Origin of the sequence: Novosphingobium profundi, from assembly GCF_020524485.1 — a bacterium.
In the GTDB taxonomy this organism is placed as follows: Bacteria; Pseudomonadota; Alphaproteobacteria; order Sphingomonadales; family Sphingomonadaceae; genus Novosphingobium; species Novosphingobium profundi_A.
In genome coordinates this window covers 970,867-1,026,389 of sequence record NZ_JAIVLF010000001.1, presented here as the reverse complement: position 1 = coordinate 1,026,389, position 55,523 = coordinate 970,867, and the positions used below count along the sequence as shown (strand labels likewise).

At 66.5% G+C, this 55,523-nt stretch carries 57 protein-coding genes (2 of these 57 only partly in view); 28 read left to right on the top strand and 29 right to left on the bottom strand.

All coding sequences use genetic code 11. The annotated features are described in order from the left end of the window. Both LC060_RS04510 and LC060_RS04505 read right to left on the bottom strand, forming a co-directional pair. A protein-coding gene (locus LC060_RS04510; protein ID WP_226633086.1) for a DMT family transporter crosses the window boundary here: on the bottom strand, positions 1-170 show its 5' end (the start). The gene continues 790 nt to the left of window position 1, outside the view; 170 of the gene's 960 nt are visible here — the first part of the coding sequence; its start codon is at positions 168-170; the stop codon falls past the left edge of the window. Positions 171-292: 122 nt separating this feature from the next. Next, positions 293-643: an excalibur calcium-binding domain-containing protein gene (locus tag LC060_RS04505; RefSeq protein WP_226633085.1), complete on the bottom strand. Its 351-nt coding sequence runs from the start codon at positions 641-643 to the stop codon at positions 293-295. A gap of 105 nt (positions 644-748) precedes the next feature. Between LC060_RS04505 and mutM the strand changes: the two genes are divergently transcribed. The 6 genes from mutM to LC060_RS04475 all read left to right on the top strand — a co-directional run bounded on the left by mutM (position 749) and on the right by LC060_RS04475 (position 6,250). Next, the gene (gene mutM / locus LC060_RS04500) at positions 749-1,561 is read left to right on the top strand and encodes a bifunctional DNA-formamidopyrimidine glycosylase/DNA-(apurinic or apyrimidinic site) lyase (RefSeq protein ID WP_226633083.1); all 813 of its coding nucleotides are present in this window, start codon (positions 749-751) and stop codon (positions 1,559-1,561) included. Between the two features lie 138 nt (positions 1,562-1,699). Next, positions 1,700-1,960, top strand: a complete 261-nt coding sequence (gene rpsT / locus LC060_RS04495) for a 30S ribosomal protein S20 (protein ID WP_213501028.1) — start codon at positions 1,700-1,702, stop codon at positions 1,958-1,960. 554 nt (positions 1,961-2,514) lie between these two features. After that, on the top strand, positions 2,515-3,954 hold the full coding sequence (dnaA, locus tag LC060_RS04490; RefSeq protein WP_226633081.1) for a chromosomal replication initiator protein DnaA: 1,440 nt from the start codon (positions 2,515-2,517) through the stop codon (positions 3,952-3,954). A 198-nt stretch (positions 3,955-4,152) separates the two neighbouring features. Beyond that, positions 4,153-5,004, top strand: a complete 852-nt coding sequence (locus LC060_RS04485; RefSeq protein WP_226633073.1) for a GGDEF domain-containing protein — start codon at positions 4,153-4,155, stop codon at positions 5,002-5,004. A gap of 65 nt (positions 5,005-5,069) precedes the next feature. Next, positions 5,070-5,486: a DUF983 domain-containing protein gene (locus LC060_RS04480; RefSeq protein ID WP_039391517.1), complete on the top strand. Its 417-nt coding sequence runs from the start codon at positions 5,070-5,072 to the stop codon at positions 5,484-5,486. After that, entirely contained in the window at positions 5,483-6,250 is a 768-nt protein-coding gene (locus LC060_RS04475) for a HesA/MoeB/ThiF family protein (RefSeq protein WP_226633071.1), read from the top strand. Before LC060_RS04480 ends, LC060_RS04475 begins: the two co-directional genes overlap by 4 nt. 142 nt (positions 6,251-6,392) lie before the next feature. On the opposite strand, the gene LC060_RS04470 is transcribed toward LC060_RS04475, so the two are convergent. Then, a complete protein-coding gene (locus tag LC060_RS04470) occupies positions 6,393-7,124 on the bottom strand; it encodes an NAD-dependent deacylase (protein WP_226633627.1) in 732 nt (243 codons plus the stop codon). Between the two features lie 36 nt (positions 7,125-7,160). Here LC060_RS04470 and dapB point away from each other — a divergent pair, with 36 nt between their 5' ends. The 5 genes from dapB to LC060_RS04445 all read left to right on the top strand — a co-directional run bounded on the left by dapB (position 7,161) and on the right by LC060_RS04445 (position 10,926). Beyond that, positions 7,161-7,889, top strand: coding sequence for a 4-hydroxy-tetrahydrodipicolinate reductase (dapB, locus tag LC060_RS04465; RefSeq protein ID WP_226633069.1), 729 nt, complete (start codon positions 7,161-7,163; stop codon positions 7,887-7,889). A gap of 13 nt (positions 7,890-7,902) precedes the next feature. Continuing rightward, entirely contained in the window at positions 7,903-8,709 is an 807-nt protein-coding gene (locus LC060_RS04460; RefSeq protein WP_226633067.1) for a potassium channel family protein, read from the top strand. Further along, complete coding sequence (gene nth / locus LC060_RS04455) at positions 8,706-9,416, top strand: endonuclease III (RefSeq protein WP_226633065.1); 711 nt, start codon at positions 8,706-8,708, stop codon at positions 9,414-9,416. Before LC060_RS04460 ends, nth begins: the two co-directional genes overlap by 4 nt. 89 nt (positions 9,417-9,505) lie before the next feature. Then, positions 9,506-10,444, top strand: coding sequence for an ion transporter (locus tag LC060_RS04450; RefSeq protein ID WP_226633064.1), 939 nt, complete (start codon positions 9,506-9,508; stop codon positions 10,442-10,444). A gap of 68 nt (positions 10,445-10,512) precedes the next feature. Continuing rightward, positions 10,513-10,926, top strand: coding sequence for a hypothetical protein (locus LC060_RS04445; protein WP_226633062.1), 414 nt, complete (start codon positions 10,513-10,515; stop codon positions 10,924-10,926). Positions 10,927-10,962: 36 nt separating this feature from the next. On the opposite strand, the gene LC060_RS04440 is transcribed toward LC060_RS04445, so the two are convergent. Both LC060_RS04440 and dapE read right to left on the bottom strand, forming a co-directional pair. Beyond that, positions 10,963-12,201 carry a dicarboxylate/amino acid:cation symporter gene (locus tag LC060_RS04440; RefSeq protein ID WP_226633060.1) on the bottom strand — a complete coding sequence of 413 codons (1,239 nt, stop codon included), beginning with the start codon at positions 12,199-12,201 and terminating at the stop codon, positions 10,963-10,965. An 81-nt stretch (positions 12,202-12,282) separates the two neighbouring features. Further along, positions 12,283-13,428: a succinyl-diaminopimelate desuccinylase gene (gene dapE, locus LC060_RS04435; RefSeq protein ID WP_226633058.1), complete on the bottom strand. Its 1,146-nt coding sequence runs from the start codon at positions 13,426-13,428 to the stop codon at positions 12,283-12,285. Between the two features lie 60 nt (positions 13,429-13,488). Between dapE and LC060_RS04430 the strand changes: the two genes are divergently transcribed. Beyond that, the gene (locus tag LC060_RS04430; protein ID WP_226633056.1) at positions 13,489-13,962 is read left to right on the top strand and encodes a cupin domain-containing protein; all 474 of its coding nucleotides are present in this window, start codon (positions 13,489-13,491) and stop codon (positions 13,960-13,962) included. 17 nt (positions 13,963-13,979) lie between these two features. After that, positions 13,980-14,861 carry a PhzF family phenazine biosynthesis protein gene (locus tag LC060_RS04425; protein WP_226633048.1) on the top strand — a complete coding sequence of 294 codons (882 nt, stop codon included), beginning with the start codon at positions 13,980-13,982 and terminating at the stop codon, positions 14,859-14,861. Between the two features lie 99 nt (positions 14,862-14,960). Here LC060_RS04425 and LC060_RS04420 read toward each other — a convergent pair whose 3' ends face one another. From LC060_RS04420 to rpmH, 10 genes are all read right to left on the bottom strand, one after another. Then, positions 14,961-15,395: a glycine zipper 2TM domain-containing protein gene (locus tag LC060_RS04420; RefSeq protein WP_226633046.1), complete on the bottom strand. Its 435-nt coding sequence runs from the start codon at positions 15,393-15,395 to the stop codon at positions 14,961-14,963. 137 nt (positions 15,396-15,532) lie between these two features. Beyond that, entirely contained in the window at positions 15,533-16,396 is an 864-nt protein-coding gene (locus LC060_RS04415) for a S1/P1 nuclease (RefSeq protein WP_226633621.1), read from the bottom strand. Beyond that, positions 16,396-17,064: a glutathione S-transferase family protein gene (locus LC060_RS04410; RefSeq protein WP_213501016.1), complete on the bottom strand. Its 669-nt coding sequence runs from the start codon at positions 17,062-17,064 to the stop codon at positions 16,396-16,398. Before LC060_RS04410 ends, LC060_RS04415 begins: the two co-directional genes overlap by 1 nt. 86 nt (positions 17,065-17,150) lie before the next feature. Continuing rightward, positions 17,151-18,152 carry an inorganic phosphate transporter gene (locus LC060_RS04405; protein WP_226633045.1) on the bottom strand — a complete coding sequence of 334 codons (1,002 nt, stop codon included), beginning with the start codon at positions 18,150-18,152 and terminating at the stop codon, positions 17,151-17,153. A 16-nt stretch (positions 18,153-18,168) separates the two neighbouring features. Then, the gene (locus tag LC060_RS04400) at positions 18,169-19,293 is read right to left on the bottom strand and encodes a DUF47 family protein (protein ID WP_226633044.1); all 1,125 of its coding nucleotides are present in this window, start codon (positions 19,291-19,293) and stop codon (positions 18,169-18,171) included. Between the two features lie 154 nt (positions 19,294-19,447). Continuing rightward, positions 19,448-20,116 carry a ribosome biogenesis GTP-binding protein YihA/YsxC gene (yihA, locus tag LC060_RS04395; RefSeq protein WP_226633043.1) on the bottom strand — a complete coding sequence of 223 codons (669 nt, stop codon included), beginning with the start codon at positions 20,114-20,116 and terminating at the stop codon, positions 19,448-19,450. Continuing rightward, complete coding sequence (gene yidC / locus LC060_RS04390) at positions 20,117-21,889, bottom strand: membrane protein insertase YidC (protein ID WP_226633041.1); 1,773 nt, start codon at positions 21,887-21,889, stop codon at positions 20,117-20,119. A 24-nt stretch (positions 21,890-21,913) separates the two neighbouring features. Beyond that, entirely contained in the window at positions 21,914-22,180 is a 267-nt protein-coding gene (yidD, locus tag LC060_RS04385; protein ID WP_144400923.1) for a membrane protein insertion efficiency factor YidD, read from the bottom strand. Between the two features lie 26 nt (positions 22,181-22,206). Further along, a complete protein-coding gene (rnpA, locus tag LC060_RS04380; protein ID WP_226633039.1) occupies positions 22,207-22,674 on the bottom strand; it encodes a ribonuclease P protein component in 468 nt (155 codons plus the stop codon). A 222-nt stretch (positions 22,675-22,896) separates the two neighbouring features. After that, positions 22,897-23,031 carry a 50S ribosomal protein L34 gene (gene rpmH / locus LC060_RS04375; RefSeq protein ID WP_039388288.1) on the bottom strand — a complete coding sequence of 45 codons (135 nt, stop codon included), beginning with the start codon at positions 23,029-23,031 and terminating at the stop codon, positions 22,897-22,899. Positions 23,032-23,279: 248 nt separating this feature from the next. On the opposite strand from rpmH, the gene LC060_RS04370 reads away from it, so the two are divergent. Continuing rightward, positions 23,280-23,615, top strand: coding sequence for a hypothetical protein (locus tag LC060_RS04370; protein WP_226633038.1), 336 nt, complete (start codon positions 23,280-23,282; stop codon positions 23,613-23,615). A gap of 7 nt (positions 23,616-23,622) precedes the next feature. Here LC060_RS04370 and LC060_RS04365 read toward each other — a convergent pair whose 3' ends face one another. After that, positions 23,623-24,387: an alpha/beta hydrolase gene (locus LC060_RS04365; protein WP_226633036.1), complete on the bottom strand. Its 765-nt coding sequence runs from the start codon at positions 24,385-24,387 to the stop codon at positions 23,623-23,625. A 166-nt stretch (positions 24,388-24,553) separates the two neighbouring features. Between LC060_RS04365 and LC060_RS04360 the strand changes: the two genes are divergently transcribed. After that, positions 24,554-26,062, top strand: coding sequence for a YifB family Mg chelatase-like AAA ATPase (locus LC060_RS04360; protein WP_226633034.1), 1,509 nt, complete (start codon positions 24,554-24,556; stop codon positions 26,060-26,062). A 3-nt stretch (positions 26,063-26,065) separates the two neighbouring features. On the opposite strand, the gene LC060_RS04355 is transcribed toward LC060_RS04360, so the two are convergent. Beyond that, positions 26,066-26,626: an RBBP9/YdeN family alpha/beta hydrolase gene (locus LC060_RS04355; protein ID WP_226633032.1), complete on the bottom strand. Its 561-nt coding sequence runs from the start codon at positions 26,624-26,626 to the stop codon at positions 26,066-26,068. A gap of 187 nt (positions 26,627-26,813) precedes the next feature. On the opposite strand from LC060_RS04355, the gene LC060_RS04350 reads away from it, so the two are divergent. Beyond that, complete coding sequence (locus LC060_RS04350; protein ID WP_226633030.1) at positions 26,814-27,467, top strand: hypothetical protein; 654 nt, start codon at positions 26,814-26,816, stop codon at positions 27,465-27,467. A gap of 22 nt (positions 27,468-27,489) precedes the next feature. Next, a complete protein-coding gene (locus LC060_RS04345) occupies positions 27,490-28,374 on the top strand; it encodes an EamA family transporter (protein ID WP_226633028.1) in 885 nt (294 codons plus the stop codon). Here the strand turns inward: LC060_RS04345 and LC060_RS04340 are convergent. Next, the gene (locus tag LC060_RS04340) at positions 28,371-29,111 is read right to left on the bottom strand and encodes an esterase/lipase family protein (RefSeq protein ID WP_226633620.1); all 741 of its coding nucleotides are present in this window, start codon (positions 29,109-29,111) and stop codon (positions 28,371-28,373) included. The two genes, LC060_RS04345 and LC060_RS04340, sit on opposite strands and share 4 nt — an antisense overlap. Positions 29,112-29,189: 78 nt before the next feature. Further along, complete coding sequence (locus LC060_RS04335) at positions 29,190-29,771, bottom strand: DUF3617 domain-containing protein (protein WP_226633026.1); 582 nt, start codon at positions 29,769-29,771, stop codon at positions 29,190-29,192. Between the two features lie 168 nt (positions 29,772-29,939). On the opposite strand from LC060_RS04335, the gene uvrB reads away from it, so the two are divergent. The 5 genes from uvrB to LC060_RS04310 all read left to right on the top strand — a co-directional run bounded on the left by uvrB (position 29,940) and on the right by LC060_RS04310 (position 37,374). Further along, on the top strand, positions 29,940-32,129 hold the full coding sequence (uvrB, locus tag LC060_RS04330) for an excinuclease ABC subunit UvrB (protein WP_226633024.1): 2,190 nt from the start codon (positions 29,940-29,942) through the stop codon (positions 32,127-32,129). Positions 32,130-32,248: 119 nt separating this feature from the next. Continuing rightward, positions 32,249-32,752 (top strand): SDR family NAD(P)-dependent oxidoreductase, encoded by a 504-nt coding sequence (locus LC060_RS04325; RefSeq protein ID WP_226633023.1) that lies wholly within the window; start codon positions 32,249-32,251, stop codon positions 32,750-32,752. A 161-nt stretch (positions 32,753-32,913) separates the two neighbouring features. After that, the gene (locus tag LC060_RS04320; protein WP_226633021.1) at positions 32,914-34,101 is read left to right on the top strand and encodes a helix-turn-helix transcriptional regulator; all 1,188 of its coding nucleotides are present in this window, start codon (positions 32,914-32,916) and stop codon (positions 34,099-34,101) included. 130 nt (positions 34,102-34,231) lie between these two features. Then, positions 34,232-35,737 (top strand): acetyl-CoA hydrolase/transferase family protein, encoded by a 1,506-nt coding sequence (locus LC060_RS04315; RefSeq protein WP_226633019.1) that lies wholly within the window; start codon positions 34,232-34,234, stop codon positions 35,735-35,737. 119 nt (positions 35,738-35,856) lie between these two features. Beyond that, on the top strand, positions 35,857-37,374 hold the full coding sequence (locus LC060_RS04310) for a S10 family peptidase (RefSeq protein WP_226633017.1): 1,518 nt from the start codon (positions 35,857-35,859) through the stop codon (positions 37,372-37,374). Between the two features lie 217 nt (positions 37,375-37,591). On the opposite strand, the gene LC060_RS04305 is transcribed toward LC060_RS04310, so the two are convergent. The 6 genes from LC060_RS04305 to tsaD form a co-directional block, all read right to left on the bottom strand. After that, positions 37,592-38,311, bottom strand: a complete 720-nt coding sequence (locus LC060_RS04305; RefSeq protein ID WP_226633618.1) for a hypothetical protein — start codon at positions 38,309-38,311, stop codon at positions 37,592-37,594. Between the two features lie 230 nt (positions 38,312-38,541). Next, positions 38,542-39,273, bottom strand: coding sequence for an OmpA family protein (locus LC060_RS04300; protein ID WP_226633016.1), 732 nt, complete (start codon positions 39,271-39,273; stop codon positions 38,542-38,544). Between the two features lie 48 nt (positions 39,274-39,321). Further along, on the bottom strand, positions 39,322-41,004 hold the full coding sequence (locus LC060_RS04295; RefSeq protein ID WP_226633014.1) for a vWA domain-containing protein: 1,683 nt from the start codon (positions 41,002-41,004) through the stop codon (positions 39,322-39,324). A 104-nt stretch (positions 41,005-41,108) separates the two neighbouring features. Further along, complete coding sequence (locus LC060_RS04290; RefSeq protein WP_226633012.1) at positions 41,109-42,629, bottom strand: lipopolysaccharide biosynthesis protein; 1,521 nt, start codon at positions 42,627-42,629, stop codon at positions 41,109-41,111. Next, positions 42,626-43,645 (bottom strand): NAD(P)H-dependent glycerol-3-phosphate dehydrogenase, encoded by a 1,020-nt coding sequence (locus LC060_RS04285; protein ID WP_413465086.1) that lies wholly within the window; start codon positions 43,643-43,645, stop codon positions 42,626-42,628. Before LC060_RS04285 ends, LC060_RS04290 begins: the two co-directional genes overlap by 4 nt. Beyond that, complete coding sequence (tsaD, locus tag LC060_RS04280; RefSeq protein WP_226633010.1) at positions 43,642-44,682, bottom strand: tRNA (adenosine(37)-N6)-threonylcarbamoyltransferase complex transferase subunit TsaD; 1,041 nt, start codon at positions 44,680-44,682, stop codon at positions 43,642-43,644. Before tsaD ends, LC060_RS04285 begins: the two co-directional genes overlap by 4 nt. Positions 44,683-44,756: 74 nt before the next feature. Here tsaD and hemC point away from each other — a divergent pair, with 74 nt between their 5' ends. The 4 genes from hemC to LC060_RS04260 are packed head-to-tail and all read left to right on the top strand — an operon-like array spanning position 44,757 to position 48,601. Next, positions 44,757-45,704, top strand: a complete 948-nt coding sequence (gene hemC, locus LC060_RS04275) for a hydroxymethylbilane synthase (RefSeq protein WP_226633008.1) — start codon at positions 44,757-44,759, stop codon at positions 45,702-45,704. Next, on the top strand, positions 45,701-46,453 hold the full coding sequence (locus tag LC060_RS04270; protein WP_226633006.1) for a uroporphyrinogen-III synthase: 753 nt from the start codon (positions 45,701-45,703) through the stop codon (positions 46,451-46,453). The genes hemC and LC060_RS04270 overlap by 4 nt, the downstream gene beginning before the upstream one ends. Beyond that, positions 46,453-47,439: an MICOS complex subunit MIC60 gene (locus LC060_RS04265; protein WP_226633005.1), complete on the top strand. Its 987-nt coding sequence runs from the start codon at positions 46,453-46,455 to the stop codon at positions 47,437-47,439. Before LC060_RS04270 ends, LC060_RS04265 begins: the two co-directional genes overlap by 1 nt. Positions 47,440-47,458: 19 nt before the next feature. Continuing rightward, a complete protein-coding gene (locus LC060_RS04260) occupies positions 47,459-48,601 on the top strand; it encodes a sensor histidine kinase (protein WP_226633003.1) in 1,143 nt (380 codons plus the stop codon). 233 nt (positions 48,602-48,834) lie between these two features. Here LC060_RS04260 and LC060_RS04255 read toward each other — a convergent pair whose 3' ends face one another. Together LC060_RS04255 and LC060_RS04250 are read right to left on the bottom strand one after the other, a co-directional pair. After that, positions 48,835-50,082, bottom strand: coding sequence for a UbiH/UbiF/VisC/COQ6 family ubiquinone biosynthesis hydroxylase (locus LC060_RS04255; RefSeq protein WP_226633001.1), 1,248 nt, complete (start codon positions 50,080-50,082; stop codon positions 48,835-48,837). Continuing rightward, positions 50,079-51,737 carry an alkaline phosphatase family protein gene (locus LC060_RS04250; protein ID WP_226632999.1) on the bottom strand — a complete coding sequence of 553 codons (1,659 nt, stop codon included), beginning with the start codon at positions 51,735-51,737 and terminating at the stop codon, positions 50,079-50,081. Before LC060_RS04250 ends, LC060_RS04255 begins: the two co-directional genes overlap by 4 nt. 107 nt (positions 51,738-51,844) lie before the next feature. Between LC060_RS04250 and LC060_RS04245 the strand changes: the two genes are divergently transcribed. Both LC060_RS04245 and LC060_RS04240 read left to right on the top strand, forming a co-directional pair. Further along, a complete protein-coding gene (locus LC060_RS04245) occupies positions 51,845-53,896 on the top strand; it encodes a protein-disulfide reductase DsbD family protein (protein WP_226632997.1) in 2,052 nt (683 codons plus the stop codon). A gap of 149 nt (positions 53,897-54,045) precedes the next feature. Further along, positions 54,046-54,654 (top strand): hypothetical protein, encoded by a 609-nt coding sequence (locus LC060_RS04240; RefSeq protein ID WP_226632996.1) that lies wholly within the window; start codon positions 54,046-54,048, stop codon positions 54,652-54,654. A 100-nt stretch (positions 54,655-54,754) separates the two neighbouring features. On the opposite strand, the gene LC060_RS04235 is transcribed toward LC060_RS04240, so the two are convergent. After that, entirely contained in the window at positions 54,755-55,375 is a 621-nt protein-coding gene (locus LC060_RS04235) for a YceI family protein (RefSeq protein ID WP_226632994.1), read from the bottom strand. A gap of 36 nt (positions 55,376-55,411) precedes the next feature. Beyond that, on the bottom strand, positions 55,412-55,523 hold the final stretch of the coding sequence (locus LC060_RS04230) for an FMN-dependent NADH-azoreductase (RefSeq protein WP_226632992.1). 491 nt of this gene lie beyond the right edge of the window; 112 of the gene's 603 nt are visible here — the last part of the coding sequence; the start codon falls outside the window, past its right edge; its stop codon occupies positions 55,412-55,414.

Sequence of the window (55,523 nt, the reverse complement as noted above, 5' to 3'; positions counted from 1 at the left end):
AGGACCGCGATCACCCAGCGCCCGAAGGCCAGCGTGAACGGCGGAATATCCGCGCGCACCGCCCGCCCGACAATCGAATTGCCCGCCCAGAACAGCATGACCAGCCCCAGCATGAGGAAGGGGCGCAGCGCGGAGGAAGACGCGGGGGGAGATGGAGAGGAATCGGCCATGGCGGGGGACTTACCCTGCCCGGATCGCTCTGGCGACGGCAAAGCGCGGACCTCTCGGACACGCCCCGTGCGCAGGCGCCTTATTCGAAGCCCTCTAATTGCTGGACGCTATTCGAAGGCCCCTATTCGCAAGCAAAGCCGTCGCCGTCCCGGTCGAGCCCGCGACGGTAGCCTGCCGCGCCCCGCCGCAAGGGGGCACGTCCCGCAGCGCGCACCGCCGCGCAGTTGGGATAGTAGGTCTGCCCCCCATCCGCAGGGCGGAAGGAAGACGAAGACGTGGCGGCCTGCCGCTGCGGCACAGGCGCCCGGTGGCAATGGTAGTCGCCCGTGCGGCGGTTGTGGTGACATCCACTGCGATCAAGGCCACCTGGATGCGCCAGGACGGGTCCATAGGCGAGACCGCCCGCAAGACAGGCCAGTGCCAGGATGGACTGCCGGACAAAAGCGAGCCTTGAAAAGATAAGGGAAAGCATGAGGGAAAGCCTCTAGGAGATGCCCCTTACAATTTTGTAAGCGCCCCCCCCCTCGCCTGCGCACCTCTCGCATACCTCACCAATCGTACCTACACAGGCAGGACCATGCCCGAACTTCCCGAAGTCGAAACGACTGTGCGCGGCCTTGCCCGCTTTCTCGATGGTGAGCGGATTGCCCGCGTTGCCGTGAACCGCCCCGACCTGCGCCGCCCTTTCCCGCCCGATCTCGTCCAGACGCTGACCGGCGCGCGCGTGACCGGTATGGGACGGCGGGCCAAATACGGCCTTGTCCATACCGACCGCGAGGTCACCATGGTCTTTCATCTGGGCATGTCGGGCCGCTGGCGGATCGAGCCTGAGCGCCCCGAGAAGCACGATCACCTCGTCCTCACCACCGGTGCCGGCCACACGCTCGCCCTCAACGACGCACGCCGCTTCGGCTCGGTCGATCTCGTGCCCAGCGCGGACCTCGAAAGCTGGGGACCGTTTGCGAAGATGGGTCCCGAGCCGCTCGGCCCCGATTTGACCCCTGCCCATCTCAAGGCCGCCTTCAAGGAGCGAATCGCCCCTGTAAAACTGCTGCTCCTTGATCAGGGAATCGTCGCGGGGCTCGGCAACATCTACGTGTGCGAAGCGCTGTTCCGTTCGGGCATCCGGCCCGACAAGGCGGCGGGCAAAGTCACCCTTCCCGCGCTCAAACGACTCGTCCCCGCGATTCGCGACGTGCTCAGCGAATCGATAGCAGCGGGCGGCTCGACCATCCGCGACTACGCCCAGCCCACCGGAGAACTGGGCTATTTCGCGACTTCCTGGCAGGTCTATGGACGCGAGGGGCAAGCTTGCCTATGTGGCGCGCCGGTCCTGCGCTTCGTGCAGGGCGGGCGCAGCACCTTCTGGTGCCGGAAATGCCAGAAATGAGCCATTCCCGACACGCGCTGTATCTTGACGAAATCGGGCCTCACCGCTATGGGGCGCGCTTTCCGGCGAATCCGTTCGCCAAATTTTCGAGATTCGACCAGGCAAGGGGCCGCGAGGCGGCCAGACAGAGGAACGTTAATGGCCAATACGCCGCAAGCCCGTAAGCGCATCCGTCGCAATGAGCGTCGTGCACTGATCAACACCAACCGCATGAGCCGCATCCGCACCTTCGTGAAGAAGGTCGAGAGCGCCATCGCCGGTGGTGACAAGACCGCAGCTTCGGCCGCGCTCAAGGAAGCCCAGCCCGAGCTCGCCCGTGGCGTTGCCCGCGGTGTGCTCCACAAGAACACCGCAGCGCGCAAGATGTCGCGTCTGACGAAGCGCGTTTCGGCGCTCTGATCCTTTCCTGATTCGCCCGGAACGGACCTCCGATCCGGGCCGAAATCAGTACGAAAGTGGAACAAGGCCGGGGAGGCGATCCCCGGCCTTGTTGCGTTCCGGGCAGGTGTTTCCAACTCGTTTGACGAAAGCCTAGGAAACACCGCGATTCGCCGAAGCCAAATCCGCAAACCCTTGGAATTCCGCCACAAAACACTTTTGTTACGGCGTTTCCCGCAGACTTACGTGAGTCAACTGCCTTAAATTTTTTTATTTTGGGATGGCCGTCTTGCCTGTGGGCCAAAGCCCTCCCTAAAAGGACTTCCGGCCGTTGCGGAACTGGCCGGGCAAATCGCGATAGAGTGGAACGAGCGGCTGCAAAAGAGCTTTTGCAGCGCGGGGAGGTTTTGTCCCCAGCGCGGTCCTCTTTCGTCGCATTTGCCGCATTCGCATTCGGTGTTTTTCAGGTGTGCCACGTTGGTTTTGGCAGCGAACCAGGGGAGTTCGGTAAGGTGTCAGTATCGTCAACGGGTCAGGGCGCAGGCAGCGCAAGCAAGAAGGTCAAGGCAGTCAAAGTGACGACGGAAGAGGAGCGTGAAGCGGTGAACCTCGCAGCAGACTGGGCTGACATCAGCCAGGGCCTGCGCAAGGACCTTGGCCACCAGGCGCACAGCCAGTGGATCAAGCCGATTCAGCCGGGCAACTACTGCAAGGAAACCGGCACGCTCGATCTCTATCTCCCCACCGAGTTTTCGGCCAACTGGGTGAACGATCGCTTTGCCGACCGTCTCTCGCTGGCCTGGAAGATCGCGCGTCCCGACGTGCGCCACGTGCGCATCCTGGTTCAGCCCGGCCGTCGCCAGCTCCCCGAGCTGCGTCTTGGCAGCAGCGGCCGCCCCAGCCGCGCGCCTGCGAACGATTCGGCTCAGAGCGCAGGCGATCCCCTCTCCGCCGCGCTGTCGGGTGAAGCCTTCACCGCGCTTGGCCAGGGCCCGGCCGGCATCGACGCCTCGCAGACCTTCTCCTCGTTCGTGACCGGCGAAAGCAACGTCCTTGCCTGCAACGCCGCGCAGCGCATGGCCGCGACCGAAACGCCGCAGTTCTCCCCGCTCTACCTCAAGGCCTCGACCGGCCAGGGCAAGACGCACCTGCTGCACGCAATCGGCCACGCCTACCTCACGAATCACCCGCACGCCCGGATCTTCTACTGCTCGGCCGAACGCTTCATGGTCGAGTTCGTCCAGGCGCTGCGCCAGAACCAGATGATCGAGTTCAAGGCACGCCTGCGCGGCTTCGACCTCCTTCTGGTCGACGACATCCAGTTCATCATCGGCAAGGCCTCGGCCCAGGAAGAGCTGCTCTACACGATCGACGCGCTCCTCGCCGAGGGCAAGCGTCTGGTCTTTGCCGCCGACCGTGCGCCCCAGGCGCTCGACGGCGTCGAGCCGCGCCTTCTCTCGCGCCTCTCGATGGGCCTCGTCGCGGACATCCAGCCCGCCGACATCGAACTGCGCCGCGCGATCCTGGAGAACCGCCTGCAGCGCTTCGCCTCGATCGACGTGCCCACCGACGTCGTGGAATTCCTGGCGCGCACGATCAACCGGAACGTGCGTGAACTGGTCGGCGGCCTCAACAAGCTGATCGCCTACGCCCAGCTCACCGGCCAGCAGGTCTCGCTGCAGCTGGCCGAGGAACAGCTCACCGACATCCTTTCGGCCAACCGCCGCCGCATCACGATCGACGAGATCCAGCGCACGGTCTGCCAGTTCTACCGCATCGACCGCACCGAGATGAGCTCGAAGCGCCGCGCCCGTGCCGTGGTGCGTCCGCGCCAGGTCGCGATGTACCTCGCCAAGGTGCTGACCCCGCGCTCGTACCCGGAGATCGGCCGCAAGTTCGGTGGCCGCGACCACTCGACGGTGATCCACGCGGTGCGCCTCATCGAGGAACTGCGCACCCGCGATGCCGACATGGATGGCGACGTACGCAGCCTGCTGCGCCAGCTCGAAAGCTGATCTGCGCGGCCAGGGCCGTGAGACGACAGATTGCACAAAGGGGCGCTCGGGCAACCGGGCGCCCCTTTTGTATCTGCGCAGAAACACCATGGTCGCGCAAAACAGCGTTAACCGACGTACACCCTTGGCGCGAATATTTAAGGTAAAGTGACAGAAGCGACCCAATACATAGAGACGAAAGCCGCAGGAGCCCCCACCATGCGCTTTTACAACGCCACGACTTTCCTGTTTCGCCGCCATTACGAATGGCGCATTCTTTTCATCTGCTTCTTCGCTGTGCACGTACCGCTTCTGGCCACGCTTGCCTTTCAGGCCTTCTGGGGGGGCTGGTCGGTGCCCACGCTCTTCGTCGTACTGGGCGCGACGCTGGCCGGGACGATCTTCGGCGTACTGGCCATTCACGGCCTGCTCTCCCCCATCCGCCAGGCCACCAATCTGCTGCGTGCGATCCAGGCAGGCGAACACCCGGGCGGCATCCCCACCGGCAGCGACGACCTGGTGGGCCGCCTGCTCGACGGGGTCATCGTCGCCGCGCAGGAATCCTCCACGCGCATCGCCAAGCTGGAGACGCTGAGCGAGCACGACCCTCTGACCGGGCTCCTCAACCGCCGGGGTTTCCGGAAGGCCGCCGAGCGCGCCCTTTCCCGTCCCGGAAATGCCGTCCTCGCTCTGATCGACCTGGACCACTTCAAGCTGGTCAACGACCGATTCGGCCACGACGCGGGCGACACGCTGCTGCGCAACCTCGCCCAGGCGCTCGAAGCGGACCTGCGCCGCAGCGACGTGTGCTGCCGTTGGGGTGGGGAGGAATTCGCGCTGCTCTTTCCCGACACGCTGGTCGACGAGGCCCGCCTCGTCATGGAGCGCCTGCGCGCCTCGATCGCGCTCGACACGGGCCTCCTCGACGAGGCCTGGCCGGTCACCCTGTCCTGCGGCCTTGCCCCTTTGCGCTCCATTGCCGAATTGGACGAGGCGAGCCGCCGCGCCGACGCCGCGCTCTACGAGGCCAAGGAAGCCGGCCGCAACCGCGTGCGCATCGCACGTTCCTGAGCGCCCTTGCCGCCCGCCTGCATCCACGCTTGATCGAGTCCCCCCGCCTGCTCTAGGGCATGACCATGCGCGCCGCTCACGAAATCGCCCTTCCCGCCACCTTTCCCGAGGCCGCCCTGCGCGCCGGGCGCGGGCGATGCCCCCGCTGCGGCGAGGCGCACCTCTTTCGCAAGTGGCTGAAACCCAACGAGAGCTGCGCGTCGTGCGGGGTGGACCTCACCCACCAGCGCGCGGATGACTTCCCCGCCTACATCGCGATGATCGTGACCGGACACCTGATGGCCCCGATCGTCATCGCGCTGTCCAAGGACTTTGCCCTGGAGCCACTCGCGATCTTCCTCATCGTCATCCCGCTGGCGCTGGCGATGATGCTGGGCATGCTTCAGCCGGTGAAAGGCGCGGTGATCGCGGCGCAGTGGTGGTTTGGCCTGCACGGGTTCGTGCGCGAGAGGCCCCTTGCCAGCGAGGGCGATGCGCCATGAGCCTGGCGCCTGAACGCCTCGCGCGCTTTGCGCGCCATATCGTGCTGCCCGAAATCGGCGGAGCGGGTCAGGCGGCGCTGGCCAATTCGCATGTGGTCCTGATCGGCTGCGGCGGCATTGGCAGTCCAGCCCTGCAGTACCTGGCCGCAGCCGGTGTAGGACGCCTCACGCTGGTCGACGATGACATCGTGGACGTCAGCAACCTCCAGCGCCAGACGATTTTCACGCCGTCGGATGTCGGCACGCCCAAGGCGGAAGCGGCGGCCGAATGGGTGCGGCGGTTTGATCTTGGTCTGGAAGTGACGGCCGTGGTCGAACGGCTGGGGGGAGACAACGCCGACCGGATTCTTCCCGACGCCGATCTGGTATTGGACGGGTGTGACAATTTCGCGACTCGCCTCGCGGTGTCAGATGCCTGTGTTGCGCGTGCCATACCACTGACAAGCGCGGCGATCGGACGCTTCCAGGGGCAGGTCGCAAACTTCGCCGGACACCGCGAGGACCAGCCCTGCTACCGCTGCTTCGTGGGCGATGCCTTCGACGCGCAGGACTGCGACACCTGCGCCGCCGATGGAGTGCTGGGCGCGATGGTGGGCATGGTCGGAACCTTCGCGACCATGCACGCGATCCGCGTCTTGGTCGACGGCCACGCCGCCTTTGGCGATCCGAAATACGGATCGCTCACCCTCATCGACGGTATGAACCCGGGGATGCGCTCGATCCGCATTGCCAAGGACCCCGCCTGCTCAGCCTGCGGGGCGTAAAAGAAGAGAGAGTATTCAAGGGGTCATCACCCCTTGCCCCCGAAATTCGGCACCCCCGCCTCACTCAAGCGAGGGTGCGCATGGAACGTGAACTAGACAGTTTGGGGAGCCCGAGGGCGATGGCCCTCGGAAAATCCCGTCTTCACCCCTTCCCCTTCAGCATCTCCTCCACCCAGACCGGAACCGTCTGCGTCGCCGGACCATGGCGTGCCTCGTCGAACCAGTCGGTCCCCTGCGAGGGTTCGAGGTTCAGCTCCAGCGTATGCGCGCCCATGTCCGCGGCCGTGCGTACGAAGCCCGCAGCCGGGTACACCGCGCCCGAGGTGCCGATAGAGACGAACAGATCCGCGTCTTCGAGCGCCGCGAAGATCTCGTCCATGCGGTAGGGCATCTCCCCGAACCACACGATGTCGGGCCGCAGGGCCGGTGCGCCGCAGGACGGGCACGGCGGACTGTCGATCAGGCTTGCTGTCCAGCGCGTCCGACCATCGCAGGCCGTGCACCAGGCCGAGAGATGCTCGCCGTGCATATGGATCACCTCGGCCCCATCCGCAGCGCCCAGCGCCCGGTCGTGGAGATCATCGACGTTCTGTGTGACCAGCATGACCGAGCCTCCCGTTCGGGCGGGCCACTCGCGCTGCAGGCGGGCCAGGGCGTGATGTGCGGCGTTGGGCTCCACCTGCAAGACCTGCTCGCGGCGCGTGTCGTAGAAGCGAAAGACCAGATCCGGGTCGCGCGCGAAGGCCTCGGGCGTGGCCACGTCCTCGACGCGGTGGTTCTCCCAGAGCCCTCCTGCATCGCGGAAGGTGCCGATGCCCGATTCGGCGGATACGCCGGCGCCAGTCAGGATGACGATGTTGCGAACTTGTTCCATTCCGCCCATGAGACCAGCCTTGAATGGAGACGGCAAGTGGTACGAATCGGAATTATCGGCAGTAACGGACGCATGGGGCAGGCCATTGCGCAGGCGATCGCGGACGCGGGGCTCGACCTTGCGGGCGGCGTGGACCGCGATGGAGACGTCGCTGGCCTTGCCGCAAAGGCCGATGTGCTGATCGACTTTTCGAGCCCCGATGCGCTGGAGGGCAACCTCGACGCCGCCGTTGCGGCCAAGGTCCCGATGGTGATCGGCACGACCGGCCTTGCCGAACGCCACCACTGGCTGATCGACGAAGCCGCCGCCGAGATCGCGGTGCTCCAGACCGGCAACACCTCGCTCGGCGTCACGCTCCTTGCCCACCTCGTGCGCGAGGCCGCCGCACGCCTTGGCAGCGACTGGGACATCGAGATCGTCGAGACCCACCACCGCATGAAGGTCGACGCCCCTTCGGGCACCGCGCTCCTTCTGGGCGAGGCCGCCGCCAAGGGCCGCGACGTGACGCTCGGCGACGCATCCGACCGGGGCCGCGATGGCATCACGGGCAAGCGCGAGGAAGGCCACATCGGCTTTGCTGCGCTGCGCGGCGGCACGGTGGCAGGTGATCACACCGTCCACTTCCTGGCCGACAATGAGCGCCTCGCCCTCTCGCACATGGCCGAGAACCGCGGCATCTTCGCCAAGGGCGCGGTCAAGGCCGCGCAGTGGGTTCGCGAGAAGGACGCAGGCCGCTACACCATGCCCGAGGTGCTGGGGCTCTAAGGGGAGGTCAGGCTTGCGCCGCTACGTCCACGATCAGCTGTTCATTCATTCCGAGGCCGCGCAGTTGCGCAGGGGTCTCTCGTGGATGAACCGGCTGATGGTGACGACGATCCTGGCGGCCATCCTGCTCACCGTCCTCGCCAGCGAGGAGACCCTGTTCCAGCCCCACCGCGCGCTCTTCATCGGGGCCGAGATGGTCTTCGGGATCATCTTCGGCGTTGAGTACGCGGCGCGGGTCTGGGCCGTGGTCGAGGATGATCCGGCCGCGCCCGCCTGGAAAATGCGGCTGCGCTTCATGGCAACGCCGGTGGCCCTGCTGGACCTCATCGTGGTGATCTCCTCGCTCCTGCCCTTCTTCTTTTCCGACCTCGCCGTGCTGCGTTTGATCAGGCTGCTCCGTCTCGCCGCCCTTATCAAGTTCAGCCACTTCTCGATTGCCCTGCGCGAGCTGATGCACGCGCTCACCGACCGGCGCTACGAACTGCTCGTGACCCTGGCGCTGGGCGGCGGTCTGCTTCTCCTGGGGGCCACCGCGCTCTACTGGGCCGAACGCGAGGTCCAGCCCGAGGCCTTCGGCTCGATCCCGCGCGCGCTCTACTGGGCGGTCATCACCCTGACGGCGGTGGGCTACGGCGATGTCTCGCCGGTCACACCGCTCGGCAAGATCCTCGCCTCGCTCGTCGCAATGAGCGGCATCGGGCTCGTCGCGATGCCGACCGGCATTATGGCGGCGGCCTTCAGCGACGCGATGCAGCGCCGCCGCGCGCTCAACGACCCCACCCTCGCCCACCGCGAGGATGACGAAACGGACCCGACGTGAAAAAAGACGATATCTTCGAATTCTTCCGCCGCCTCGCCGAGCTCAATCCCGATCCGGTGACCGAGCTGGAATTCGGCAACGTCTACCAGCTCCTCGTCGCCGTGACGCTTTCCGCGCAGTCGACCGACGTGGGCGTCAACAAGGCCACGCGCCAACTCTTTCAGGAGGTAAAGACCCCGGCCGAAATGGTAGCCCTGGGCGAAGAGGGGCTGAAGGAGCACATCAAGACCATTGGCCTGTTCAATTCCAAGGCGAAGAACGTGATCGCGCTCTCGCAGATGCTGGTCGAGAGGCATGGCGGCGAAGTCCCTGCCGACCGCGATGCGCTTGTCGAACTGCCCGGCGTCGGGCGCAAGACCGCCAATGTCGTCCTCAACTGCGCCTTCGGAGCCGAAACCTTCGCGGTCGACACCCATATCTTCCGCGTCGCCAACCGCACCGGCATGGCCAAGGGCAAGACCCCGCTCGCGGTCGAGAAGGGGCTGGAGAAGAAGGTGCCCCACCCTTTCCGGGTCGGCTCGCACCACTGGATGATCCTGCACGGGCGTTACATCTGCAAGGCGCGCACGCCCGAATGCTGGCGCTGTCCGGTCGTGGACCTGTGTGGCTTCAAGGCGAAGGTGCTGGAGAAAGGCGCCAAGCCCGCTCCTGCCAGGAAGCCCGCCGCACGCAAGGCAGCGGTGCGCAAGCCTGCCGCCAAGGGCTGAACCACCGCTTGGCTTGCGTCTGGTCAAGGCAGCCTCCATGCGTTTAGGCTAGGTCCTTGAGAGACCACGCAAAGCAGCCAGGAGGGGGCATGGCCGACGCGCAGACTTCCGAGCACGAAACACGGGCCCGCCCACTCTGGGGCGGCCCGCCGCCGGGTTGGCGCGCGCGGATCTACCGTATTGCCTTCGAGGCGGAGACGCCTGCGGGCCGCCTCTTCGACAAGGTCGTGATCGCCGCGATTCTGCTGTCCGTCTGTGTCGTCTTCGCCGATTCGATACCCCGCCTCCACGCCCGCTGGGCGCGCGTGTTCCTCTTCGCCGAATGGGGCTTCACCGCGCTGTTCACCGCCGAGTACGCGCTGCGCATCGTGTGCCTGCGCCAGCCCTGGCGCTACGCGAAGAGTTTCTATGGCATCATCGACCTGCTGGCGGTGGTGCCCACCTATCTCGCGCTGCTGTTCCCGGCGATCCATGTCCTGATCGACGTGCGAGTGCTGCGGCTCCTGCGCATCTTTCGTGTCTTCAAGCTCACCGCCTACATCACCGAGTACCAGCAACTCGCCATCGCGCTCGCCGCCAGCCGCCGCAAGATCGCGGTCTTCCTCGCCTCGGTCGTACTCATCGTCGTCGTGCTCGGCTCGCTCATGTACGTGATCGAGGGCCCCACCCACGGCTTCACCTCGATCCCCGTCTCGATCTACTGGGCGATCACCACGATGACGACGGTCGGCTATGGCGACATCATCCCACAAACACCCGTGGGCCGGTTCGTGACCGCGCTGATGATGCTGCTGGGCTGGGGCACGCTGGCGGTGCCGACCGGTATCGTCACAAGCGAAATTGCGCTGCACCGGGGACGTGGGCCGGAATCGCTCGACCGGGCCACGCGCGGGGCCATCGGCCTCTCGCCCGCCCCGCCCTGCACCGCTTGCGGCGAGGCCGAGCACCTGCCCCGCGCGCGCCATTGCCACGCCTGCGGCGCGCGCCTGCCGCGTCCCGCCGAGGCCGAGCCGGAGCCTTCGCGCTGACACGCCGCCTGGAACATGGCACGATGCCCCTTCGTTACCGAAATTCGAGACGCCATGGGAGAGCACCGATGCCATTTCACGCCGCGACCGGAGGCCTCATGCGCCTTCTGCCACTTGCCACACCGCTGGCCCTCGCAGCCTGCGCTCAAGGGGAGCCCCGCCCGGCACCTCCGCCCGAACCGGCTGCCGAAGTGATTGGCGAGGCGCGTGACTGCCTCCCCCTCAACAGTTTCTCGACGACCGAGATCCGCGACGACTACACCATCGACTTCCTGAGTGCGGGCCGCCGGAACGTGTGGCGCGTCACGCTGCCCAACCGCTGCTCGGGCCTGCGCGCGGCGGACACCTTCACCTACGAGACGTCACTGACGCGCCTGTGCCGCAACGACATCATCTATCCGCTACAGCGCATCGGAAACGGCTTCCAGCGCGCAGGCGGTTGCGGCCTTGCACCCTTCGTCCCGGTCAAGCTCGAGAAGTAGGAGGCACAGGGCAGGTTGAAGCCCTGCCCTGCCGGTTCAGACGTCGTCCGCGCTGATCATTTCCGCACGGTCGATCTCGCCGGTCATCACCGCGACCGTGGTCGCCACGGCCGCATCGCCCGAGACGTTGGTGGTCGTGCGCATCATGTCCATGATGCGGTCGACACCCGCGACCAGCGCGATGGTCTCGAGCGGCACGCCGACCGCGCCAAAGACCAGCGCCATCATGATAAGGCCAGCGCCCGGAATGCCCGCGGCCCCCACTGCGCCCAGCGTGGAGAGGATCGAGATCAGGAAGTAGGCACCCCAGTCAAGCTCGACCCCGAAGACCTGCGCGCCGAAGAGCGTCGCCAGCCCCAGGTACATCGCCGTGCCGTTCATGTTGATCGTGGCGCCCAGCGACACGACGAAGCTCGCGACCGCGTTCGAGACGCCCAGGTTGCGCTCGGTGCAGCGCATGGTGACCGGCAGCGTCGCGTTCGAGGAGGCGGTGGAATAGCTGACCGCCATGGCATCGACGATGCCGCGGAAGAAGTCATGCACCGGCAGACGGGCGAGGAAATGGATCATCGCCCCGTAGATACCGACGATGATGAGAATGCAGCCGAGGTAATTGAGGCCGACCAGCTTGGCCAGCGCGATAAGCGCGTCCTGCCCCAGCGTGCCCGCCACCCAGGCCATCAGCGCGAAGACGCCGAAGGGGGTCAGCTCCATCACGATCATCGTGACCTTCTGCATGACCACCGAGCCTGCATCGAAGATCTTGATGAGCGGGTGGCCCTCTTCCTTGGCCATGAGGATGCCCACGCCAATCAGCATGGCAAAGACGATGAGCGGGAGAACCTGCGCGTCGGCCATGACCTTGACCGGGCTTTCCGGGATCATCGAGAGGATCATGTCGACCGCCGTGGTCTCGTTGGGCGGGGGAACCGTGCCCAGCTCCAGGCGGCTTGTATCAAGGCCTTCGCCGGGCTTGAGCATGGTGCCCAGGAACAGGCCCATCCACACCGCGATCTGGCCGGTTACGACGAAGAGCAGCATGGCGCGGCCACCGACCGCCCCCAGCTTGCGCAAGTCGCCAATCGCGGTGACGCCTGAAACCAGCGAGAAGAAGATGAGCGGAACCACCAGCATCTTCACCGACTTGATGAAGAAGTCGCCGATCCACTTGATCGAGGCGGCCTCCGGCCCCCACCAGATCCCGACCGCGATGCCCAGCACCAGCGCGGCAATCACCCGCTGCCACAGGGGCACCTTGAACCAGAAACGCACCATCGCTTTAGAACCCTTATCCCCCGGGCTCACACGTGATGGCGGCCCCTCATCGTATCAGGCTCGCAAGTGCGAGCGGTTTTTTCAAGCCCGCAGAGCCGCTTGAGTTACCCGGGCATAGATCCGCGCGAGCGTTTCCAGGTCCGCGATCGCCACCGCCTCGTCGCGCTTGTGCATGGTTGCGTTGCACAGGCCAAACTCGATGACAGGCGCGATGTCCTTTAGGAAGCGCGCATCCGAGGTGCCGCCCCCGGTCGAAAGTTCAGGCTCCACCCCGGTTTCGGCGCGGATTGCCTCGGCCAGCAGGTCGGAGAATTCCCCCGGCTGGGTCAGAAAGGATTCGCCCGAGATGACGGGCCGCGCAGTGCCGCCGTGCTTCTCGGCAATGGCGGTGACCCGTTCGCCCAGCTCGGCTCCTGTGTGCAGGTCGTTGAAGCGGATCGAAATGCGCGCCTCGGCCTTGGCGGGAATGACATTGTGCGCCGGATTGCCCACGGTGAGGTCGGTGACCTCGAGGTTCGAGGCCTGGAACCAGTCGGTACCCTCGTCGAGCACAAGCGCGTCGAGTTCGCCCAGCATCGCGACCAGCTTGGTGATCGGGTTGTCGGCAAGGTGCGGGTAGGCGACGTGGCCTTGCACACCCTCTACCGAGAGGAAGATGTTGACCGAGCCCCGGCGGCCGATCTTCATCATGTCGCCCAGACGATGCACCGAAGTCGGCTCGCCCACGAGGATGAGGTCCGGCTTCTCGCCATGGGCTGCCATCCAGTCCATCAGCGCGCGCGTGCCATAGGTCGCGGGGCCTTCCTCGTCGCCGGTGATGATGAAGCTGATCGTGCCCGCCTCGACCGGTATCTCGGCGGCCGCCGCGATCATCGAGGCGACCGAGCCCTTCATGTCGACCGCGCCGCGCCCATAGAGCAGTTCGCCACGCCGCTCCGGCAGGAACGGGCCCGAGGTCCAGCCCTCGCCCGGCGGGACCACATCAACGTGGCCCGCAAACCCAAAGTGGCGACTGCCTTCCGGGCCTCGGCGCACCGCGTAGAGGTTCTCGACCGGACCGTCGGGCGCCTCGCCCGCCACGAAGCGGTGGACCTCGAAGCCGAGCGGGGCCAGCTGCTCTTCCAGGCAGTCGAACACCATGCCGGTAGCCGGGGTGACACTTGGGCAGGCGATCAGCGCTTCAGCCCGTTCAAGGGCGCTTGCGGTAAGGGGCAGGGTCTGGGACATAGGAATGCGCCATCGCACAGCCCTTGCGTCTTGACCATAGCCTCTTGAGGAGAGACCGCCATGCCCCGCATCGATCTCGACGCCCTGCCCCGCTCGAACGCCACCGGATACCCTGCGCCTTTCGACGCGGCCGTGGCCGGACGCTGGTGGGCGCGGCTCGCAAAACCCGGCGGCCTCACCCAGATGGGCGCCAGCCATATCACGCTTGAGCCCGGCGCCTGGTCAAGCCAGCGCCACTGGCACGAAGGGCAGGACGAACTCCTCGTGATGCTGGCGGGCGAAGCCGTGCTGGTCGAGGACGAGGGGCGAACCCTGCTGCGCGCCGGCGACATCTGCGCCTGGCCCGCGGGCGCGCCCAATGGCCATTGCCTCATCAACGAGAGCAATGCGCCCTGCACTTTCGTCGCGATCAGCGCTGGCCCGGAACGCGGCGGCTGCTATTCCGATATCGACATGGCGTGGGACGAGCGCGGCTTCGTCCACAAGGACGGCACGCCCTATCCCGGTGCCCGTCCCGCCTCTGCCACCTCCTGAACTACGGACCTTCCCTGATGCCTCTCCCACGCGCCTACACGGTCGTCGATGTCTTTTCCCACGTGCCCTTTCAGGGGAACCCCGTCGCCGTTGTCCTGGATGCCCAGGGCCTGTCGGATGCCGAGATGCAGACCATCGCGCGCTGGACGAACCTGTCCGAGACGACCTTCGTGCTGCCGCCGAGCGACCCGCGCGCCGACTATCGCCTGCGCATCTTCACGCCCGCCAGCGAGCTGCCTTTCGCCGGACATCCGACGCTGGGGAGCGCCCACGCGATGATCGCGGCGGGCCGGGTCACGCCGGGCCCCGAGGGGCTTGTCCAGGAATGCGCGCGCGGGCTTGTCCCGATCCGCATCGAAGAGGCCGAAGGCACGCGCCGCCTTGTCTTCACTCTGCCCGAAGCCCAGGTCACCCCGCTCGGCGAGGCCGCCATCACCGATCTTGAGGCCTATCTCGGTGCCCCCGTCGACCGGGCCCTCGAACCGGTGCGCGTGGACGTCGGCGCGGTCTGGGTCGTGGCGCGGCTGAGAAGCGCGCAGGACGTCCTGGCGCTCGAGCCCGATCTCACGCGCGGCGCGGCCTTCGAACGCCGCGTGAAGGCCACCGGCACCAGCGTCTATGCCCTCCATGCGGATGGTGGTCCGGCGGATATCGAGGTCCGCTCGTTCTGCCCCGCCGACAGCATCCCCGAGGACCCGGTCTGCGGCAGCGGCAACGGCGCGGTCGCGGTCGTGCGCAAGCGTGCGGGTGAACTCGGCCCGGACGAGGCGCGCTACAGTGCGGCGCAGGGAAGCCGGGTCGGACGCGCGGGCCGGATCGCGCTTCGCGTCGCGGCGGACGGGACAGTCGAGGTTGGCGGGCACTGCGTCACTTGCGCGAGCGGGCATCTCCACGCCTGACCGGCACCGGCAGGAAACGCGAAACGGCCCGGCAAGGGATACCTGCCGGGCCGTTTCACTTCCGACGGGCACGACAGCCCGCCTGACCTGGTCATCCCATCAATGGCACTTCAGGTCGCCGCGGTCGATCGAACGGCCGATGGCCCCGCCAAGCGCGCCGCCCACGAGCGAGCCGATGGTCTTGTCCTGCCCTCCGGCAAGGGCGTTACCGGCAAGTGCCCCCAGACCCGCACCGACCAGAAGTCCGGTCGTGCCGTTGTCGCGCTTGCAGTGGTAGTGGCCGTCCGACCCGCGCCAGACGTGGCTATTGCGGGTGATGCGCTGGGGCTCGTGGTAGCGCCCGTGCGAATCGTAGCGGTTGTTGTTGTGGTGCTTGTTATCGTGACGATTGTCATGCCGGTTACGATTGTCGTGCCGATTATCGTGACGGTTGTCGTGGCGATTGTCGTGACGGGGCGGCGGGTCCGCACTCACGGGGGCCCCGGCCAGCAGCAGGCCCAGGCCCAATGCGGCGACGATCTTCCTGTACAGCATCCTGTCCTCCATCGCATGGATGGAACCGGACTACGCCCGCGCGGGGAGAGTTCCAAGGCACAGGTCCCGTTCCACGCTCTAGCGAGGGATTCCCCCCATGCGATCTCAGGGTCAGCCCCTAGGCAAGCGCTTGCGGTTCAGCCTGCCAGCGCGGCATCGAGCATCTTCGCGAGGCGCAGACCCGCCTGCTCGATTCGCCGGTCGACGATGGGAATCGCCTTTTCGATCGCCGCGTTGTCCCAGACCACCTTGCCAGCCTCCTTCGTCTCGCACGGCAGCGTCCCCCCGAAGGCGGCGGGATAAAGGAAGTCGCGCGAGACCTCGTAGCTTTCGCGCGCCCAGTCCTCGGTCTTGCCGGTGGCGAGCTCGGCCTTCTCCCGGGCGCTGTAGGTGCGCACCAGCGGAGGACGCGCCGAGGTGATCGCGCGTTCGGCCAGCACGCCGTCCCAGATCGAGTGGAGGTTACGTCCCGGCGCAATGCCATAGTCGGCCTTCACGCGGTTGCCGCCAAGGTCATGGTTCTCGCCCACGTGAAGGGGCTGGTGCACGTCGCCCACGAAATGGACAAGGAACGCCAGCGCTTCGAGGCGCAGGACCGGCGCCAGCTTGCGGTTGGCCAGAAGCTTTTCCTGCCGCGCGATCTGCGCAGTGACGCAGTTGCCATCGCGGCAGGCCGCCTTGAAGTCGAACGGCTCACAGATCGGGATGTTCTGGTAGTGCCATGATGAGGCATAGGCAAAGCGCCAGCGCTCGCCCTTGATGCAATCGGGCCAGACCGCGGCATCTTCCAGCGTCTTCATCGAACAGCGTGGCGTATCCATTTCGCCCTGGTGGGCGAGCAGGCGCGCCATCGCCGCGCGCGTGGCCGGCTTCACGTTCTTCCAGGCAATGGCCCCGACGGTGCGGTGACCCATTGCGCCCCAGGCGAGCGCGGGCGTGCTTGCAAGGGCGCCCCCTGCAAGGGCCGCAAGGCCCGCCACGAGACTGAGCAGACGGCGCATCATGACTTCTCCGGGATCTCGTACTGTTCGATGACCCATTCCTCAGCCTCCGCGGCCGCGATCCAGGCCTGCATCCAGTCGTGCTCCCACACCGCCTGCATGTAGGCCTGCGCGAAGCCTGGGACGCCGATGCCGTAGGTCAGGAAACGGCTGACAACGGGTGCGTAGATCAGGTCGGCCGCCCCGAAGGTGCCAAAGAGGAACGGACCGCCCTTGCCAAAGCGCGCGCGCGCCTCGGCCCATAGCGTGAGGATACGCACGATGTCGGCACGCACCTCGTCGGTCATCGGGGCATCGGGAATGCGCTTGCGCACGTTCATCGGCAGGGTGCGGCGCAGCGGCAGGTAGCTCGAATGCATTTCGGCTACCATCGAGCGCGCCATCGCGCGCGCGGCCTCGTCCTTGGGCCAGAACCGGTCACGCCCGACCTTGTCGGCGAGGTAGTCGATGATCGCGAGACTGTCCCAGACCACCGCCTCTCCGTCCCACAGGATCGGGACCTTGCCGTGGCTGGGGGCGAGTTCCTCGGAGCTTGTCTGGACGTGCTGCCAGTCCTCGCCCAGCATCGGCACGGTCAGCTCCTCGAAATGGAGCCCCGACTGCTTGCAGGCCAGCCAGGCGCGCAGCGACCAGCTGGAATAATTCTTGTTTCCGATGATGAGCTTCACGGCGCCGGCATCCCTCTGGCTATGCCCGGCAGGCCTAAGCCCTCCCCCCGGCGATGTCGAGGGGGAGGCATGTCATCGGAAACGGCTCAGAACGCGCGAGTGATGAGATAGAAAATGGCGCCGACGATGGCGCTGGCCGGAATGGTGATGAACCAAGCGACGATCACGCGGCTCGCGACCGACCAGCGCACCGCGCTGGCGCGGCGGGCCGCGCCCGTACCCACGACCGAGCCGGTAATCGCGTGCGTGGTCGAGACGGGAATGCCCATTGCGCTCGCGCCGAAGACGACGATGGAACCGGCCGTCGAGGCGCAGAAACCGGAGTGGTGGTTCAGCTTGGTGAGCTTGGAGCCCATCGTCTTGATGATCTTCCAGCCCCCCGACAGCGTGCCCAGTGCAATCGCGGTGTAGCAGGACAGCACGACCCATTCGGGCACGTGGAAACCGCCTTCGAGGTGCCCGGTCGAATAGAGCAGCACCGCAATGATGCCCATCGTCTTCTGCGCGTCGTTGCCGCCATGGCTGATCGAATAGGCCGCCGAGGAGAACAGGTGCAGCGTCTTGAACACGGTGGTCGAGCCGCGCGGGCTCGTGCCCTTGAACAGCCAGCTGGTCAGCAGCATCAGCAGCATGGCGATGCCAAAACCGATCATCGGCGAAAGGAAGATCGCCACGACCGTCTTGGTGGTGCCCGAACTCTCAACAACGCCAAAGCCGCCGTGCATCATGCCCGCGCCCAGAAGGCCGCCGATCAGCGCATGGCTGGAACTGGAGGGAATACCCTTGAGCCAGGTGACGACGTTCCAGAACATCGCGCCCACCAGCGCCCCGAAGACCACAGCGGGCGTGATCGCGTCGGCATCGACGATGCCCTTGCCCACCGTCTCGGCGACGTGAAGCCCCACGAACCAGTAGGCAATGAAGTTGCCGCTCGCGGCGAAGAGCACGGCAACCACCGGCGACAGCAGGCGCGTGGCCACCACGGTCGCAATGGCGTTGGCCGCATCATGCAGGCCGTTCAGGAAGTCGAAGGCCAGCGCAAGGCCGACGAGGCCGATCAGCAGCGGCAGGGCAAGCGTATGATCCATGGGATAAGGCTACGGCTCAGGCGTGGTCGATGACGAGACCGTCGATCTCGTTGGCGAGATCCTCGAAACGGTCGACGACGCGCTCGAGGCGCTTGAACATTTCCTGGCGCACGATGAAGTGCAGCGGCTCGGTCTGCTGGCTTGCCTTGTAGACGCGCTTGAGACCGGCGGCGTGGATGTCATCGGCATGGCCTTCCATGCGCACCAGACGCTCGGTCAGCTCGTGCAGGCGGTGGCCGTTGTCGGCGATCTTGCGTAGGAGCGGCATGATCTCGGCGGTGAGGCGCGCGGCATCGACAATGATCGCGGCCATGTCGACCATCTCGGGCTCGAACTCTTCAACCTCATAGAGGCTGACCGCACCGGCCACCTGCTGCATCTCGTCGATGGCATCGTCCATCGTGGTGATGAGGCTGGTAATCGCCGAGCGGTCGAAAGGCGTCAGGAAGGTGCGGCGCACCGAATGAAGCACCTCGCGGGTGATCTCGTCGGCGTCGTGCTCACGCTCCTCGATCTCGCGGATGTGCTGGTTGCGGCCCTGCCCGCCCTGCGCGAGGCGCGCGAGCGCATCGGCGCCAGCGACGAGCGTTGCGGCCTGCTTCTCGAAAAGGTCGAAGAACTCACCCTGCTGGGGGAGAAGCTTCTGAAACCAGGCGAACATTGCATTGACTCCTGTCCTGTCGGCCATGGCCGAGAACACCCGCGCGGGGCTGGCAGCGGCGCGGAATTCGCTCGCACCGAAAGAGCGGATAAGCGCCCTCAGATCTTCTTCGTCGACCGCCTCGGCCGCCTCGGTCAGCGAGAACCAGCGGCGGTCGCGCTGGTGCTGCTCGTCCCAGGTGTCGAGCATTTCGGTGACGGCGAAGGGAAAGACATCGACATCGGCCCAGACCCGCGCGCCCGAAGCGCGACGCTTGCGGTAACGGAAGGAGCCGAGCGGAATGGGGCAGACCGCGCCGAGCACGCCCGCCTCTTCCTCGGCTTCCTGCGCGGCGGCGGCATGCGGACTCTTGCCTTTCATCAGCCCGCCCTTGGGGATCACCCAGCGGCGTGTCTCACGCGAGGTGATGAGGAGGATCTGGACAGGGGCGTCAATCGCCGGGCTTTCGCTGCGATATGGAAGAACGGCAATCTGACGCACGGTGTGTCCCTTGGCTCCTGAGCTGGCGGATGGGGAAGCGGATCGGCCGATTCGGGCCGGGGCCGCCGCCCGATACCTGCCCGCAGGCTGTCACGCAATCGTCACAGTCCCGGATTTGCGGGACGCGGCGCATCTGCGCCACACTCCGCAGCGATCAGAGACGCGAGTCCCCCAGGACGGCAGCACGCAACTCCGCGATCCCCAAGCCTTTTTCCGAACTCGTGACATGGACGAAAGGAAACGCGGCCGGGTGCTTGCGCGCTTCGGCCAGCGTTTCGGCGTGAACCTTCTCCAGTTCGGTCGCCTTGATCTTGTCGGCCTTGGTGAGGACGATGCGGTAGCCCACGGCGGCCTCGTCCAGCATCTTCATCATCTCGGCATCGACCGCCTTCACGCCGTGGCGCGAATCGACAAGCAGCAGGTTACGCTTGAGCACCACGCGGCCACGCAGATAGTCGCGCACCAGACGGCGCCACTTCTCGACCACCGCGAGCGGCGCCTTGGCAAAGCCATAGCCGGGCATGTCAACCAGCCGGAAGTTGAGCGGGTCGCCCACCTCGAAGAAGTTGAGCTCCTGCGTGCGCCCCGGCGTCACCGAAGTACGCGCAATCGCCTTGCGCCCGGTGAGCGCATTCAGGAGCGAGGACTTGCCGACGTTCGAGCGACCGCAGAACGCGATCTCCGGCGCGGTCGGATCGGGCAGGAACTTGAGGTCCGGCGCGCTCTTGAGGAACGTGACGGGGCCCGAGAAGAGCTTGCGCGCCTCCTCGATCAGCGCCTCGTCGCGCTCTTCCTTGCCGCCGAGATAATCCTGTGCGTCCACTTAGGCCTTGCCCTTCTTTTCACGCGCCTTGGCGCGAGCGCTATCCTCGGCAACCTTCTCGGTCTGTGCCTTGAGCTGAGGATGGCGCGAGTAGAGATACTTCTGCTGCGCAATCGTAAGCAGGTTCGAGGTGATCCAGTACAGGAGCAGTCCCGAAGCGAACGGCGCCATCACGAACATCATGAACCAGGGCATGATCATGAAGATCTGCTGCTGGGTCGGGTCCATCTGCGCCGGGTTCAGGCGGAACTGCAGGAACATGGTCACGCCCAGCAGCAGTGCCAGCACACCGATCCCCAGGAAGCTCGGCGGATCGAACGGGATCAGGCCGAAGAGGTTGAGGATGTGCAGCGGATCGGGCGCAGACAGGTCCTTGATCCACAGGATGAAAGGCTGGTGGCGCATCTCGATCGCAAGGATCAGCGTCTTGTACAGCGCGAAGAACACCGGGATCTGAAGCAACATGGGAAGACAGCCCGCGAGCGGGTTCACGCCTTCCTCCTTGTACAGCTTCATGACCTCCTGCTGCTGCTTCTGCTTATCGTCCTTGTAGCGCTCCTGGATCGCCTTCATCTTGGGCTGGACGGCGCGCATGGCGGCCATCGAGGCGAAGCCGCGCTGGGCAATCGGGAACATGATGCCGCGCACGATGGCGGTCAGCAGGATGATCGCGACGCCGAAGTTGCCGACAAGGCTGAAGAGCTTCACGAGCAGCCAGAAGATCGGCTTCTCGAACCAGCGGAACCAGCCCCAGTCGATGGCGAGACCGAAGTTGGTGATCCCCTGCGCTTCATAGGCGTCGAGCACGTTGTGCTCCTTGGCGCCGGCGAAGAGCTTGGTTGTGCGGCTCAGCTTCTGGCCGGGCTGGAGCGCCTGCTGCGGGTACATGAGGTCGGCACGGAACAGGTCGTTGCCAAGCGCACGATAGGTGCCCTCGGCCTTGGCGCCAACGGGGGCAAGGGTCGACATCCAGTAGACGTCGGTGAAGCCGATCCAGTCCGCGTTGCCCGCGGTCTCGATGGTCTTTTCCTCGGCGATATCATCGTAATCGGTGCCGAACGAAACCGAGCCGTCAAACGCGCCAACCGGGCCCGAGTGGACCTGGAAGCTGTCGAGGCTGGCGGTCTTGTCAGTGCGGTTGATGAGCGCGAAAGGCTGCACGATCACGGGGGCCTGGCCGGTGTTCGCCACCGACTGCTCGACCGTGAGCATGTAGTTGTCATCGACCTTGTAGGTCAGCGCGAAGGTCTGGCCCTTGCCGTTTTCCCAGGTCAGCGTGACCGGGGTGGAGGGGGTCAGCTTGGCGCCGTCCTTCACGTTCCACACGGTGCCCGCGTTGGGCGTCGCAGCGCCCTCGCCCACCCAGCCGAACTGGGCGAACTGCTGCGCGGGCGTGCCCGAGGGAGAGTAAAGACGAACAGGGCCCGAATCCTTGTCCACCGTCTCGCGGTGTTCGTTGAGGACGAGATCGTCGACCAGGCCACCGACCAGGTTGATCGAGCCAGACACTGCCGGGGCCTCGATCGCCACGCGCTCGCCAGCGGCCAGCGCGCTCTTGAGGTCCTTCTTTTCCAGCGCCACGGCGGCCGCATCGCGAAGACCGCCTTCACGGGTCGGCTTGCCGGGTTCGGTCGCTTCCTCGGCCCCGCCGGCCTCGACCGTCTTCGCGGGCGTCTTGGCCTGCGGGTAGAAATAGCCGACACCGGCCTCCCACCCGAAAAGCACAAGCGCCGTCAGAACGACCGCTAGAATGATGTTACGCTGGTTTTGCACGAAGGCTTTCCTGTCGTCGTCTCGTCAGTGGCAACAGCGGTCCGCCGATGCGGTCTCGCTCTTGGATTGGTTTTGCGTTCCGGGCACCGGATCGTAGCCGTGCCCGCCCCACGGGTTGCAGCGCAATAGACGCCATATCGCATAGCATCCACCCTTAATCGCACCGTGGGCACGCACCGCCTCGATGGCGTATTGCGAGCAGGACGGTGCAAAGCGGCAGGTGGGGGGAAGCACCGCCGAAGGGCCGAGCTGCCAGGCCCGCGCAATGGCAATCAGCAACAGGCCGGGCAGCCGCGCGAGGAAGGCCAGGAGCCGCTTCACGGCGCCACAGGCTCCGGCACCGAAGAACCGGCCTGTCCGCCCTTTGCCTGGCCCTTACCCCGTTCCGCGCTCGAATGCTTGCGGGGTGGTCGCTTGCCCCGGCGAGGTCCACGCGGGGGATCCCCCTTCCCGTCACGCGCCCGCCCGAGCGCGGCAACAAGCTCTTCGCGTAGAAGCGCGAAGTCGCGTTCGATGCCGTCTTCGCGGCCGATCAGGACGTGGTCGGTATCGGGCAGGCCGTGCTCGGGCAGAAGCTCGCGCAGGAGCGCCCGGAAGCGGCGCTTCATGCGGTTGCGGACAACGGCATTTCCGATTCGCTTGGTCACCGTGATGCCCGCGCGCACACCCTTGCCCGCATTGCGATTCGCAAGCAGCACAAAGCCCGCACGCGCCACCCGCGTGCCCTTGTTGGCCGCAAGGAAGTCGGAGCGCTGGCTCAGGATCTGGTAGGGTATCTGGGTCATGGCAGGCCGGAGCCTACCGCGGCGCGGCAGGCGGGCAAGCTCTCATCGGGCGAATCGCCAATCGGCCTCGACCGACAGGCCAGGGCGACGGCGGATTCCCAAACGACGGTGGCCCGCGCAATCACCGGAAACCTCCCGAAGGAGACCCAGGCGCCTGCGCGGGCCGCGACGTTCATTTCCACTTTCCGGACGCGCGCCCGGAAAGCGGGAATGCCAATAAGATCAGGCCGAAAGCTTCTTGCGGCCGCGAGCGCGGCGCGCGCGAAGCACCTTGCGGCCACCGACGGTCGCCGTGCGTGCGCGGAAGCCGTGACGGCGGGCGCGGACAAGGCGGCTGGGCTGGAAAGTGCGCTTCATGTCAGTCCTCGAATAGTTCAATTGGCCCGTTCAAGGACCGAACAAAAAGGCCGCCTGCTGCGAAACGACCCCAAATCAGATGCGCGCCGATACGTGAGCTGGAAAAGAGAGTCAAGTTGAGGCCAGCGATTCGTTGCCCCCAAGGCCGATTTCTTGCGCTTTTGATCCGGCCGTGCTGTTTCTTTCTGGCAGCCACCTCTGCCCATCGCCCCCCCCGGGCGGCCACCCCGCGCCAACGGAGCCCCGACATGATCCTCATCGTCACCGGACTCTTCGTGAGCTTCCTCGCCCTCTTCGTGGTCGCCAGCCTGCTGGAGCATCTTGTCTTCAAGCACCTCCTTCGCCGCGCCACTGCCATCAAGCTGCTTTCCACGCTGGGAGCATGGCTGATCGGCGGCGTAACCATTGCAGGCTCGGCGGGAGAGATGCAATCCGACCTTGATGCGGGCTTCCTGGGCACGATGCTCGTGGGCCTTCTCGCCCTGACCCTGCCTGCGGGCATTCTCGCCGTGATCGGCTATCTGGGCGCACGCCAGCGCGCCAAAGCCAACCTGCCCGAAGATATCGAAAAGACCTTCTCCTGACGCACCGTCAGGAGCGCGCGTTCAGATCCGACAGGGTAGCCGCGCCGTCGAATGGAACCCACAGGCTCATCACGCCCGCGCCAAACCAGCGCGCTTGGGTGAAAGGGACCGAATTGGTCATGGCGTAGAAGGCCTCGGCCTCGAGCGGGCTCATGCCCATGTGCCGATAATAGTCGACATAGCGGCGGTTCACCGGCGCGCTGAGCGCGTAGTCACCCGGCTGTAGCCCATCCTCGTCGATCCAGGAATGGACCGCGAACTCGGCACCGGGATCAGCAAGGCGGCGGGTGCCCGCCAGGAACAGCTCCACCCCGCCCGAACGAACCGAGCCCCCCGAGGGTACATGCGTGGCAATGCCGTGCGAGCGGATCAGGCGCCCGAGTTCCAGGTTGGCAAGGTCATCGCGCGTGCCGGGACATTCGACCATTTCGAGGACAGTGATACCTGGATAGTCGCGCAACATTGCCGCGAACTGGGCCGGACTGCGCGGCCCGGTTGCATCGACAAGTGCCGCCCGCGCGCCATCGAGCACACGAAACGGGCCATAAGCCGCTTCACGCCCGGTCAGCTCGGGCAGGGAGATGTCGAGAACGGCACCACCCGAAACCATAAGGCGCGACCTGCGCGCACCAGGCCCGGCCAGGGACGTGTCATCCAGATCGAGCGTTTCATAAGCCATACGCTGGGCCGCCGCCGGAGAAGCCCCGCACAGGGCGCCAAGCCCCAGGGTGGAGGCCAGGATCGGCAGAAGAGCGGCAGTGAATGAGCGCATGGTCGCAGATTGCCTCCCCGAGCCTTACCCAATCCGCGAGAGATGCGGTTAAAATGCTGTAAACTTTCACTCTCGCAACGCATTGTGGCTCGACAGGTCGCACCCTCGATGCAAATACTGCTCGAAATACGAATTAATACTTAGTCTATTCGTGGCAGGTACCTTTGTGGTCGCACTCATTTCGACGGTAGCTTATCTGGGCCTCGAAGCCCGCGCCGTCGAAGTACAATGCCAGGTAGCGCCGGGGATGCCCGGTTTCGCGCTGGTCGGCCTACCCGACAAGGCCGTCGGGGAAAGCCGCCAGCGCGTCAGCGCCGCCCTCACCGCGATGGGCCTTGCCCTTCCGCCCAAGCGGATCACGATCAATCTCTCGCCCGCCGACCTGCCCAAGGAAGGCTCGCACTACGATCTCCCGATTGCGCTCGCCCTGCTGACCGCGATGGGGCTGCTCGATGCCGAACAGATGGCCGAAGTCATCGCGGTGGGCGAACTTGCGCTCGACGGGCGGATCATCCCCTCCCCCGGCGTCCTCCTCGCCGCGCTCCACGCGAGCGCCTCCGAGAAGACGCTGATCTGTCCGGCCGCCCAGGGGACCGAGGCGAGCTGGGCGAACGGGGTTCCGGTTACCGCCGCGCCCGACCTTGTCAGCCTGCTCAACCACCTGAAGGGCACCCAGGTCCTGCCCCGCCCCGCGCCCGGCCGCGTGGAGGCCAGCGCCCCCGGGCCGGACATGAAGCAGGTAAAGGGCCAGGAAACCGCCCGGCGCGCGCTGGAGATTGCGGCCGCTGGCGGACATAACCTCTTGATGTGCGGACCGCCCGGCGCGGGCAAGTCGCTGCTCGCCGCCTGCCTGCCCGGCATCCTGCCCGAACTGACACCTCCCGAAGCGCTCGAAGTCTCGATGGTTGCCTCGGTTGCAGGCACGCTGGAGGAGGGGCGAATCAGCCGCGCGCGGCCCTATCGCAGCCCGCACCACTCCGCCTCGATGGCCGCGCTGACGGGCGGGGGGCTCAAGGTCCGGCCCGGCGAAGTCTCGCTTGCGCACCTGGGCGTCCTGTTCCTCGACGAGCTTCCCGAATTCCAGCGCGCGGTGCTCGATTCGCTGCGCCAGCCACTCGAAACCGGCGAGATCAGCGTCGCGCGGGCCAACGCCCACGTCACCTTCCCCGCGCGGGTCCAGCTGGTGGCGGCCATGAACCCGTGCCGCTGCGGGCACCTGGGCGATCCCGCACTGGCCTGTTCGCGCGCGCCCAAGTGTGCGGCCGACTATCAAAGCAAGGTCTCAGGGCCGCTGCTTGATCGCATCGATTTGCACGTCGACGTCGACCCGGTCCGCGCGATTGACCTCGCCCGGCCCGGTTCCTCCGAAGACAGCGCCACGGTGGGCGCGCGCGTACGCCGCGCCCGCGCGCTACAGACCGCCCGGCTTGCAGGCACCGGCGCGCGCAGCAACGCCGAACTTCAGGGCGAGGCGCTCGAAACCCACGCGAGCCCGGACGAGGCAGGGCAAAAGCTTCTCCTCCAGGCCGCCGAAAGCCTCCACCTTACCGCGCGTGGCTACACCCGGATCCTGCGCACCAGCCGCACCATCGCGGATCTTGCGGGAGCCAAGACGATCGGACGCGCGCACATCGCCGAGGCGTTGAGCTACCGCCGCCAGCCGCCCCGCGCGTAAAACTCACACACAGGCGCGGGGCTGGCCGCATCCGGCTGCGAAGGCCGCCAAGAGGCGCTGCCCTTCCTCCCAGTCGCCAAGCCCGCTCTCGGCGTTGATATGGCCGCAGGGACCGATATCGAGGAAACCGGCTCCCCGCGCCTGCGCAAAATCCTGCGCGAAAGCGGGTGAGGCGTAAGGGTCATTGCTGGAAGCGAGAACAAGCGCGGGGAACGGGAACACCGCAAGCGGCAGGTCGCGAAAACCCGCCGAGGCTTCGCGGGGAAACGCAGGCCCTTCCGGATCGGGGGGAGCGACCAGGAGTGCGCCGGCGATGCGCCCGGTCCCGCCATGGCGCGCGGCCCAATGCGCCGTCAGTAGGCAGGCGAGCGAATGGGCCACCAGCACCACCCGGCCCTCGGCCTGCTCCAGCCCCCGTTCGAGCGCGGCCAGCCAGTCTTCCAGATCGGGCCGATCCCAGCTGGCGGGCGCAAACCGGGTGGCATCTTTCATGTGCGCTTCCCAGCGCGATTGCCAATGCGCAGGGCCAGAGCCGCCGAAACCGGGAAGGATGAGAAGGGACATGCGAACCTGCCTGCCGTCTGATGAGGGTTGCGTGGCTGGCCCGATGCACCCGGCCCAGACGCCTGAACAGGCACTTTCTCTGTCGCCCTCAACAGATAAGCTACCATCTTGGCGATTGCGCCCGCCAAGCCAAGCGGGCACAGCGAAAGCCGTGAACGGCATTCCCGCCAGGCTGAGGATATTTTCGATGGGCAACGTCTGGAACCGGCGCCAGGTGCTGGCACAGGCCGCCCTTGCGCCCGCCGCGCTCTCCGCGCTGGCCCTCCCCGCGCGTGCCCGGATCATCGACACTGGCTTCGAAGGGCTGGTCGGCGAGCGGGCCGAAGTCGCCCTCGATCTCCTGCGCGCCTCGCGCCAGGCCAGCTTCGGCGCAGGCAAGGACGTGTGGATCTGGATCTCCTCGCTCTGCCCCTACTGCCAGAAGTATTTCCGTGAATTTCCGGACCTGACGGTGCCGGGCTTTCGCGTCCACTACATCCCCTTCATCCTGGGCGAAGGCGAGACAGGCGCGGTTCTGAAAGTCCTTAATGACCCGAGCCAGGCCACTTTCCTGAAGTTCATGCGGCGCGAACTGAACGACGCGCCAAGCGTGGCCTACAACCCGTTCTACACAGGAGCCCTCGACTATACGGGGAACCCCACCACTCTCCTGTCGCGCCACCACGCGCATATCCGCCTCGTCCAGAGCGCCTACGATGCAGATGCGGGCTTCCCGGTCGAGACCGGCCTCAACCGCCAGCTGTCCACCCCGCGCACGTTCTTCCGCACGCAGAAGGGCGCCCTGCTGATGTGGGGCGGAGGCTTTGGCAAGGCCCAGTTCGAGCGGCTGCGCGAACTGTGACACACCGCTGTCGATCGTGCCGATGAACCGCCGCGACGCGCCGCCTTTGGGCGCGGTCGGCGCGATCCTCGCCGCGCAGGTCTCGATCCACGTCGGCGCGGCGCTGGCCAAGGGCCTCATCGGCGAACTCGGCGCCGAGACACTGGCGGCCATGCGCACGCTCCTCGCCGCCGCGATCCTGCTGGTTCTCGTGCGTCCGCGCCTCTCCCGGCTTTCCCGGCACCTAACCGTGTGGATCGCGCTCTACGGTTTCGCGCTGGGCGGCATGAATCTCCTCATTTACGAGGCCTTCGCGCGCCTTCCCCTGGGCGTTGCGGTGGGGGTGGAGATCTGCGGGCCACTGGCGATTGCGCTGGGAGGCGCGCGCGGCGCAAAGGAATTGGCCTGGCCGGGCCTCGCCGCACTTGGCCTCCTTGCCCTCATCCCCTGGCCGGGGCGTGCCCATGCGCTCGATCCCGTGGGCCTCCTCGCGGCGCTGGGCGCGGCCACCTGCTGGGCGCTGTACATTCTGCTGGGCCGACGCGCGGCACAGGCCGGGAGCGGCTCCGCCGTTTCGTTGGGCATGGTCGCGGCCTGTCTCGTGACATTTCCCGCCGCACTGGCCAGCGGATCGGGCGCCCTGCCCGCACTGCCGGTTTGGGGCCTCGCCCTGATGGTGGCAGTGCTGTCGAGCGCGCTGCCCTATGCACTGGAGATGCACGCCATGGCCGCCCTTCCCGCCCGCATCGTCGGCCTCGTCGCGAGCACCACGCCCGCCATGGCCGCGCTTTCGGGCTACCTTCTTCTGGGCGAGACCCTGACAGCCTGGCAGATGCTGGCCATCGCGCTGCTGATTGCCGCGGCGGCTGGCTGCACGCTCACGGCCCGTTCTCCCGTAGCAAAGGTGACCGATGACCCGCTGACCTAGTCGGCGCAGGCGGCCTCGTCGCAGTCGACCTGGCGCAGGACCTCCCCGATCACGCGCGCGTCGCTGGCAAAGCCGAGGTGCGAGCAGCGGATCGCCACCGCGCGGTCGCGCTCGGCAGGCCAGCCCTTGGCCGAGCGGGGATGGATTACCCCGTCGCGCGGGCTCCACAGGGCAATGGTGGGCACTGGCGGCTTCTCACCCAGCACGCATTCGATCGGCGGCGCATCTACCGCGTGGCCGGTGATGACCTGGTAGGCGCGCCAGGCGTTATTGGCGCGCGGGTTGCCCGAAAAGGGCGTGCCCATGGTGATGACCTTGGCAACCGCCTCGGGCTGGCGCCGTGCGATCTCGCGCGCAAAGAGGCCGCCCAGGCTCCAGCCAACCAGCACGACCGGACCACGATGCGCCCGCGCCAGCGCCCCCACCCGCTTCATCAGGAAGGCGAAGTTCTCCGGTGTTGGCCCGAAATTGACGCCAAGGCCCCATTCGTGGACCTCGTGTCCTGCCGCCGCCAGCGCATCAGCCATCGGCTGCATCCGCTTGGGATGTGCGCCGAATCCGGGCAGCAGCATCACCGGCTGGGGATGGCGCGCGGGCGCGACCCGGGCAGTCGCCCCGCGCCCGCGTCCCCACAAGGACGCGAACTCCCGCGCGAAGAGGCCAAGCGCGGGCTTGCGCACACCGGGCGGATGCGGCTGGCGTGCCAGCGCCGCACGGCGCAGCACTTCCCCGCGCATATCCCCCCATGTGTCCCACGTCGGCTGCTTCACGTTCCCGTTATCCTTTCCTGCCTTGGTCCATCGTACCGTGTCGGCTCAATCCTCACAGGCCCCGGTACGCTCGGAGACCATGCGCATCTTCATGTTCATCTCGGACATCGGCGCCCGCCCGCCCGTCACCTTCATGTCCATCGTGACATCCGAGGTGGTGGCGCTGGCCGTTCCCTGCAACGTCATGACCGCGGTTCCCTGGCTCGGATGTGCGCAGGTCATCTGTGCATCGAGCGCACCGTCCGTCACGGCAAAGCGGTCGTAGGAGCAGTTGGAGGTCTCCCCGACATTCTCGAACATGTCGCGAAAGCCATCTTCCGCCTCAGCCTTGGTCAGGCAGAAGTTCTCGGTGCGATCGCTGGCCATCATGCCCTTCACCTGCCCTGCAATCTCGGCCGGCAGGCCCGGCGCCTCGAAGTTCTCGATCGTGATCGTGCGCGCATAGAGGCCGGGTTCGGGCTTCACGAGATCTCGTGCGGCCTCCTTCATCTCGGCCAGCGAGGGCGGCTCGCCGCGTCCGCCCCCATCTGCCGCACCCGCGTCACCATCACCGCCCGAACTGCAAGCCGTCAGCGCCAAGGTCGCCAGCGCCAGACCTGGGTAAAAACGAACTCTGCCTTGTGCCATCGTCCTGTCCTCCTCGCTCGAAACGCCCGCGCGCCGCGCCAATCCCGCGCCTTGCGGGACTGCGCGGCTAGCACCGCGCTGCACCTCTCACCAACCATTACAGTTCAATGACACACTCTTGTCAGCAAGAGATTGAACGGACGCTCTCCCGTCTCCATATGTTCCGCCATGACCGAACTCATCATCCGTCGCGGACTGGACGAGCCGGATACCTCGGGCTCGTTCACCCCGCACAAGCCCCAGCGCCCCGAAAAATCCCTCCCCGGCAAGACCTTCCGGATTGTCTCCGAGTACGAACCGGCGGGCGACCAGCCCACCGCAATCGCCGAACTGGTGGAAGGCGCGCAGGCCGAGGACAAGACGCAGGTTCTTCTGGGCGTTACCGGCTCGGGCAAGACCTTCACCATGGCCAAGGTCATCGAGGAGCTCCAGCGCCCGGCGCTAATTCTCGCGCCCAACAAGATTCTCGCTGCCCAGCTCTACGCCGAGATGAAGGACTTCTTCCCCGAAAACGCAGTCGAATACTTCGTTTCCTACTACGACTATTACCAGCCCGAGGCCTACGTGCCCCGCTCGGACACCTACATCGAGAAGGAAAGCTCGGTGAACGAGGCGATCGACCGGATGCGCCACTCGGCCACGCGATCCCTGCTCGAGCGCGACGACGTCATCATCGTGGCCTCGGTCTCGTGCCTCTACGGTATCGGTTCGGTCGAGACCTATTCGGCGATGACCTTCGATGTCGTCTCGGGCACCGAAGTCGACCAACGCGAACTGATCCGGAAGCTCGTCTCGCTCCAGTACAAGCGCAACGACGTCGCCTTTGCGCGCGGCTCGTTCCGGGTGCGCGGCGACAACCTCGAAATCTTCCCCTCGCACTACGAAGACACCGCCTGGCGCGTCTCGTTCTTCGGCGACGAGATAGAGGAAATCTGCGAGTTCGACCCGCTTACCGGCAAGAAGGGGCCGACCCTCGACAAGGTGCGCGTCTTCGCCAACTCGCACTATGTGACGCCCGGCCCGACGATGAAACAGGCGAGCGAGGCGATCCGTTTCGAGCTGGAGGAGCGCCTGAAGGAACTCCACGCCGAGGGCAAGCTGCTGGAGGCGCAGCGCCTTGAACAGCGCACCAACTTCGACCTGGAGATGATCGCGGCGACCGGCTCGTGCAACGGCATCGAGAACTATTCGCGCTTCCTCACCGGACGCCTGCCCGGCGAGCCCCCGCCAACCCTCTTCGAATATCTGCCTGACAACGCGCTTCTCTTCGTCGACGAGAGCCACCAGACCGTGCCGCAGATCGGCGCGATGGCCCGGGGTGACCACCGCCGCAAGATCACGCTCGCCGAATACGGCTTCCGCCTGCCCTCGTGCATCGACAACCGTCCGCTGCGCTTCAATGAATGGGACGCGATGCGCCCCCAGACCTTCGCGGTCTCGGCTACGCCGGGCGGCTGGGAAATGGAGCAGACCGGCGGCGTCTTTGCCGAGCAGGTCATCCGCCCGACCGGCCTGATCGACCCGCCGGTGGAGATCCGCCCGACCGAGGACCAGGTTCAGGACTGCATCGCCGAGTGCAAGGCGGTGGCCGAAAAGGGCTTCCGCACGCTCGTCACCACGCTGACCAAGCGCATGGCCGAGGACCTGACCGAGTTCATGCACGAAGCGGGCGTGCGCGTTCGCTACATGCACTCCGATGTCGAGACGCTGGAACGCATCGAGCTGATCCGCGACCTGCGCATGGGGGTCTATGACGTGCTGGTGGGCATTAACCTCCTGCGCGAGGGCCTCGACATTCCCGAGTGCGGGCTCGTCACCATTCTCGATGCCGACAAGGAAGGCTTCCTGCGCTCGGAAACCTCGCTGATCCAGACCATCGGGCGCGCGGCGCGCAATTCCGAAGGCCGCGTCATCCTCTACGCCGACCGCATGACCGGTTCGATGGAACGCGCCATCGCCGAGACCGACCGGCGCCGCGAGAAGCAGCAGGCCTACAACGAGGAACACGGCATCACCCCCCAGACGATCAAGCGGCGCATCGCCGACATCGTCGCGGACACGGCGAGCCGGGATGGCGTTACCGTCGATATCGAGACCGAGGACGGGGCCAATAACCTCGTCGGGCACAACCTGCGCGCCTATATCGAGGACCTCGAAAAGAAGATGCGCGCCGCCGCCGCCGACCTCGAATTCGAAGAAGCGGGACGTCTGCGCGACGAGATCCGCAAGCTGGAAGCGAGCGAACTGGGCCTCCCCGAAGGCGAGCACAAGGCCCCGCTGGTCGGGCGCTCAAACGAGGGCAAGCCGGGCACGCGTAAGATGCGCTATGGCAAGCAGACCAAGAAGTGGGGCAAGTAGGCCTGCCTGATCTCCAAAATATATACGTGAAACAAGGATATGGCCTGATCGTTCAAGGGGTTTAGCGCGCGGCAACGCCACCGCCGCGCGCAAACCTGCGAAGACGAAGGAGACCCGACGTGGAACTGAAGGACCAGGCCATCATCGTGACCGGCGGAGCGAGCGGCATCGGCCGTGAAGCCTGCCTCGCCCTTGCCCGCATGGGTGCCGCGATCGTGGTGGCCGACTTCAACGCCGAGGGCGCGGCCAAGGTCGCCGAGGCAGTTAAGGCGCTGGGCGTTGCCGCGCACAGCTTCAAGGTCGATGGCTCGGTCGCCTCGCGCGGGAACTTCAACTACAACGCGGCCAAGGCGGCGGTCATTGCCATGACACGCTCGGGCGCGCTGGAACTGGCCGAACACGGCATCCGCGTGGTCGGCATCGCGCCGGGCTACATAGATACCCCGATCCTGGGTACGGATAAGGGCGTGAAAGAACAGCTTGCCGCGCAGCACATGCACCGGGAACTGATCGCGCCCGAGAAGGTCGCGAGCGTCGCGGCCTATCTCTTCACCGACGCGGCCGAGGCGATAAACGGCTCCACGGTGCCCGTTGACGACGGCTTCCTCGCCTTCAAGGAATAGGCCAGCGCCTGAAAAAATACCCGGAGGCTCACCAGGAGCCCCCGGGCAGTGCAAGGATTGGCCGAAACCAGCCCTCGGGTCGCATGGATACAATGTCTGCAAATTGCAGACTTGGCATGCCACGATCATGGTATGGGATGAGCCTCGAACCATAGTTTCCCTTGCGCACAATCCCTGATCCCGACACATTTCCCGGTGTGGGGCAGGAAAAGTGCATAGACAGCGAATCGCTGGCGCACTTGCGCAGCGCGATCGAGCAGGCCCCCTTCCATCCGGAGGGGTGGCGTCATGCGCTCTACAGCCTGGCCGAAGCGACCGGCTCGCCGCGCGCGCAGATCCTTGCTCTTGGTGAGCGGCACCTGGCCTTCAACTGGGTCAACAAGACGCCCGACGATTTCGAGACGGTCATCCAGGAGATCGACGCCTATAACCCCGATGCGAACTACCGCATCGCCGCGATGGGCAAGCCCATGGAACTCACCTGGGAGGACCACTACGACGAGGTCCGGGCCACGCACACCGACGAGCGCTATCTCGAAATGGCGCGCCGCTACGATTTCGAACTCGGCGCGCAGATGGTCCTCTCGCAAAAGCCCGGGCTGTTCTTCGGCGTCGCGATCATGCGCAGCGAACGCGAAGGGCGCACCACCGAACACGAACGGGGCATCCTGGCCCAGGTCGCGCCGACGATCCTCTCGGCCATCCGCACCCAGGAATCGATCGAACACGCCGGTGCCAAGCTGCTCCACGGCTCGCTCGAGGCGATGGACACCGCCGCGATCCTGCTCGATGGCCTTGGCAAGACGACTTTCGTCAGCCCCGCCGCGCAGCGCCTGCTCGGCCCCGAAACCCTGCAGATCTCGGGCGGCGCCCTACACGCCCAGCGCCCCGAATTTGACCGCCAGCTAGGCCGACGGATCGGCCAGGCGCTGGCCGGCGAGGACCCGGGCCCGGCCGACTTGTGGATCCGCACAGGCAAGGGACTCATGCTGGTCGACGCGCGCCCCCTGCCCCATGGCGACTGGCATCTGGGCCTCAGCGCCCGCGTCATCGTCAGCCTCAGGCCCCTGCGCCCCTCCGGGATGGGCCACGACCACGCTGAAAACGCAAAAAAGGTTGCGCGCATGGGTAGGCAGCTGGGTCAGGCGATGGGGCTGACCGACACCGAAGGCGAAGTCGCCGCGCTTCTTGCCCAAGGGCTTTCGCGCAAGGATATTGCTGCACTGCGGCAAGTCAGCCCGCAAACGGTAAACAGCCAGCTGCGCACTATTTTCCTCAAATGCGAGGTCAATCGTGAAGGCGAACTTGTTGCAATTGCACGATCTATTCTCGACGCGATCGGCAGCTGACCCTCCCCCGTCACGGTCCCGAAAAGGGGCAGGACTCGTGCATCAGGCGCAAGTCACGAGTCCCGCTTTTCACTGTTCTTTCCTGTGTGTGAGAGCAAACGGGCCCCAGACACGGTGAATTGGAGAGGCCATGCGCATTCGTAACAACGCCCTACGTTCCAAGATCATGTCGGCCGAAGACGCCGCCCGCCTCATTGCCAACGGCAACACGGTCGGGATGAGCGGCTTTACCGGCTCCGGTTACCCCAAGGCTGTCCCCCAGGCCCTCGCATCGCACATCGAGGCCGAGCACGCGGCCGGCAATCCCTTCAAGGTCCGCATGTGGACGGGTGCCTCCACCGGCCCCGAACTTGATGGCGCGCTCGCCAAGGTCGATGGCATCGACATGCGCCTGCCTTACAATTCGGACCCCATCGCCCGCGAGAAGATCAACTCGGGCCAGATGAACTACTTCGACATGCACCTCAGCCAGGTCGCCCCGATGGCCTGGCAGGGCTTCCTCGGTCCGCTCGACGCCGCGGTGATCGAGATCGTCGGCATCCGCGAAGATGGTTCGCTGATCCCCTCCTCCTCGGTCGGTAACAACAAGACCTGGCTCGACCGCGCCGAAAAAGTGATCCTCGAGGTCAACTCCTGGCAGAGCGAGGCGCTCGAAGGCGTCCACGACATCTACTACGGCACCGCGCTTCCCCCGGCGCGCATCCCGATCCCGCTGACCCGTCCCGACCAGCGCATCGGCGAGGACTGCCTGCGCGTCGATCCGGCCAAGGTCGTCGCTGTCGTCGAAACCGACTCGCCCGACCGCAACGCCCCCTTCAACCCGCCCGACGAGAACGCGAAGATGATCGCCGGGCACATCCTCGAATTCCTCACCCACGAGGTAAAGGTCGGCCGCATCCCCAAGGAACTGCTGCCGATCCAGTCGGGCGTGGGCAACATCGCCAACGCGGTGCTTTCGGGCCTGATGGACGCCCCCTTCGAGGGCATGACCGCCTACACCGAGGTCATCCAGGACGGCATGCTCGACCTCCTCGCCGAGGGCAAGCTGCGGATGGCGAGCGCCACCGCCTTCTCGCTCAGCCCCGATGCGGCCGAGCGCGTGAACCGCGAGATGGAGTTCTTCCGCGACAAGATGATCCTGCGCCCGCAGGAAATCAGCAACCACCCCGAACTGGTGCGTCGCCTGGGCTGCATCGCGATGAACGGCCTTATCGAAGCCGACATCTATGGCGCGGTGAACTCGACCCACGTCATGGGCTCGCGCATCCAGAACGGCATTGGCGGTTCGGGCGACTTTGCCCGCAACGCCTTCATCTCGATCTTCGTGACGCCGTCCGTCGCCAAGAAGGGTGCGATCTCGGCGATCGTCCCGCAGGCCAGCCACGTCGACCACATCAACCAGGACGTGCAGGTGATCGTCACCGAGCAAGGCCTTGCCGATCTGCGCGGCCTCAGCCCCAAGGAACGCGCCAAGGTCATCATCGCCAACTGCGCGCACCCGACCTACCGCCCGATGCTCGAAGACTACTTCGCGCGCGCGCAGAAGGAATCGTTCGGCCAGCAGTCGCCGATGATCCCGTCCGAAGCCCTTTCGTGGCACCAGCGCTTCATCGACACCGGTTCGATGCTGCCCTGACGCCGCGATAAGAGGCCCGCAGTCCCCCATCCCTCTGTGCGGGCCTTGTCGCTGCGAAGCGACACGGTAGAGTACCTCGCTTGCCATCCCCATCCCGGCAAGCGAGGTACCTACTCACCATGCGACGTGCACAACTGGCCCTCGGGCTGCTCCTGGCGACCAGCGCCCTCCTTCCCGCCACGCAGGCGCTCCACGCCGCCGACGAGAAGGCTTCGGCAAGCAAGGCTGAAACCGCAAGCGAGGACTCGCTCCCGCCCCTCCCCGAAGACGCCTCGGTACGCCAGAGCGCCGTCATCGGCGGCAAGAATGTGTCCTACACCGCCACGGTCGGCACGATCCCCGTTCACGATGCCAAGGGCAAGCTGATCGGCGAGGTCGTCTATACGGCGTACACCCTGCCCGGAAAGCAGGCCGAGAACCGGCCCGTGACCTTCGCCTTCAACGGAGGGCCCGGCGCGGCGTCGGTCTATCTGAACCTGGGCGCCATCGGCCCCAAGCGTGTTGCCTTTGGCGCCCAGGGCGATTCCCCCAGCGATCCGGCCGTGCTTCAGGACAACCCCAATTCCTGGCTCGACTTCACCGACCTTGTCTTCATCGATCCCATCGGCACTGGCTTCTCGCGCTCGCGCGCCGACGAGAAGACTACCAACGCCGAGTTCTACGCCGCCGACGCCGACATCCACTACCTCAGCCGCGTCATCTACGACTGGCTCGTCAAGGAAGAGCGTCTGGCCAGTCCCAAGTACCTGACCGGCGAGAGCTACGGCGGCTACCGCGTGCCGCGCCTGGCCTACTACCTGCAAACCCAGATCGGGATTGGCGTCAATGGCATGGTGCTCGTCTCGCCCTACCTCGATCCGGCGGCCATCGGCGATGACACCGCGCTCTCGCCGCTTCCCTGGATGCTGAACTATCCGGCCATGGCCGCGGGCCACTTCGAGCGGCAGGGCCAGCACCTCGACGAGAGCAACATGGGCCCGGTGGAAGAGTACCTGCGCACACAGTTCCTGGCCGATTTCATCGCCGGGCCGCGCGACAAGGCGGCAACCGCGCGCCTGTCGGCCCGCGTCGCCGAGTTCACTGGCCTCGATCCCGAACTGGTGCAGCGCATGGACGGGCGCATCGACATCGGTACGTACCTGCGCGAGATCCGTCGCACGCAGGGCCTTGTCGGTTCGGTCTACGACAGCAACTTCACCGCCTACGACCCCTTCCCGGCCAGTTCGCGCGCGCAGTACAATGACCCTCTGCTGACCACCCTCATCGCGCCCACCACTTCGGCCATGGTCGATTTCGTGACCCGCCAGGTCGGCTGGAAGGTCAACGCGCGCTACAACGCGCTGTCCTACGAGGTGAACCGCGCCTGGGACCGCGACAACACCGACAGCCCGGTTCAGGACCTGCGCAAGGCCATTGCCATCGACCCCAAGATGAGCGTCGACATCGTGCATGGCTGGGACGATCTTTCCTGCCCCTATTTCGCCTCGCAGCTGATCATCGACCAGATGCCCGATTTCGGCCAGGCTAGCCGCGTGAACCTGCACAAGTATCCGGGCGGACACATGTTTTACTCGCGCCTCGACAGTGGGGCCGCGATGCGACGTGACATTCTTGAAAGTTACGCCAAACGCAATTAGTAAGTAAACATAATGTTAAATTAAAGAAATCACCTTTCCAAATTTGGGCAGTTACTATAAACAAGTCATCGAGTGAGCCCGAAAAGCCCTCGCGGTCGCCCAGATTGGACATCTGCAAAATACATAAAGAAAAACATGAAAATACGTTCATGTTTTCTACGGAACTAAAAAAGGGGGCCCAAAGCCCCCTTTTCTTCATTTTCCGATCGGATGAAACTCAGAGTTTACCGAATTCGGCCTCGTAAGACGCCGTATTGCCCTCGGCCAGAAGGCGGGCCTGCTCCACCCACTTGTCGCGGCGCGGACGCCCGGCGAAGGCGCCGAGCTTGCCATCGAGCTCATCGAGATCCGCCTCGCTCCAGGCGGCGATCTGCGCGTACGTCGTCACACCCAGTGACGCGAGGAGCTTCTGCATCTTGGGGCCCAGCCCCTTGATCTTGCGCAGGTCATCGCTCTGCGCCTCCGTCGCGGGTGCAAGAGCAGGAGCAGGTTCTTCCGGCGCGGGGGCAGGGGCAGCTGCAGGCGTATCCTCAGCCTTGGGCGCCTCGTCTGCAGGGGTCGGCTCCGGGACCTTCACGACCTCCTCTTCGGCCTTGTGGCTGCGCGCCTCGTCCGCCTCTTCCTGCGCCGCAACGGCAATCACCTCGCCGATCCCGGCCATGGTTCCGGCCGCGGCGGGCGGGTCGATATGCGCGGGCTGCTTCTCACGCGTGTCGGCATCGTCAACGCCGGGTACGGGCAGGTCGTATTGCGAGGCGGGGCTCGCGGAATCTATGAGCGCCTGGTTGCGCTGGGCGGGCGCGGCGCCTTCGTCCAGCACGTCCGGGCGGTGCGTGCGCTCACCCGGCTTCTTCGATCCATGCGCGAAGATCCAGAAGGCGACCACGATCCCGATCACCAGGGCGGCAACGAAGATCAGCCAGTTGGCCTCGATCATTTGCAGCACGATATTATCCTTTTCGTTTCCATATGAGCCAGCCGATGCCCAGGCCCAGACCATACGTGAGCAGCACCGATACGGCCAGTTCCAGCCACAAGGGCATCAGCAGTCCTTTCCAAGCGTCGATTTCCGTGAAGTGCCGGAGTTGGGGCCGCGCATAGCAGCCCGCCCGCCCGATCCCAATGCCCTTGGCAGCAGGCCACGAGTTCGGGCCGGGTCTGCACGCATCAGCCCGGTCCCGGCGTGTCGATGGGGGTCGGCTTGACCGGCGCGGATACGATCACCGAAAACTCGATCCGGCGGTTCGCCGGGTCGCTCGGGTTGAGCCCGGAGATCGGCTGGCTTGCGCCCACGCCTGCCGCGCGCAGACCATCGGCCGGGATCCCGCGCCCGATCAGCGCCCAGCGCACCGCTTCGGCGCGCGCGAGCGAGAAGGCTTTGTCGACCTCGGCGTTGCCGCCCTCATCGGTGTGGCCGGTGACCGCGATGATGCTGCCGACACAGGGGCGCAGCGCTCGCGCAACCTCGTCGAGCAATCGTCCACTGGCCGGATCGAGACGCGCCGAGGACTGCGTGAAGCGGATCGTGCGGGTCTGGAGGATACGCTCGACATCGCTCTGGCAATGGACCGCCTCGGGATTGTCCGCGCGCGTGCTCGTGCGCGACCAGCTGATCCCGCCGATACCCGGCACTGCCGCGATCCCGGCAGCGACCTGCTGACGAAGGACCTGGGGCAATTCATCGCCGCCCGACAGGATCGGGTGGCGCGTCAGCCAGCCGTAGCGGTCCTTGAAGGCCAGCTCGACCCCGTCGCCCCCCTCGACACCGCTGCGCGCGGCCTGCGCCTCGCGTTCGAGCCCGGCGACAAAGCCGGGGCCGTTCAGAACCATGCCAGCGGCAGAAAGGAGCAGGCACAGGGCAGCACCTGCCCCGGCAATCAAGGCGTTACGCGGATTCATGGGCCAAGCCTAGAGCGATCGCGCGTCCCTGTCAGCCTCCAAGACTGCTCAATCGCCCTTCAATGCCCCGGCAAGTCCCACCAGCTTCACAAATTCCTGGCGCCAGTAGTCATCGGGCTGCCCGGCGAGGCGCGCCACGTCCCCCTCATCGAACCCATTGAGGAGCGTATCCCCGCGCAGATCCTGCCCGAAGGCCGCAACCGCCGCGGCAAAGGCGAAGTCGCCGCGCGGCGCCTTGGCGCTGGCCACGAGGCTTGCCGGGACCGGCCGCTCGATCAGCCTCGAGGTCGTGCCGTCCGGCAGCTTGTAGCGCAGCTTGACGAAGGCCAGTTCCTGCGCCCGGGCCTGCGCGGCCGTGTTCGGCGTGTCCTCGTAGCGCCGTTCGGGCAGCCAGCCCTTGGCGCCTGTCGGCACGATCTCGTAGAGCGCGGTCACCTGGTGCCCCGCCCCGATGTCACCTGCATCGACCGCATCGTTTTCGAAGTCCTCCTCGCGCAATGCCCGGTTCTCGTAGCCCAGCAGCCGGTACTCGCTGACGAGTGCCGGGTTGAACTCGACCTGGATCTTCACGTCCTTGGCGATGGTGAAGAGCGTGGAAGCCATCTGGTCGCCCAGCACTTTCTTCGCCTCGAGCGCGCTGTCGACGTAGGCGTAGTTGCCGTTCCCATGGTCGGCGACCTGCTCCATCAACGCCTCGTTGTAGTTGCCCTGCCCAAAGCCGAGCGTCGTCAGCGTGATCCCGGCGTCGCGCTCCTTCTCGATCATCGCGATCATGTCCTCGCGGTCGGTGATCCCGACGTTGAAGTCGCCATCGGTGCCGATGAGAATGCGGTTGACGCCCCCTTCGATAAAGCTGTCACGCGCGATGTTGTAGGCCAGTTTGAGGCCCGCCGCGCCCGCCGTCGAACCGCCCGCGCTCAGCGTATCGAGCGCGGCCCGGATCTTGCGCGTGTCGTTGGTGGGCGGCAGGACCAGCCCGGCAGCGCCTGCATAGACCACGATCGAGACACGGTCCTGTTCGCCCAGTTCCCCGGCCAGCCCCGAAAGCGCGGTCTTGAGAAGCGGGAGCTTGTCCGGCGCGCGCATTGACCCCGAAACGTCGAGCAGGAACACCAGATTGGCTGGAGGGCGGCTATCGCGCGCGATGTCATAGCCGCGAAGGCCGATGCGCAAGAGGCGCGTTTCGGAGTTCCAGGGCGTTTGCGCCATGTCCGTGGTGACCGAGAACGGAGCCTCGCGGCTGTCGGGCGCCGGGTAATCGTAGCGGAAGTAGTTGATGAACTCTTCGGTGCGCACGGCCCGCGCCGGGGGCAGCTGGCCCTGCGTCAGGAAGCGGCGGGTGTTGGTGTAGGCGCCGGTATCGACATCGACCGAGAACGTGGAGACGGGCGCCTGCGCCACGCGCTTCACCGCCGAGACTTCTTCGCCTTCGTACTGCTCGCGCCCGGGCTGCGTGGGGACCTGCACGGGCGGTACGAAGCGGCTGTCCTGCATCGAATCCGCAAGCCTTGCCCCAGTGACGGTGACGGCAGACGGCGTCGAAGGCGCAGGGACGATACCGGGTGGTGGAGCCGGAGGTGGCGGCGGCGGAGGCGGTGGTGGCGGCGCGATTGCCAACGGTGGAGGGGGCGGCGCGTCCGCCACTTCGCCGCACGCGGCCAGAAGGCTGAGGCCCGAAAGCACCAGCCCCAGCCTCGCCACACGGCCCGTCAGATCCTTGCGAACCACCATAAACCCATCCCCTCGTCCCGTTGCAGGAAAACGAGAACGCCACCGCGCCCGTTAATCGCGACTGAACGAGCCCTGCACGCGACGATACGAAAGGGAAGCGGCGATCAGTCCGACTTGGTCTTCTGGAACAGCTTGCGGTCTTCCGGCCCGAAGGCCTTCTTCCATATGACAAAAAGGTAGGAACCCAGGATCGCGGGGATGCCTATCGCCAGTTCCACCCACTCGGGCAGATACTGCGTGAAGACAAAGCCGATCGCCACCGCGGGGGCTGCCGCCCAGAGCAGCGGCCAGCGCCAGTTGTTGATCGGATGGCCCAGGAACTTCGCGAGCATCTTCGCCTTCACCACCGAGGCCAGCCCCAGCGCGATGAAGAGCGCGCCCGCCGCCGCTGCGGCCTGGAACAGCGAATTGTACCCCAGGTGCTGCATGAGCAGGATCCCGGCGAACGTCAGGACCGCCTGGAAGCCGATGGTCGCGAGCGACACGCCCAGATTGCGCACACGGTGCACGTAGATCAGCGCCGCCTCGCTGACGACCGCGGTCGAGGCGACAACTTCGGCGGCGAGCAGAAGCGCCAGTGCGCCTGTCCCGCCCACGAATTCGCGCCCGATCAGGCCCATGACGCCCTCACCGGTGATGCCCAGTGACAGCGCGATGGCGGCCTGCGCAGCCATGATCCAGAAGCCCACCTGGCTGACCTGGCGCGCAATCGCGCCGTAGTCCTTGCGCTTGAGCGCGCGGGTGATGACCGGCCCCAGCACCGGCTCGAAGCTGGTCTTGAGCTTTTGCGGAAGGCTCGCGACCTGCTGCGCGGCGTAGTAGACGCCAACCGCCGAGGGCGGCGCGAGAAAGCCCAGCAGCAGCACGTCGACACGGCGCGTGCCCCACTCGATCGTATCGGCCAGCGCAATCGGCATCGAGCGCACGGCGAGGCGGCGCATGACGCCCGCGCGCGGGCGCCAGCCACGCGGCAGTCCATAAGCGCGGATAAAGGGCACGAAGGCGGTGATCGCGGCGGCAAAGATCGACGCGATATAGGCGAGCGAAAGCCCGCTTTCGGGCGCGACGAAGATCATCAGGCCCGCCATGATCGAGATCGTCCAGGGCTCGACGATGGCACGCGACCAGACCGTCGGGCTGATCTGCAGGCGATAGGCGAGCGCGGCCAGCCAGATCTCGGTCAGCGCCAGCGGCGGGATCGCGATCACCATCAGCCGGTCGATCTGGGTATAGGTGCCGCCCGGGAACATCGGGGCGGGCACGAACCAGAAGAACAGCGCCGCCGCACACGAGGCCAGTAGCGAGACCGCCACGCCATCGAAGACGGTGTTGGCGGGCAGTTCCTTGCCTTCGGCCTCGCTCATGCGCTGGGCCAGCCCGCGCTTCTCACCCATCGTGCAGACCATCGCGGTCAGTTCGATGATGACGAGCGCAGAAGCAAAACGTCCGAGCGCGGCAGGCCCATAGGCCGCCGCCCGCCCGGCAATGAACAGGAAGGGAATGCGCGCGGCAAGGCGCAGGAAAAAGCCCAGGAAATTGGTGCGCCCGCCCTTGGCCAGAGCGGCGATATCATCGCCGTCCTGCTTGTCCCGGCCAGCCTCGGCGCGCGAAACGGTGTCGTTCAACCCAGGCGCTCCTGCTCGGAGCGCAAGGGGCGCGAGAGGATGTCGGCGACGACTTCACCTGCCGGTGCGGCGCCTTCAAGAAGACGGCGGACCGCGGCGACGATGGGCATGTCTAGCCCCTCGCGCCGCGCAAGATCATCGAGGATCGGCGCGGTGGCCGCCCCTTCGGCGACCGAACTCTTGCCCGCCAGCGCTTCGGCGGCGCTCTGGCCCTGCCCGAGCGCGAGGCCCAGCGAGAAGTTGCGGCTCGAGGTCGAGGAACAGGTCAGCACCAGATCGCCCAGACCGCACAGGCCCGCCAGCGTCTCGGCGCGGCCACCGCGCGCCAGGCCAAAGCGCTGCATCTCGGCATAGCCGCGCGCGATCAGCGCCGCGCGCGCATTCTGGCCAAGGCCAAGCCCCTCGGCAACGCCGCAGGCAATCGCCAGCACGTTCTTGATCGCGCCGCCGATCTCGGCCCCGATCACATCGTCGGAATAGTAGGGCCGGAAGGCGGGACTCGCGATCAGGGGCGCGAGCCGCTGCCACTGCGCCTCCCCACCCGAACAGGCGAGCGTGATGGCTGTGGGCAGTCCCGCGGCGACTTCATGCGCGAAGGTCGGTCCCGATAGTACGGCAAGACGGCTGCCCGGCGCGGCCTCAGCCGCGACCTCGGCCATCAGCCGCCCGCTGGACGCCTCGATCCCCTTGGCGCAAAGCACCAGATCGCGCTCTGCGGCAGGCAGCTGCCCGATCACCGAAGCGAGGAACTGCGCAGGGACCACCGCCAACAGCACCGGAAGCTCAGCCATCTCGGCAAGGTCCGAGGTCGCCCGGATCGCCGGATCGAGCTCGGCGCCCGGAAGATAGGTGTCGTTGACACGGGTATCATTGATGCGCGTGGCAAGATCCGCCTCGCGCGCCCAGAGCTTCACCTCCCGGTTCCCCGCGCGGGCCAGCGCCTGAGCAAGCGCGGTGCCCCAGGCACCTGCGCCGATGACCCCGACCGCCAGATCGCTTGCATTCATCGTTGTCATGCCTTCACTCCGGCTCCGCGCACGGCCTCGGCGTCCGGATCGAGCGGCCAGCGCGGCCGAGCGGAAACGTCGAGCGGATCGCTCTGCCCCAGCGCATGGCGTTCCACACCGGCCCAGGCAATCATCGCCGCATTGTCCGTACACAGCTTGAGTGGCGGGGCGATGAACGGCAGCTTGAAATCGGCGGCCAGTCTTTCCAGCGCGGTGCGGATCGCGGTGTTCGCCGCAACCCCGCCCGCAACGACGAGGGCCGTCGGTTCAACATCCGCGATGCCCTTGAGCGCGCGGCGCGTACGGTCAATGATGCACTCGATCGCGGCCTGCTGGAACGAGGCGGCAATGTCGGCCGCGCTGTACTCGCCCGACTGGTGCGCGCGCAGGACCGCGCTTTTGAGACCGGCAAAGGAGAAATGCGGCTCCTTGCTGCCCTTCAGGGGACGCGGCAGCGGCACCGCCTTGGGATCGCCGCTCGCAGCCAGGCGCTCCAGCGCCGGACCGCCCGGATAGCCCAGTCCCAGCACTTTGGCCGACTTGTCGAAGGCTTCCCCCAGCGCATCGTCGATGGTCGTTGCAAGGCGGCGGAATTTGCCCACGCCCTCAACCAGCAGGATCTGGCAGTGCCCGCCCGAAACGAGCAGCAGGAGATAGGGATAGGCCAGACTCGCATCGGCAAGCCGGGGCGAAAGGGCATGGCCTTCCAGGTGGTTGATCGCGATCAGCGGCTTGCCTGTCGCCATCGCCAACGCCTTGGCCGAGACCAGCCCGACCATGACCCCGCCGATCAGGCCCGGACCTGCCGTTGCGGCAATCGCGTCGACCTCGTCCAGGCGCATTCCGGCATCGGCCAGCGTACCCTCGATCAGCGGCGCAAGGCGCTCGACGTGCGCGCGCGCGGCGATCTCGGGCACGACGCCGCCAAAGGGCTTGTGCTCCTCGTCCTGCGACGCGATGCGCTGCGCCAGGATCGTACGGTCCGCCGTCACCAGCGCCGCGGCGGTCTCGTCGCACGAGCTTTCTATTCCGAGGACAATCGTCATCCTCACGCTACCTCGCTCACTTTGGCCGAACGACCTTTTCCTTGAAGCGCCCAGGCGCTAGCACGGTTTCCACGATGACTACCCAGACCACCGCGCCCAATCCGCGCTTCCGCCTCGGCACCCGCCGCTCGCCTCTTGCCATGGCCCAGGCCGAAGAGACCCGCGACCGCCTGGCAAAGGCGCATGGAATCAATCCTGCGCATATAGAGATCGTGGCCGTGACTGCCAGCGGAGATCGCATCCAGGACCGCGCTCTGGCCGAAATCGGGGGAAAAGCGCTCTGGACCAAGGAGCTCGACGCCTGGCTGGCCGAAGGGGAAATCGACTTTTCGGTGCATTCGGCCAAGGATGTGGAGACGCTGCGCCCCGAAATCTTTGCCATCGGCGCCGTGCTCCCGCGCGAGGACGTGCGTGACGTGCTCGTGGGCGCGGCCAGCATCGCCGCGTTGCCTTCGGGCGCGGTCGTGGGGACAAGCGCGCCGCGCCGGGCGGCACAGCTTCTCCACGCCCGGCCGGACTGCAAGGTGGTGACCTTTCGCGGCAATGTCGCCACGCGCCTTGCCAAGCTCGCTGCAGGTGAGGCCGACGCCACTTTCCTCGCCGCAGCCGGCCTCAAGCGCCTGGGCGAAACCGGCACGGGCCACCCCCTCGACGAGGAGGACTGGTTCCCGGCCCCCGCGCAGGCCGCGATCCTGATCGAGTGCCGCGCCGACGATGCGCGCACCGCCGCGTTCCTCTCGGCCATCGACGATGCGCCCAGCCGCGCCGCGGTTCTGGCCGAGCGTGCCCTCCTCGAAGGGCTCGGCGGCAATTGCCACAGCCCGATTGCCGTTCTCACCCGCCATGAAGGCGAACAGCTCCACATGCGCGCGGCGATCTATGCGCCGGACGGCGGCGAGCGGATCGAGGGCGAGGCCCGCTTCGCTTCGGGCGACCTGACGGGCCCCGCCGACCTTGCTGCCGACCTCCTGTCGCGCGCAAGCCCGGCCGTCACCGTGCATTTCACCGGCCCGCCGGCGTGAGCGCCCCAGGCGCCTCCCTGCCCCTCCCCGTCCTCATCCTGCGACCACAGCCGGGCGCGCAGGCAAGCCTGGAGGCCGCGCGCAAGCTGGGCCTCGCCGCCGAGGCATATCCGCTCTTCGAAGTGCGCCCGCAAGCCTGGGATGCCCCGGCCTGCAACGATATCGACGCGCTCGTGCTGGGAAGCGCGAACGCGCTGCGCCATGGCGGCGCCGCGCTCGACCTCTATCGTGGCAAACCCGCCTATGCGGTCGGCCAGAAGACCGCCGAGGCCGCGCGGGCCGCCGGGCTCGACGTAGTCTGTACCGGCCGTGGAGGACTCCAGTCCGTCCTCGATACGCTGGCGCCCGAACACCGCCGCCTGCTGCGCCTTGCCGGGCGCGAACGGGTGGCGCTTCACCTGCCCGAAGGCGTCACCATGACCACGCGCGAGGTCTACGCCAGCGAGGCGCTGCCTGCCCCTGAGGCCCTGCGGCAACGCCTGCGCGATATGTCGAAGGGCGCTGTCCTGGTTCTTCTCCACTCGGGCGAAGCGGCGGTCCGTTTCGAGGATCTATGCCGAAAATGGGGCCTAGCGACAGGCGCCATTCATCTCGTGGCCATCGGGCCGCGTGTATCCGCGCGACTCCATAGCCCGTGGGGGAGTGTGCGCTGCGCCCCCGAACCCAGCGACGCCGCCTTGCTGGCCTTGGCCGCACAGATGTGCCAAGAGGCTTTCTCGGGATCGATACAAGTAGACAACCAGACCTGATGCCAGACCTGATGCAGGACTTCGAGACACAACCCCTCGCGCGCGAAACCGTGCCGGGACCACGCCCGCGTTCGCGCGGCGGCATGGTCTTCGTCGCCTTCGTGGCCTTCCTGCTGGGCGCCGCCTTCGTCGCTTGGGCGTCCTCGCGTGGCTGGCTCGAACAGGTCCTGCCCACGGCCGAAGTGTCCGAGGCTCCGGCTGCGGAAACGGCCGTTGTCGGCGAGGCCGTCGAGATCCCCGATCCCCTTCCCCTGCCGAGCCCCGGCGCCGGGCGTCCTTCGCCGGACCAGCTTGCCGCACTCGGCACGATGGAAGGGCGCCTCGCGATGATCGAGAACCGACTCTCGCGCATCGATTTCGAGACCGACGCCGCTTCGGGCAACGCCGCGCGCGCCGAAAGCCTGCTGATCGCCTTTGCCGCACGCCGCATGGTCGATCGCGGCGAGCCGCTGAGCTACGTCGCTGACCAACTGCGCCTTCGCTTCATGGACGCCCAACCCCGCGCGGTCGAAACGATCATCGCCTTTTCCAAGGAGCCGGTGACAATCGACGAGTTGAGCGCGCGGCTCGAGGCGCTCTCCCCCGAACTGAGCGTTTCGGGGCGCGACATCAGCTTCTGGGACCGCGCCCGGGGCGAGCTGTCCTCGCTGTTCACGGTGCGCCGCGATTCCGCCGCGCTGGTCTCGCCCCGCGCCCGGATCGAGCGCGCGCGCATCATGCTGACCGCGCGCCGCATTGACGGGGCTATCCGCGAAGTGGAACGCCTGCCCGGCGCAGAGGCTGCACACAACTGGATCGCCGATGCGCATCGCTACGAGAACGCCCAGAAGGCGCTGAGCCTGCTCGAGACGACCGCCATGCTCGAACCCCGGCGCCTCAAGGACGCCGAGGGCCGCTCCATCGACCAGCCCAGCCCGCTTGCAACGCCCAGCCAGGGAAGCCCGACGCAAGCCGCTGAGGATGACGCCGGATCGGGCGAAGACTGAGCCCGAGAGAGCAGCGGACATGACCGACACATCCGACCAGAGCCGGGCCGATCCGATGGAGAGCGCCCGGCTCGAGGCGCTTGCGCGCTATTCCCTGACATCCGAACCGGAACAGGACTTCGACGACATCGTCGCCATGGCCGCGGAAATCTGCGACGTCCCCATCGCTCTGGTCAATATCGTCGAAGCCGAGCGCCAGTTCTTCAAGGCGCGCATCGGAATGGACATTTCCGAAACTCCGCGCGATGTCTCTATCTGCCAGTTCGCGATCCGGGGGGATGCCCCCTTCATCATTCCCGATGCCCGCCGTGACCCGCGCTTCGCGGACAATCCCTTCGTGACCGCAGAGCCGGGCATCCGCTTTTACGCAGGCTTCCCCCTCGTGACACGCGACGGGCATGCGCTGGGCACGCTGTGCGTGATCGACCATGAGCCGCGCACTCTGGATGCGCAGCAGATACGCATGCTGCGGATACTCGCGCGCCAGGCGATGTCGCAGATCGAACTGGGCACCGCGCTGGAAAAGAGCCGCGCCGCCCATGCCGAAGCCGAGCGCCTGCGCGCCGGACAGCACGAAATCGCCATGGAAATGACCCACAGGGTCAAGAATACGCTCGCCATCGTGCAGTCCATCGTGGCGCAGACACTGCGCCGCAGCCCCGATGTCGAGCAGGCGCGCAAGGCCATTGATGCACGCCTGCTGACATTGGCACGGGCCCAGGATGTGCTGACCCGTTCGGCCCTCGATGACATCGACGTGCGCGCGCTCATTTCGGCAGCCCTGGGCCCGCATATGCAGGGCGAGAACGACCCGCGCTTCGTGCTGTCCGGTCCTCCGCTGCTCCTTGGCGCACGCCAGGCCCTCGGCCTCGCGCTTGGGCTCCACGAACTGGCGACGAACGCCACCAAATACGGCGCGCTTTCCCAGACGGGCGGCACCATCGCGCTCACCTGGAACGGCGCGGACGCAGCCTGCACGCTGGAATGGGCCGAGCGCGGCGGCCCGCAGGTTGAAGTGCCCACCGAGCGAGGCTTCGGCTCCACCCTGATCGAACGGATCGTCGCAGGCTATTTCGAGGGCGAGGCCCGGCTCACGTTCGATCCTGAGGGTGTGCACTTCATACTGTCCGGCCGGGCACGTCGGCCGGAATCCTGGAGCTGACGGAAAGTCGCGCGCAAACGCCAAACTTGCGTCAAGAAAGAGTCGAAGATCAGAAAGAAATATCCGAGGGCCATCGCCCTCGGGCTCCCCGAACTGTCGAGTTCAAAACTCTCGCGCTGCGTTGGCTGGGAAAGGTGAGGTCGCCGAGTTTGGGGTCAAGGGGTAATACCCCCTTGAAGAATTCACGTGCCCCCCCTTTGACTGACACTCTGAACGCCGGGGCGCCCTCGTCCCTAGCCCTGCAGAAGCTCGGGAAGCTTGCCGGACATGCCCCGCGCCTCGTCCATGAAGAAGCGCTTGAGGGCAGGCAGACGTTGGACCGCGCCCATGCCCAGGCGGCGCACGGCACTTGGCACGCGGCCCGGAATGCCGAACAGGCGGGTAAGCGTGTCGGTCGCGGCCATGACCATGACCGAATCGAGGCTGCGCCACTTCTCGTAGCGCGCCAGCAGTTGCGCATCGCCCGGTTCAAGGCCCAGGCGCATGCCCTCGCTCAGCACTTCGACCAGCGCGCCCACGTCGCGCAGGCCCAGGTTGAGGCCCTGCCCGGCAATCGGGTGCATGCCGTGCGCGGCATCGCCGATGACCGCAAGGCGCTCGTCAACCACGTTCACGGCATGATGAAAGCGCAAGGGATAGCTCATGCGCGGGGCCGAGAGTTCGATATCGCCAAGGACACCGTGCATCTTCTCGGCAACTTCGCTGAGGAACATCGCATCGCTCATCGCGATGACGCCCTTTGCGTCTTTCTCGGCGACCGTCCAGACCAGCGCGCTGCGATGGCGCCCCTGCGCGTCGTCGAGCAGTGGCAGCAGCGCGAAGGGCCCGGCCGGATAGAAGATTTCCCAGGCCGTGCCGCCGTGCGGCTTGGAGTGGAAGAGCCCCGTCACCATCGCGCGGTGCTGGTAGTCCCACTTCGCCATCGAGAACCCGGCCTCATCGCGCGTGGGCGACTGGCGCCCTTCGGCGGCCACCAGCAGCGAGGAGGTTAGGATACGCCCGTCGCTCAGCTCGACTTCGACACCGTGGGGACCGCGATCCCGGCGCACGGCCTCAGTCTTGACGTGCCAGGCGATGTTGGGCTCGTCCTTGGCCGCCTCGAACAGCGCGATGCGCAGGTCCCGGTTGGCGTACATGCGGCCCAGCGTGCCCTCGTCCGGCTTGGGCTGGAAGTCGATCCGACCCGGCTTCATGCCATCGGTCACCGCGATCGAATCGATCGCACAGCCCAGCGGCTCAAGCCGCTTGCCAAGGCCGATATTGCAGAACAGGTTCCAGCTTGCGGTGGAGACCGCCGAGGCGCGACCGTCCGCGCCCTCGGCAACGAGGTCCGCCGGGTCGGCACGGTCGATCACGTGGCTGGAGATCCCGGCCCGGGCCGCGGCCAGCGCCAGCGTCATGCCGACGAGACCACCGCCCAGGATGATGAGATCGCGGCGCTCCTTCGCGCCAGTCGGGATGCGTATATCCGAGTCGCTCATGAAGAGCAGCTATCGGCCTCCGACGCATCAATGTCGAGACATCTTCCATCCCACGTGCCCTCGGGAGCGGAGAGCCCGACGGTGGCGGCAAGAGTAGGCGCGATATCAACGGTTTCGACCGGATCGGGCTGCTCGAAACCCTGGATCCCGGCGCGCCAGAACAGCATCGGCACGCGGCGGTCATAATCCCACGGGCTACCATGGCTGGCGACCTTGAAGGGCTTGGCCTTGCCGGGCACGATCCCGCGGCGGGTCAGCATCTGCACCTCGCCCGAACGCCCCGGCACATAGGACGCGCGCACCTTCTGGAGGTCCGTCCAGTCCTGCGGCGCGCCTTCGGGCATCGGCTCGGCCATGATCTCCTCATGTGCGAAAGCGGCTTCGATCTGCGGATTGGCGCGCAGCACGTCGAGCAGGCTTGCCACCACGGTCTGCTTGCTTACTCCCGCAAGGTCGGGCGCGAGCCACACGCTGCCCGATTCCCCGGCGCCGTAGAAGAGGTGCCCGCTGGGGACAGTCACGCCGGTGCGGCGGGCCACTTCGGCCTCGAGTGCGGCGGCGGTCAGCGAGGGATCGACGCGGCCCGCATGCGGGTTGCCGCGCAGTTGCTGGCGCTCGGGCGCATCGAAGCCGCCGTGGTCGGCGCTCAGCACCACCTCGTAGTCGATCCCGCGCGCGTCGAGCGCGTCGAACAGCGTGCCAAGTGCGGTGTCGAGCGTGTTCATCTGGATGCACATCTCCACGCCCTCGGTGCCGAAGGCATGGCCAACCTTGTCGGTGGACGAGAAGCTGACCGAAAGCAGGTCGGTGACAGCGTCCTTGCCCATGCCCAGTTCATCGACGAGGCGCACGGCCATGTCCGCGGTGGCGAGATCGCCGCGCGGGCTCTCCGAGAAGGCTTCGTAATCGCCCGCCTTCAGCGGAAACTTGTAGGTGCCGATGGTGAAATCGCCGATGGGCGTGGCGCGGTCGAGACGGGCGCAATCGCCCGGCACCGGCATCTCGGGGGCCCCGGCCGCGACCTTGCGGGTGATCTGCGCGTTGTAGGCCGCAACGCTCTTCGAGACCTTGCGGTCGAGGAAGGTGGTGTAGCCTTCCTCGCCGAACCAGTAGACAGCATCGGTGTCGTGCCCGCTCATCATCACGGCGGCGCGGTCCTTGACCGAGACCGCCGCGTTGATCGTGCGGGGATCGCGCGTCTTCATGAGGTCACCCAGCGTCGGCGCCTTGAGGTGCACGGGGCTGACCACCGGCTTGTCGGACGAACTGCGCGGATCGCGCTCGTCCTCGACGCAGTAGATTTCCTTATCGGCGCGCGCGAGCGCGGGGTCCATCCAGCCGTTCGCCGGAATGCCGGTGCGCGCCGGGTGAACGCCGGTCAGGAGCGTGGAGTGCCCCGGGCACGTCTCGGTCGCGGCGTGGGACTGGTAGCCCGAGGGAAACACGACACCGTCCAGCAGGCGGGTGAAGCCCTTGGAGAAGCGCTGGCGGTACTGCGCAAAAAGGTCGGAAGAGAACTGGTCGACCGAGATCGCCACGATCAGCTGGGGCGCGGCCTGGGCTTCGGGCGCGGCGTCCTGGGCAAGGGCCGGTGTGGCCATCGCGGCTGTGGCAAGGCCGGTCGCAAGAGCGAGGGTGGAAAGACGCAGGCGCATGGGTGTTCCTTGAATTGTCGGCGCGCACCGGGCACAGGCGGGAGGGCCGACAATTCCGAAGGGAACGAACGGCCGGGATCTCGCACGTGGGGCGCAAGGTAAGTTCTATGAATTCGCGTCGTTATAGCCTGTTTTTGACACGTATATGTCAACTCCTTGCCGCGCTCACCCTGCTTGTCCTGGCCCCTGTGGCCCTGGCCGCCCCCAACCATATCGCGGCCACACTGGTAGCCGCGCCTGGCGCCGAGGCGGGCCAGGAAACCACGTTGGCCATCGCCATGAGCCCCGAAAAAGGCTGGCACGGCTACTGGCTCAATCCGGGCGATGCGGGTCTGGGCATGCAGCTCGACTGGAGCCTGCCCGAGGGTGCGCGCGCTGGCGAACAGCGCTACCCGGTGCCGCACACGCTGCTTGTCGCAGGGTTGATGAACCACGTCTACGAGAGCGACTACGCGGTGCTCGTGCCCCTGACCCTGCCAGCCGATGCCAAGCCCGGCGCGCGCATCCCGGTGCGCGTCAAGGCGCAGTGGCTCGCCTGCACCGAGGAAATCTGCGTGCCCGAGCGCGCCGAGCTCGCGACCGAGGTTGTGCTGGGCGCGTCCGATCCCAAGGCGGAGGCCCGCTTTGCCAAGTGGCAGCGCGCGCTGCCCGCCCCGCTCGACGCGCCAGCTACCAAGGCGCTGGACGCCAAGGCGCTGCGCCTCGCCATCCCGCTCCCCGCCTCGGTCGAGCTGGAAAATCCGCATGTCTTCCTCGCCCAGGACAAGGTGGTCGACTACGCCGCCCCGCAGACCTTCGCCCGCAAGAACGACACCCTTCTCGTCACCATCCCGCGCGCGGACTTCGCGCCGCGCGATCCCGAGGTCCTCGACGGCGTGCTCAAGCTCGACGGTTTCGGCAATGGCCTCGCCTTCACGGCCAAGGCGGGCACCGTTCCCACAGGCGGGACCCCGATCAAGGGCGCGGACACGCCCCAGTTGCCCGCCCTGCCCTGGCTGCTGCTTGCCGCGCTGGCAGGGGGGCTCCTCCTCAACGTGATGCCCTGCGTCTTCCCGATCCTCTCCTTGAAAGCCCTCTCGCTCGCACGGGCGGGCGAAAGCGAAGCGCACGCCCGGATCGAGGGGCTCGCCTATACCGCGGGCGTCGTCGTAGCCTGCCTTGCGCTTGGCGGGGTTCTTCTCGCGCTTCGCGCCGGGGGCGAACAGGTGGGCTGGGCGTTCCAGCTCCAGGAGCCGGTCGTGGTCGTCGCGCTGCTGTTGCTGGCCGCCACGATCACCGCCAATCTCCTGGGCCTGTTCGAATTTGCCGTCCCCGGCTTTGCCAGCGAGGGCAGCCCGCAAGGCGCCTTTGCGACCGGGCTTCTCGCCGCTTTCGTGGCAACGCCCTGCACCGGCCCTTTCATGGCAAGCGCGATGGGCGCGGCACTGCTGCTGCCGGTGGCGCCCGCCCTTGCGCTCTTTGCCGCGCTGGGGCTGGGGATTGCCCTTCCCTTCCTCGCGGTTGCCTTCGTGCCCGCGCTGCGCACCCGCCTGCCCCGCCCCGGCAAGTGGATGACGACCTTCCGGCGCTGGATGGCGCTCCCCATGGGCCTGACCGCGCTCGCGCTGGGCTGGCTGGTCTGGAAGGTCGGGGGCGAGGTCTACTTCGCCGTCACGCTGCTCTTCGCGGTGCTGCTGGTGCTGGCGCTGTTCGGGGTGGGCCGCGCGCAGCGCAAGGGCCGCAAGGCCCGCCCGGCGGCGCTGCTGGCGCTGTTCGACGCGCTTGCCTGCCTTGCGCTCCTGCCCGCCGCCGCGCCCGAGCCGGTTGAGGCCGCCTCGATCCTCGCCACCCGCCCCTTCAGCGCCGAAGCGCTGGCCACCGCACGGGGCGAGGGCAAGCCGGTCTTCGTGTGGATGACGGCGGACTGGTGCCTCACCTGCAAGGTCAACGAGAACGTCGCCATCGAGCGCGAGGAAACCCGAGCCGCCTTCGAGGCGGCCGGTGTCGTCGTCCTGCGCGGCGACTGGACCCGGCGCGATCCCGAGATCACCCGCTACCTGACCGAGCAGGGTGCCGCCGGTGTCCCGCTCTACGTCTGGTACCCTCCGCAGGGTCCGGGGGAAGTCCTGCCCCAGGTCTTCACGCCCGCACTTCTGACCGAAAGGGCTACCAGCGGCTGAGTGCTCGAACGCGCCGCCTGGGGGCGAAGTACGGGCCTTTTCCGGGAACCGCACGGCCATTCTGCGGTTGCATTAGGTAGATCACGAAATCGCGCTGCCCGTTTCTCCGCATTTGCCGGATCGCGCCGCGCTCTACCCGGAGGTGTGCCGTGACCGACCTGCCCATGGCCGAATGGCTTGCCAACCTCATCCTCGCGACCGGCGTCGCGATGCTGCTTGGGAGCGTGGGCCTTGCGACGCTAGGCTACCTGCGTGCACGAAAGCGCATGGCCCGCCCCCAGGCGACAAAGCCCGATGTCGCCCCGGCGCCTCTATCCACAGATGAGGAGCTTCGCGCGCGTGTGCCGCTGCTGCCCGAGCAGCGCCAGCGCTTCATTCGCGACTGGCGCGCCCTTCAGGCGCACGCGGCCGCGAGCCCGGCCGATGCCCTGATACTTGCTGACGTGCTTATCGCGCAGGTCCTGCATGCCTGTGGCCATCCCCTCATGCTCGAGCGCGCCCACTCCACCCTTGCCACGAGTGACAGCATGTCGCGCGAGGAAGAGATCGCCCACACCTACCTTCTTGGCCACGCCAGCGTCACGCGCCTCGCGCAAGGGTGGCCCGGCGAGGACGAGATCCGCATCGCCCTTGCGCGCTATGAACTGGTGTTCGACGAACTCGTCAACGAACCGGACGAGGACGCGCCTGCCTTCACGTTGCACCGGGGGCGGATCGTCGCGCTCGACAGCCCGTCCGCGCCGCGCCTCGACGGCTAGTTCACCTCCCGCCCACCAAAAGAAAAGGACATGGCCCCACCGGGAAGCCATGTCCTTTTCCGTATGCAGCCTCAGGAAAGGCGCGTGTGAGGGAGGGGGATTACTCGCCCTTCTCGAAGGCTGCACTGATGCGAAGGGTCACTTCGTCGCCCACGGCGGGGACGTAGTTCTTCACGCCGAAGTCCGAACGGGTGATCGTGCCCGTTGCATTGAAGCCCAGGGTGTAGGCCTTGCTCATCGGGTTCACGCCGCCCGCATTGAAGCTGGCGTGGAGCGTCACCGGCTTGGTCACGCCGTGGAAGGTCAGGTTGCCGGTCACGTCAGCCGTGCGCTCGCCGGTGCGCGTCACCTTGGTCGAGACGAACGTGATCGTCGGGTACCCCTCGGCGTCAAACCAGTCGGCCGAGACGAGCTCCTCGTCGAGCGTCGCGTTGGTGGTGCTGACGGTTTCGACAGGGATCGAGACGGCCAGCTTGGTGTTCTCGATCTTGGCGGGGTCGATCGAGAGCGAGCCGGTCACATCGGCGAATTCACCGTACCACTCGGAAAAACCGAAGTGCATGACCGAGAAGCCGACGCGGGTGTGCGAGGTCTCGACCTTGTAGGAGCCGGCCTGCGCCGCGGCGGGCGCGGGATCGGCGGCCTGCGCGTGGAGGATGGCGGGAACCGAGGCCAGCAGGGCAGCCGGGATCAGGGCGGACTTCAGGAACGAACGGGTCATGTGCAAAAACTCCTAGAGGGGGCTGGGCTGACAGGCTCAGGCGAGCTTGGTGATCGCGGCCTTGGCGTCGGCAATGGCGCTGGCGGCGGCTTCGGGACCGAAGGCCATGCCCTCGGCGGTCACGACCTCGACGTCGGTCACGCCCATG

What these genes read in the sequence shown, in the direction of transcription:
- rpmH (WP_039388288.1), bottom strand. Translation starts at nt 23,031, where the DNA reads ATGAAGCGCACTTTCCAGCCCAGCCGCCTTGTCCGCGCCCGCCGTCAC.
- LC060_RS04250 (WP_226632999.1), bottom strand. Translation starts at nt 51,737, where the DNA reads ATGCGCCTGCGTCTTTCCACCCTCGCTCTTGCGACCGGCCTTGCCACA.
- LC060_RS04245 (WP_226632997.1), top strand. Translation starts at nt 51,845, where the DNA reads ATGAATTCGCGTCGTTATAGCCTGTTTTTGACACGTATATGTCAACTC.
- LC060_RS04480 (WP_039391517.1), top strand. Translation starts at nt 5,070, where the DNA reads ATGCGCGCCGCTCACGAAATCGCCCTTCCCGCCACCTTTCCCGAGGCC.
- LC060_RS04505 (WP_226633085.1), bottom strand. Translation starts at nt 643, where the DNA reads ATGCTTTCCCTTATCTTTTCAAGGCTCGCTTTTGTCCGGCAGTCCATC.
- LC060_RS04415 (WP_226633621.1), bottom strand. Translation starts at nt 16,396, where the DNA reads ATGCGCCGTCTGCTCAGTCTCGTGGCGGGCCTTGCGGCCCTTGCAGGG.
- rpsT (WP_213501028.1), top strand. Translation starts at nt 1,700, where the DNA reads ATGGCCAATACGCCGCAAGCCCGTAAGCGCATCCGTCGCAATGAGCGT.
- LC060_RS04345 (WP_226633028.1), top strand. Translation starts at nt 27,490, where the DNA reads ATGAACCGCCGCGACGCGCCGCCTTTGGGCGCGGTCGGCGCGATCCTC.
- LC060_RS04430 (WP_226633056.1), top strand. Translation starts at nt 13,489, where the DNA reads ATGCCCCGCATCGATCTCGACGCCCTGCCCCGCTCGAACGCCACCGGA.
- rnpA (WP_226633039.1), bottom strand. Translation starts at nt 22,674, where the DNA reads ATGACCCAGATACCCTACCAGATCCTGAGCCAGCGCTCCGACTTCCTT.
- LC060_RS04295 (WP_226633014.1), bottom strand. Translation starts at nt 41,004, where the DNA reads ATGGTGGTTCGCAAGGATCTGACGGGCCGTGTGGCGAGGCTGGGGCTG.
- LC060_RS04350 (WP_226633030.1), top strand. Translation starts at nt 26,814, where the DNA reads ATGGGCAACGTCTGGAACCGGCGCCAGGTGCTGGCACAGGCCGCCCTT.
- uvrB (WP_226633024.1), top strand. Translation starts at nt 29,940, where the DNA reads ATGACCGAACTCATCATCCGTCGCGGACTGGACGAGCCGGATACCTCG.
- LC060_RS04420 (WP_226633046.1), bottom strand. Translation starts at nt 15,395, where the DNA reads ATGCTGTACAGGAAGATCGTCGCCGCATTGGGCCTGGGCCTGCTGCTG.
- LC060_RS04425 (WP_226633048.1), top strand. Translation starts at nt 13,980, where the DNA reads ATGCCTCTCCCACGCGCCTACACGGTCGTCGATGTCTTTTCCCACGTG.
- LC060_RS04450 (WP_226633064.1), top strand. Translation starts at nt 9,506, where the DNA reads ATGGCCGACGCGCAGACTTCCGAGCACGAAACACGGGCCCGCCCACTC.
- LC060_RS04285 (WP_413465086.1), bottom strand. Translation starts at nt 43,645, where the DNA reads ATGACAACGATGAATGCAAGCGATCTGGCGGTCGGGGTCATCGGCGCA.
- LC060_RS04485 (WP_226633073.1), top strand. Translation starts at nt 4,153, where the DNA reads ATGCGCTTTTACAACGCCACGACTTTCCTGTTTCGCCGCCATTACGAA.
- LC060_RS04405 (WP_226633045.1), bottom strand. Translation starts at nt 18,152, where the DNA reads ATGGATCATACGCTTGCCCTGCCGCTGCTGATCGGCCTCGTCGGCCTT.
- LC060_RS04235 (WP_226632994.1), bottom strand. Translation starts at nt 55,375, where the DNA reads ATGACCCGTTCGTTCCTGAAGTCCGCCCTGATCCCGGCTGCCCTGCTG.
- LC060_RS04475 (WP_226633071.1), top strand. Translation starts at nt 5,483, where the DNA reads ATGAGCCTGGCGCCTGAACGCCTCGCGCGCTTTGCGCGCCATATCGTG.
- LC060_RS04310 (WP_226633017.1), top strand. Translation starts at nt 35,857, where the DNA reads ATGCGACGTGCACAACTGGCCCTCGGGCTGCTCCTGGCGACCAGCGCC.
- LC060_RS04440 (WP_226633060.1), bottom strand. Translation starts at nt 12,201, where the DNA reads ATGGTGCGTTTCTGGTTCAAGGTGCCCCTGTGGCAGCGGGTGATTGCC.
- dapE (WP_226633058.1), bottom strand. Translation starts at nt 13,428, where the DNA reads ATGTCCCAGACCCTGCCCCTTACCGCAAGCGCCCTTGAACGGGCTGAA.
- LC060_RS04265 (WP_226633005.1), top strand. Translation starts at nt 46,453, where the DNA reads ATGCCAGACCTGATGCAGGACTTCGAGACACAACCCCTCGCGCGCGAA.
- LC060_RS04355 (WP_226633032.1), bottom strand. Translation starts at nt 26,626, where the DNA reads ATGTCCCTTCTCATCCTTCCCGGTTTCGGCGGCTCTGGCCCTGCGCAT.
- LC060_RS04260 (WP_226633003.1), top strand. Translation starts at nt 47,459, where the DNA reads ATGACCGACACATCCGACCAGAGCCGGGCCGATCCGATGGAGAGCGCC.
- LC060_RS04255 (WP_226633001.1), bottom strand. Translation starts at nt 50,082, where the DNA reads ATGAGCGACTCGGATATACGCATCCCGACTGGCGCGAAGGAGCGCCGC.
- LC060_RS04365 (WP_226633036.1), bottom strand. Translation starts at nt 24,387, where the DNA reads ATGCGCTCATTCACTGCCGCTCTTCTGCCGATCCTGGCCTCCACCCTG.
- LC060_RS04445 (WP_226633062.1), top strand. Translation starts at nt 10,513, where the DNA reads ATGCCATTTCACGCCGCGACCGGAGGCCTCATGCGCCTTCTGCCACTT.
- LC060_RS04315 (WP_226633019.1), top strand. Translation starts at nt 34,232, where the DNA reads ATGCGCATTCGTAACAACGCCCTACGTTCCAAGATCATGTCGGCCGAA.
- LC060_RS04470 (WP_226633627.1), bottom strand. Translation starts at nt 7,124, where the DNA reads ATGGAACAAGTTCGCAACATCGTCATCCTGACTGGCGCCGGCGTATCC.
- LC060_RS04340 (WP_226633620.1), bottom strand. Translation starts at nt 29,111, where the DNA reads ATGCGCGGGGAAGTGCTGCGCCGTGCGGCGCTGGCACGCCAGCCGCAT.
- mutM (WP_226633083.1), top strand. Translation starts at nt 749, where the DNA reads ATGCCCGAACTTCCCGAAGTCGAAACGACTGTGCGCGGCCTTGCCCGC.
- tsaD (WP_226633010.1), bottom strand. Translation starts at nt 44,682, where the DNA reads ATGACGATTGTCCTCGGAATAGAAAGCTCGTGCGACGAGACCGCCGCG.
- hemC (WP_226633008.1), top strand. Translation starts at nt 44,757, where the DNA reads ATGACTACCCAGACCACCGCGCCCAATCCGCGCTTCCGCCTCGGCACC.
- LC060_RS04300 (WP_226633016.1), bottom strand. Translation starts at nt 39,273, where the DNA reads ATGAATCCGCGTAACGCCTTGATTGCCGGGGCAGGTGCTGCCCTGTGC.
- LC060_RS04335 (WP_226633026.1), bottom strand. Translation starts at nt 29,771, where the DNA reads ATGGCACAAGGCAGAGTTCGTTTTTACCCAGGTCTGGCGCTGGCGACC.
- LC060_RS04305 (WP_226633618.1), bottom strand. Translation starts at nt 38,311, where the DNA reads ATGATCGAGGCCAACTGGCTGATCTTCGTTGCCGCCCTGGTGATCGGG.
- LC060_RS04370 (WP_226633038.1), top strand. Translation starts at nt 23,280, where the DNA reads ATGATCCTCATCGTCACCGGACTCTTCGTGAGCTTCCTCGCCCTCTTC.